This is a genomic window from Pseudomonas sp. 382, assembly GCF_002759075.1.
GTDB lineage: Bacteria > Pseudomonadota > Gammaproteobacteria > Pseudomonadales > Pseudomonadaceae > Aquipseudomonas > Aquipseudomonas vlassakiae.
Genome location: NZ_PEMX01000012.1, coordinates 54,767 through 110,147 on the forward strand (window position 1 = coordinate 54,767; position 55,381 = coordinate 110,147).

Genomic DNA, 55,381 nt, shown 5'->3' on the forward strand with positions numbered 1-55,381 from the left:
ATCCGCTACAGCGTGTTTATAAAAGGGCAGTGATTCTAACGAAAAAACCCGCGACAGGCGCGGGTTTCTTGCAAAGGTACAACTTAGAGCTTCTGCAGGTCGCGTTGCGCCAGTTGCGCGGCTGAGGTGCCGGGGTACTGGGTGATGACCTGTTGCAGGATGCCCTTGACCTTGTCGGTGTGGCCCATGCGGCGCTCGACGTCAGCCAGCTTGTACAGCGAATCAGGCACCTTGCTGTGCTTGGGGTACTTCTGGCTGACCTGGGCGAACGCCTGGCTGGCCGCTGGCAGGTCGCCCTTGGCCAGGTTCACCTCACCCAGCCAGTACTGGGCGTTGCCGGCGTACTGGCTGTTCGGGTACTTGCGCAGGAAGGCGTTGAACGCCTGGCTGGCCTTGTCGAAGTCCTTCTGCTTGATCTGGTCGAAAGCGGCGTCGTAGTAGAGCTTTTCTTTCGCCGGATCACCGGGCTCGCTGCTGGCGGCCGGTTGTTGTGCAGCAGCGCCAGCGGCACCTGCTGCGGCACCGGCGGCGGCATTGGATGCACCACCGGTGGAGGAATTGTCGGGGGTCGCGGCAGGCGCGGCACCACTATTGATACGACGATCAAGATCCTGGTAACGCTCCAGGTTTTCCTGCTTCATGCGCGACACATCGTTTTGCAACTCTTCGATGATGCCTTGCTGACGGGAAAGTTGATCCTGCATCTGTTGCAGCTGCATGAACAGCTGGCCCTGTGCCGAAGCAGGGGTCGAAGCCCCTGCGCCGGCATAGGCGCCGCTCGTGCCATAACCGGAAGGTGGGTAAGCACCCCCGTTGTCATCAACTACAGGAACCGCAGCCCACGCCGAGAGCGGAAGGCTGAGTGCGAGGACGGTTACAGCACGACGGCACATACGCATAAGAACTTACTTACGCAGTTCTACGCGACGGTTCTGAGCCCAGGACTGCTCGTCGTTGCCGGTGGCAACTGGACGCTCTTCGCCGTAGGAAACCAGTTCCAGCTGAGCAGGGGAAACACCCTGCAGAACCAGGTAGCGCTGAACGGCTTTCGCACGACGCTCACCCAGAGCCATGTTGTACTCGCGGGTGCCGCGCTCGTCGGTGTTGCCTTCCAGGACAACGCGGTTGCCGTTGGCTTTCAGGTCCTTGGCGTGAACGTCCAGAGCGCGCATGGCTTCTGGCTTCAGGTCCGAGCTGTCGTATTCGAAGTAGAAGGTGGTGATTGCGCGCAGGGCAGCTTCTTCGCTCAGGGAGCCGTCAACTGCGCCAGTGTTGGCACCGTAGCCAGCGTTCGGGTCAACAGCGCCTTCACCAGCGTTGTCACCGCCTTTCGAGGAGCAACCTACAGCTACGGCCATGGCCAGAGCCAGCGCAGCAAATTTACCAAACTTCAGCATTTCCATCGTGAAACTCCTAATGAAACCCCAGTGTGTTAAGCAAAAACGTATTACGCCGCAATCAGTTCAGGTAAGGGGACCAGGACGGTTCTCTGACTTCGCCTTGAGCGGTAGGAAGTGGGAGCCTCACACGGCCGTTAAGCGACACGAGCATCAAGACTCCCCGGCCCTGCTGGCGGGTGGCGTAGATTAGCATGGTGCCGTTAGGCGCAACAGTGGGCGACTCATCAAGACTTGTTTCCGAGAGAATCTTTACACTTCCGCGCTGCAAGTCCTGTGCCGCCACCTTGAAGTTGGTAAAGCCTTGCTGACGATGGATCATCACCAAGGTCTTTTCGTCCGCCGACAGTTTCGGGTTGGCGTTGTAGTTGCCCACGAACGTTACACGCTCGGCACCACCACCGCTGACCGATTGCTTGTAGATCTGTGGCTTGCCACCGCGGTCGGAGGTGAAGTACAGGGTGTTGCCATCCTTGCCCCAGAACGGTTCGGTGTTGATGCCTGGGCCGGCGGTCACGCGGCTGATCTGGCGCGAGGCCACGTTCATCACGTAGATGTCCGGGTTGCCGTCCTTGGACAGCACGAACGCCAGGCGCGAACCATCAGGCGACCAGGCAGGTGCACCGTTCAGGCCTTCGAAGTTGGTCACCTGCTCACGGCGACCGGTATCGATGTTCTGCACGAAAATCCGCGGGCGCTTCTGCTCGAACGACACATAGGCGATACGCTTGCCGTCCGGCGCGAAGCGTGGCGACAGGATCGGCTCACGCGACTGCAGCAGGGTTACGGCACGGGCACCGTCGTAGTCCGAACGCTGCAGGGTGTAGCGGGTGTTGTTGGTGGAGAAGCGCTCGGCCGTCACGTACAGCATGCGGGTAGAGAATGCACCCTTGATGCCGGTGAGCTTTTCGAAAGACTGGTCGGCAATGTAGTGCGCCATGTCGCGCAGCTGGTCGGTGCTGCCCGCCACGCTACCGGTCAGCACTTGCTGCTCGGTGGCGACGTTGAACAGCGCGTACTGCACCTGCAGGCGACCGCCCGAAGGCACGATGCTGCCAACCATCACGTACTGGGCACCCAGCGCTTTCCAGTCGCGGAAGATGACTTCGCTGGCCTGGGTAGGCTGGCTGATCATGTTCTGACGCGGGATCGGCGAGTAGTAGCCCGAATTGCGCAGGTCATTGCCAATGATGTCGGCGATGTCTTCCGGCAGCACACTGCCACCCTGCAGACCGAACGGCACTACCGCGATGGGCGTAGCCCGATCGCTGCCGCTGGTGACCAGGATGTTCTTTTCCTCTGCCATGGCCATGCCAGCCACGCAGCAGAGCATGACCAGCATTCCTCGAAGGAGTTTAATCACAACGCTAGATCCTCAGGTGTAAATGTCATCTTGAACGAACGATAACGATTGAAATCGCTCGGCTTCATACCCTGCATCTCGGTCAAGCGACCGATGTTCTTCACTGCTGCCACCGCCGAACTGTCGAACGGCCCATCGCCGCTGGACTTGATCACGCTGACACCGGTGACGGTGCCGTCCGGCAACATGTTGACCTGCAGGGTCACCGTCATGCCCTTACGCGCGGAAGGCGGACGTGCCCAGCCCTCGGCCGCGCGCATGCGGATCAGGTCGTCGAAGTCGCCGGCCACCTGGTCACCCTGCTCGTCAGCCAGGGCCTGCTGCCGCTCGGTGGTGTCGGACAACAGCTCGGCCAGTGCCTGAGCTTTCTTGTCTTCCGCCGACTTGCGGGCCGCTTCCTGTGCTTTCTTCTTCTGTGCATCTGCAGCGGCCTTCTTCTTGGCCTCTTCAGCTGCCTTTTTCTTTGCTTCCTCGGCCGCCGCTTTCTTCTTGGCGTCCTCGGCTGCTTTCTTCTTCGCCTCCTCGGCGGCCTGCTTCTTGGCCTCCTCGGCTGCTTTTTTCTTGGCTTCTTCCTCGGCCTGCTTCTTCGCCTCTTCCTCGGCCTTCTTCTTGGCGATGTCAGCCTGCTGCTTCTCAGCGGCCTTCTTCGCCTCTTCGGCTTTCTTGGACTCGGCGGCTTTCTTGGCTTCGGCAGCCTTCGCAGCCTCCTCGGCCTTCTTGGCTTCGGCGGCCTCGCGTGCTTCTTCAGCCTTTTGAGCGGCGTCGGCTTTCTTTTGTTCCGCGGCCTTGATGGCCTCCTGCTCGACCTTCTTCTGCTCCAGCTGCTCGACTTCGGTCTGGCGCGAGGCGGTTTTCTTCGCCTCCCCGGCAATCTTCTGATTGGTCTGGGTAGTCGCCTGACTCTTGGACTTGAGCTGATACAGGGTAGCCTGAACGATCGGCTTGGAAGGCGGCAGTTCAGGCGTCATGGCAAAGCTGACGAACAGCAGGGCGAACACCAGCACATGCAGGCCGATGGCCCAGACACTGGGCCAGAAGTAGCTTTCCGAGGCGGATGGCTCTCGCTGTTGCATCAGGGCGCCTCGGTAATCAGGCCAACGTTACCGACACCGGCCTTCTGCAACCCGCCCATGGCGCCCATGACGGCGCCGTAGTCGACAGCCTTGTCGCCTCGAATGAAGACCTGGGTCTGCTTGCCCTGATCGCGACCGGCGGCAATGATCTTGGTCACTGCGCTGGTCATGTCCGGCAAGGTCATGGCCTTGTCCATCTGCTTGTCGGTATCGACTTCGCTGCCGAGGTTCCAGTAGTAGGTCTTGTCGGCCTTGATGGAGATGGTGAGGATCTGGACGTTGTTGTCCTGCGGCAAGGCTTCGCTGGAAACCTTGGGCAGGTCGACCTTCACGCCCTGGTTGAGCATGGGCGCCGTCACCATGAAGATGACCAGCAGCACCAGCATCACGTCGATGTAGGGCACCACGTTCATCTCGGCGACGGGCTTGCGTTTGTGGCGAACTCGGGCCATGGGCTTCTACCTGATTACTCTTCGCTGGTGTGCACTTTGCGGTGCAGGATCGCCTGGAACTCGTCGGCGAAGGTGTAGTAACGGCCGATCAGCACTTCGCTGCGCGCCGCGAAACGGTTGTAGGCGATCACCGCAGGAATGGCCGCGAACAGGCCGATGGCGGTGGCGACCAGCGCTTCGGCGATACCCGGGGCAACAGTGGCCAGGGTGGCCTGCTGGGCACTGGCCAGGCCGCGGAACGAGTTCATGATGCCCCACACGGTACCGAACAGGCCGATGTACGGGCTGGTCGAACCTACGGTGGCGAGGAACGGCAGGCTCTGCTCGAGCTTTTCTTCTTCACGCGAGATGGCCACGCGCATGGCACGCGCCACGCCTTCCATGACCGCGTCCGGATCAACCCCCTGCTGCTGACGCAGGCGCGAGAACTCCTTGAAGCCGGCACGGAAGACTTGCTCCACACCGGAGTCCGGGTCCGGGTTGCTGCCCGCCTGACGATACAGCTTGGACAGGTCGATACCCGACCAGAAGCGCTCCTCGAAGGCATCCAGCGCACGGCGACCAGCGCGCAGCATGGTGCTGCGCTGGAAGATCATGATCCATGAGGTGACCGAGGCGGCCACCAGGGTCAGCATTACCAGCTGTACCACCACGCTGGCATTGCTGACCAGACTCCACATGGAGGTATGGTCGACGACGTTAGCTTCCACGCTTATTCTCCTGCGTTCGATTGATTACCCGAGCCGTCCGCCACAAAGGCGTCGCGCAGCTCCGGGGGTATGGCTCGGGGTTTGAAAGTGTCGGCGCGCACGGCGGCCACCAGGAACTGCCCTTCGCAGAGCAGCGTTTCATCTTTTTCCCGCCAGACCTGCTGCACGAAGCGCAGGCTGGCGCGATTGAGTTCAAGTACTTGCGCGGTGACCCTCAGCTCGTCATCAAGGCGTGCCGGCGCGTGATAGCGGGCTTCGCTGGAATGAACCACGAACAGCAGGTTGTCCTCGGCCAACTGCGCCTGGGAAAAGCCCAGATGCCGCAGGCGCTCGGTGCGCGCGCGCTCCATGAATTTCAGGTAATTGACGTAATACACCACGCCACCGGCATCGGTATCTTCGTAATAGACGCGACAACGGTGTGCGAACGGTTCCAGGCCATTTTGCGCGCGCATACTCTAGTGCTTACTCCTCAGCTTGCCAATCCGCTGCGGCAACTGTTTTTGTTCATTAATGTCGAATTGCCAGCGCACCATCGGCATGCCAGCGGTAGGACCACGAAAAGCAGATTTTGATCGGTCACTCATCGCCTGGCTCGGAAAATTCGGCTGGCCCGCCCAGGCTGCCAGGCACATTCAAGCCAAAGTGCAGGTAGGCATGCCGGGTTACCACGCGGCCGCGCGGGGTGCGCATGATATACCCCTGCTGGATCAGATAAGGTTCGAGCACATCCTCGATGGTATGCCGCTCCTCGCTGATGGCCGCAGCCAGGTTGTCCACACCCACCGGACCACCGTCGAACTTCTCGATCATGGTCAGCAGCAGGCGGCGGTCGGAATGGTCGAAACCACGCTCATCGACGTCCAGCAGGTTCAACGCCATGTCGGCAACAGCCTTGGTGATCTGGCCCTTGCCGCGCACCTCGGCGTAGTCGCGCACCCGGCGCAACAAACGGTTGGCGATACGTGGCGTGCCACGGGCACGCCGGGCGATCTCATAGGCACCGTGGTCCTCGATGGACAGGCCAAGGATGTTGGCCGAACGGCTGACGATGGTCGCCAGGTCCTTGTCGCTGTAGAACTCCAGGCGCTGGACGATACCGAAGCGGTCACGCAACGGATTGGTCAGCATCCCGGCCCGGGTGGTAGCGCCAACCAGGGTAAACGGCGGCAGGTCGAGCTTGATCGACCGGGCCGCAGGGCCTTCGCCGATCATGATGTCCAGCTGGAAGTCCTCCATCGCCGGGTACAGCACTTCCTCGACCACCGGTGACAGGCGGTGAATTTCATCGATGAACAGCACGTCATGCGGTTCGAGGTTGGTCAGCATCGCCGCCAGGTCACCAGGCCGCTCGAGGATCGGCCCCGAGGTGCTCTTGACCGATACGCCCATCTCCTGGGCGATGATATTGGCCAGGGTGGTCTTGCCCAGCCCGGGCGGGCCGAAGATCAGCGTATGGTCGAGCGATTCGCCGCGCCCACGGGCCGCCTGGATGAACAGCGCCATCTGCTCGCGCACCACCGGCTGGCCGATGTACTCGTCCAGGCGCAACGGGCGGATCGCACGGTCCTGGACTTCTTCACGGTCGCGGCCACTGGCGGCGATCAGACGGTCGGCTTCGATCACTTGGCAATCATCCCTTTAAGGCTGCGACGAATGAGTTCCTCGCTGCTCAGGCCGGCCTTGTCCTTGATCGCGGCGATGGCCTTGCTCGCTTCCTGCGGTTTGTAGCCCAGAGACACCAGGGCACTGACCGCATCAGCCTCAGCGGAAGACTCGCTGGCCAGCGGCAGTGGGCCATCGGAGACCAGGGTGAACATGGCCGGAGAGGTTTCCCAGGCCTTGAAGCGGTCCTTCAGTTCAACCAACAGGCGCTCGGCAGTCTTCTTGCCAACGCCTGGCACGCGCACCAGAACCGCAGCATCCTGAGCTTGCACGCAGCGCACCAGCTCGTCCACTTCCAGGCCGGACATCAGCGCCAGCGCCAGCTTTGGGCCCACACCATTGAGGCGAATCAGCTCACGGAACAGCTCGCGCTCGCGCTTTTCGGCAAAACCGTACAGCAGGTGGGCGTCTTCACGCACCACCAGGTGGGTATGCACGGTCACCGACTCGCCAACCTTCGGCAGACGGTACAGGGTTGTCATCGGCACTTCCAGCTCGTAGCCTACGCCGTTGACGTCGATAATCAGGTGCGGCGGCTGTTTTTCCGCCAGGGTGCCGCGCAAACGTCCAATCACGTTCCGATCCTTCCTCTCGGGGAGCCGGTCGAAGACCGCTCAACCCTATCAGCAAATGCACCGGGAGAATGGTTCACCCGGACAAAATGTGTATCAGCGCATGAAGCGCTTACAGACGCAAGCGCCCGCCTCGCCGCCGCGCCGTGGCCAGGCCGTGGGGCACCAGGCTGGAGCGGGTATGGGCATGGCACATCGCGATGGCCAAGGCATCCGAAGCATCGATCTGTGGCTTTTGGGTCAGCTTGAGCAGATGCATGACCATCAACATCACCTGTTCTTTATTGGCCCCACCGCTGCCAGCGACGGCCTGCTTGACCTGGCTGGCGCTGTATTCGGCGATCTCCAGCCCGGCCTCGATGGCAGCAACGATGGCCGCGCCGCGAGCCTGGCCCAGCTTGAGCGCCGAATCGGCGTTGCGTGCCATGAATACCCGCTCGATGCCCATGGCCACCGGGCCGTGCTGGGCGATGATCTCGCTGACACCGCGAAAGACAATCTGCAACCGCTCAGGCAACTCGCCGCTGCCGGTGCGAATGCAGCCCGACGCCACGTACTCGCAACCACGGGCGGTCTGGCGGACCACACCGTAGCCGGTGATGCGCGAGCCGGGGTCGATACCAAGAATCAGAGTCATAGGGCCCGTCGATAACAATTGATGCATCAATGCAAACTGTAACGGCCCTTTCCCGGGTAAACCCGCTCCCACAGGTATGTGCAGTACCTGTGGGAGCGGGTTTACCCGCGAAAGGGCCGGTGCAAGCAACGAAAAGCTTACATGCCTGAATAGAACAGCCAGAACACCTTAGCCGAGTTTTTCCATGATCTCGTCGGAGATCTGCGCATTGGAGTAGACGTTCTGCACGTCATCCAGGTCTTCGAGCATGTCGATCAGCTTGAGCACTTTCTCGGCGCCCTCCTGGTCCAGTTCCGCGCTGGTGGTCGGCTGCATGACGATTTCCGCGTCGGCGGCCTTGAAGCCCGCCTCTTCCAGCGCGTTACGCACGGCATAGAAGTTGTTGAACGAGGTGAAAACGTCGAACGATCCGTCGTCGTGGGCCACCACGTCGTCGGCATCGGCCTCCATTGCGGCCTCCATCAGGGCATCTTCGTCGATGCCCGCAGCGAAGCTGATCTGGCCCTTGCGCTCGAACAGGTAGGCGACCGAGCCGTCGGTGCCGAGGTTGCCGCCACACTTGGTGAAGGCATGGCGCACGGCGGCAGCAGTCCGGTTGCGGTTGTCGGTCATGGCCTCGACCATGATCGCCACGCCACCCGGGCCGTAGCCTTCGTAACTGAGCTCTTCGACGTTGTCGCTTTCGTTGGTGCCAGCACCACGGGCCACGGCGCGATCGATGATGTCGCGGCTCATGTTGGCGCCCAGAGCCTTGTCCAACGCCAGGCGCAGGCGCGGGTTGGAGCCTGGGTCGGCACCACCCTGCTTGGCCGCGACGGTCAGCTCACGGATCCACTTGGTGAAGATCTTGCCTCTCTTGGCATCCTGGCGCTCTTTGCGGTGCTTGATGTTCGCCCACTTGGAATGACCAGCCATAACGACTCCGAATCCTTGAAACAGAAACAGGTTCCGCCCCGAAGGGCGGAACGTGGGAATACTGCGCCGAAGCGCCGGGGCGCACCCGCCGGGATGCGCCCGGGGCCGATTACTCGACCTTGGTCTGCTCGCGCAGACGGATGTGCAGCTCGCGCAGGGCCTTGGCGTCGACCATGCCAGGCGCCTGGGTCATGACGCACGCGGCGCTCTGGGTTTTCGGGAAGGCGATCACTTCACGGATCGACTGGGCGCCGGTCATCAGCATGACCAGACGGTCCAGGCCAAAGGCCAGGCCGCCGTGAGGTGGCGCACCGAATTTCAGGGCGTCGAGCAGGAAGCCGAACTTCTCTTCCTGTTCCGCAGCATCGATGCCCAGCAGGCGGAACACCGCTTGCTGCATCTCCTTGCGGTGGATACGGATCGAACCGCCACCGAGCTCGGTACCGTTCAGCACCATGTCGTAGGCACGGGACAGCGCGGTGGCCGGGTTGGCCTCGAGTTCTTCCGGGGTGCACTTCGGCGCGGTGAACGGGTGGTGCAGCGCGGTGAAACTACCGTCTTCGTTCTCTTCGAACATCGGGAAGTCGACGACCCACATCGGCGCCCACTCGCAGGTCAGCAGCTCGAAGTCGTGACCCAGACGGATACGCAGCGCGCCCAGGGCTTCGCTGACGACCTTGAACTTGTCGGCACCGAAGAACACGATGTCACCGTCGACGGCACCAACGCGGTCGAGGATGTTGTTGAGGTTGGCCTCAGGGATGTTCTTGACGATCGGCGACTGCAGGCCTTCGACGCCCTTGGCGCGCTCGTTGACCTTGATGTAGGCCAGACCCTTGGCACCGTAGATGCCGACGAACTTGGTGTACTCGTCGATCTTGCTGCGCGGCATGCTGGCGCCGCCTGGCAGGCGCAGTGCGGTGACGCGGCACTTCGGATCGTTGGCCGGGCCGGCGAAGACCTTGAACTCGACATCCTTCAGCTGGTCGGCGACGTCGACCAGTTCCAGCGGGATACGCAGGTCAGGCTTGTCGGAACCGTAGCGGCGCATGGCCTCTTCGAAGGTCATGTGCGGGAACTCGCCGAACTCCAGATCCAGCACTTCCTTGAACAGCTTGCGGATCATGCTCTCGGTGAGGCCCATGATCTCGGCTTCATCGAGGAAGCTGGTCTCGATGTCGATCTGGGTGAATTCCGGCTGGCGGTCAGCACGCAGGTCTTCGTCGCGGAAGCACTTGGCGATCTGGTAGTAGCGGTCGAAACCGGCAACCATCAGCAGCTGCTTGAACAGCTGAGGCGACTGCGGCAAGGCAAAGAAGCTGCCTGCATGGGTGCGGCTCGGCACCAGGTAGTCACGGGCGCCTTCCGGAGTGGCACGGGTGAGGATCGGGGTTTCGACGTCGAGGAAGCCGTTTTCATCGAGGAACCGACGGATGCTGCTGGTGATGCGCGAACGCAGGCGCAGCTTGTCGGCCATTTCCGGGCGACGCAGGTCGATGAAGCGGTAGCGCAGGCGGGTTTCCTCGCCGACGTCGGAGTATTCGTTCAGCGGGAACGGCGGCGTTTCCGCTTCGTTGAGCACGTTCAGCTGGTAGCCGAGGATCTCGATGGCACCGGACGCCATGTTGGCGTTCACTGCGCCTTCCGGGCGCTTGCGCACCTTGCCGGTGATCTGCACGACGTACTCGCTGCGCACGCGGTCGGCGGCGGCGAAGGTTTCGGCGCGATCCGGGTCGAACACGACCTGGGCCATGCCTTCGCGGTCACGGATGTCGAGGAAGATCACCCCGCCGTGGTCCCGGCGACGATGGACCCAGCCGCAAAGGGTGACTTCCTGGCCGTCCAGGCTCTCGTTCAGTTGGCCGCAATAATGGCTGCGCATCATGATGGTGGTTTCGCTTCTCGTGATTCGTGTATTCGTTGGAGGCCTTGGCCGCCCGGAGGGCTAATACTGCAGGACCCGGCTACTGCAATTCAACTCAGTCGGCCTTGTCGCCGCCTGCCAGGTTCTTTTTTGCCCCGGTCTTGAAGTCGGTTTCGTACCAGCCGTTGCCACTCAGGCGGAAGCCAGGGACCGACAGCAGTTTCTTCAATGCCGGCGCCTGACAGGCCGGGCAGTCGGTCAGCGGCGCGGCGCTGATCTTCTGCAGCACCTCCATCCGGTGATCGCAGGAAGCACATTGATAGTCATAAAGGGGCATGAACGTCTCTCGTCAACCACAACGCTGGCTGCCGGGGCAGCAAAAAGCGGGATTATATATGGTTAACCGACACTGCGCAGCCCGCCGGGCGATCAGCGTGCACTCGGCGGATCACGCAACCAGGCGACACAAATCACCCGGATCAGCCCGCTGAAGTTACGCACCCCACCCTGACGCAGGTGCACTTCACGGTCGACATAAGACAGCACGGCGCTGACCGAGCACTGGTTCGCCGCGGCGATCTGCTCGAGGATACCCCAATACACCGTCTCCAGGCGCAGGCACGTGGAAAAACCGTTCAACCGCACCGAGCGCGATACCGGCTGCGTCTGCAACATGTCGAAATCGGCCTTGAACGGGTCGATGCACTGCTTGCCAGGCCAATGCCCCAACTTCACCGCACGCTTGACTGCTTGCATCGCACCACCTCCTCAGTTCATCAACTGGGGCTCAATGAAGCGCAGAGCGAGGCGCGCAAAGCAGCGGCAAAACCTTCCCGCACAAGCGAAAAAGCCCGACTGGAATGGATTCAGCCGGGCTTTCTGACAGGTCCTACACGATTAGCCGTTTATTTACCGTCGAGCAGCACCCGCAGCATCCAGGCGGTCTTTTCATGCACCTGCATGCGCTGGGTCAGCAGATCAGCAGTGGGTTCATCGCTGACTTTGTCCACCACCGGGAAGATGCTGCGTGCAGTGCGCACCACGGCCTCTTGCCCCTGCACCAGCTGACGGATCATTTCATCGGCAGGCGGCACACCTTCCTCCTCCTTGATCGAGGAGTGCCGTGCGTAGAAGGCGTACGAACCTGGCGCCGGGAAGCCCAGTGCACGGATCCGCTCGGCGATCGAGTCGACCGCCAGCGCCAGTTCGTTGTACTGCTCTTCGAACATCAGGTGCAGGGTGCGGAACGATGGGCCGGTGACGTTCCAGTGGAAGTTATGGGTTTTCAGATAGAGCACATAGGTATCCGACAACAGGCGGGAAAGCCCATCGACGATGGACTTGCGATCTTCTTCACTGATACCGATATCGATTGCCATGAAGTTCCCCTTTCCATAAGGCTTGATGATCAAGCAGGTACTACACACTGTATCAATGCCTGGCGCAAGGCGCCCATGACACAGGGCAAACCATCGGTGCTTGCCGGCTGCGGTTTGAGAAGCCCCCGCCTTTGCTGTTAAATAGGCACGGTGCCACCCGTGCGGACTGTCATTGCCGGGTGCATAGGCTGGCCTCCACGTGTTCGCGCTTTACACCTCATGCGCACCGTGCCGCCAGCTCTTCCTGTGATCGGCCTTATCAACTGTGAGCCAACCCATGTTCAAGATCGTCCATCTGGTGACGGGCGTTGCGGCTTTGCTGCTATCGCTCATACCCAGCCTCAAACCCGACGCAATACCCTTCCTGCAGCAACCCGACGCGGTCTATCTGACCCTGCTGGGCCTGCTCAACCTGCTGCTGGCCCCGGTGGTGCCACTGTATTACCGCGGTGCGCGGCAACAGCTGCAATACCTGGCCTGCGCCCTGCTGGTGGTGGCCGTGGTCCTGCAGACCCTGACCCTGCTGGCACGCCCGGAAATGGGCAACCTGGCGGCGCTGGTCTGCGCCGCGCTGGCTGTCGCCATGCACCTGGTGGCCGGCTTCGCCCGCAGCAGCAAGAAAGCACGCGCCAGCCAAGGTGCGCCACTGGAAGCCGGCAAGCGTGATACCGGCACCGTTAAGTGGTTCAACACTTCCAAAGGCTTCGGGTTCATTTCCCGCGACACGGGCGACGACATCTTCGTGCACTTCCGCGCGATCCGCGGCGAGGGTCACCGCATCCTGGTCGAAGGCCAGCGCGTGGAGTTCTCGGTGATGCATCGCGACAAAGGCCTGCAGGCCGAAGACGTGGTCGCGGTGAACCGCCGCTGAGCCCGCACCGCCCTGGGGCAAGCCCAGGGCGGCCACTCATCAATAGTGAGGTGGCGGCGCCTCTTCCCCTTCGCTGCCAATCTGCCCGACCATCTCTTCATACCGCTTGATCAGTTCGGCCATCTGCAGTTGCAGACGCTCGATGACCCGCCCCTGCTCGACCACCACATCATTCAGCGCCTGGATCGTGTCGTCCTGGAACGCCTGACGGGTTTCCAGCTCGATGATGCGCAACTCCGCCGACATGTCAGACCTCCTGATAATCATGGGTCAGGAGCGCACGCAGACGCTGACGAATGGCGTCCACCTGCTCCGGTGCATAGCCAACGGCCGGGACCTTGCCCCAGACCGGCGCAGGCCAGGCTGGATCGCCATGACGGCGCACGATCACATGCATGTGCATCTGGCTGACCACGTTACCCAAGGTGGCCACGTTCATCTTGTCGGCGGCGAACGCGTGCTTGAGCGTTTCGGCCAGGTAGGTGGTTTCTTTCCACAGCTGCGCCTGGTCTTCCTGGCTGAGGTCGAACAACTCGCTCACACCCTCACGCCTGGGCACCAGTATGAACCACGGGTAATTGGCATCTTTACTCAGCAGCAGGCGGCACAGCGGAAAGTCACCCAGCACCAGGGAATCCTGCTGCAAACGCGAATCCATATCAAACACGATCAATCTCCAAATAATAATCCGATGCGCCAAGGATACTCTGCTTCGCCCCGCCCGAGCATGCTGACAAACGCATGAATGCACGCTTTAAGCCCATGAATACTCACGACTTGCACAACTGCGGTAACACAGCGCTACTTTTCGCACCAAAATGAGGCCGCCCAAGTGTGCGGCACTACGCTTCTACCCACATCAACCACTCAGGATCAACAGTCGACGGTAACACATTGACTTTTATGGCAGGTTTTTCCTTCAACCTGCCGAATGAGACCGGCACACCATCAGACAACTCCCGCCCAGTAATTGCGGCACTTTCCGACCTTTGGCGGCCGGTTCTGTGAAAATTTCATGAACCGTTGTTAATTTTGAGCATGCTTGTTGCATTCTCTCCACGCCAAGTCGGCACGACACCTGCATTGACCAGGTGACGCGACAAATAACAACAGCGAGATTGGGCACACCAGGGAGTTTCCCAGCCAGAATCTGTAGTTACAGAATTCTTACGGCGATGGGACAGCGCTGGCGTTGTACGACCCGGTTAATCGGGGCGTGATTTGCGACATGGAAATACCTGAAAGCGACATGACCATAAAGTTCCCGCAAGGATAAATTTTGCCATATCGCCAAGAACAGTCAGCGTGCTATACATTTCCGCCGACATAACAAGAAAGAGCTGTTCCATATAACTAAAAGACTTGGACGCAGCGGTACTCTTCCTAAAAACCAAAGGAGCAAATCACGATGCGCGTGATGAAGTGGAGCATGATCGCCCTGGCCGTTGCGGCAGGGACCTCACAGATGGCAGTGGCCTCGTCCCAGGACGAGTCCAAGGGTTTCCTCGAAGACAGCAAGCTGAACGTCAAGACTCGCATGCTGTACTTCAGCCGTGACTTCCGTAACAACGAGCGTGACCCTGATACCGGCGCTCGTCAGAGCCGCGTTGAAGAAACCGGCCTCGGCTTCCTCGGCACTTATGAATCCGGCTTTACCCAAGGTACTGTCGGCGTGGGCGTTGACGCCATTGGCATGCTCGGCTTGAAACTCGACAGCGGCAAAGGCCGCGCCGGCACCGGCCTGTTCCCGCTTGATTCCGACGGCCGCGCGCAAGACGACTATTCCAAGGGCGGCGGTGCAGTCAAGTTCCGCATCTCCAACACCGTATTGAAAGTAGGTGACCAGCTCACCGCTCTGCCTGTGTTCGCCACCGACGACAGCCGCCTGCTGCCGGAAATGGCCGAAGGCGCCCTGATCACCAGCAACGAAATCAAAGGCCTGACCCTGAACGCGGGTCGTTTCACCGCACTTGACGCCCAGGCCGAGACCAACCACGACAGCCTGCACCTGACAAAGGCCGATGTTGTCGGTGGCACCTACGCCTTCACCGACAATCTGTCGACCAGCCTTTACTACTCCAAGGTCGAAGACTATTGGCGCAAGTACTACGCCAACGTGAACTGGGCGCTGCCAATCTCCGACAAGCAGGGCCTGGTGTTCGATTTCAACATCTATGACACCAAGAGTGATGGCTCGGCCAAATACAAGGCCTTCGATGGCGGCAAACTGGACAACCGTGCATTCAGCCTGTCCGGCGCCTACAACATCGGCGCCCACACCTTCACCCTGGCTTACCAGAAAGTCTCCGGCGACGGTGACTACGGCTACGGTGTAGACGGCGGCGGCACCATCTTCCTGGCCAACTCCGTTGCCCGTTCCGACTTCAACGCCGAAGACGAGAAATCCTGGCAGGCTCGCTACGACCTGAACTTCGCCGAATTCGGTATCCCGGGCCTGACCTTCATGACCCGTTATGTACGTGGTACCGACGCCAACGTGGCCGGCACCAGCAACGGCAAGGAATGGGAACGCGACGTAGACGTCAAGTACGTCCTGCAGGAAGGCCCGGCCAAGGACCTGAGCTTCCGCGTTCGTCAGGCCACCTACCGCTCCAGCGATGGCGTCTACTACGGTTCGAGCTCGATCGACGAACTGCGCCTGATCGTCGAGTACCCGCTGAGCATCCTGTAAGCCTGGCTTACAGTGCCCCGCACCTGAAAAAGCCCGGCACACTTGCCGGGCTTTTTCTTGGCTGACAACTGCCACGCCCTGGGGCATTCTGTACGCCTTCGTTTCGCCCCCGTACAATGCGGGGCTATTTCAACGTCTTAGGCAATCGACACGGCTAACCATGCGCACCAGTCAATATTTGCTCGCCACCCAGAAAGAAACCCCTGCCGACGCAGTGGTCATCAGCCATCAGCTCATGCTGCGTGCCGGCATGATTCGCAAACTGGCTTCCGGCCTGTACACCTGGCTGCCGATGGGCCTGCGGGTGATGCGCAAGGTCGAAAACGTTGTGCGCGAGGAAATGAACGCCGCCGGCGCCCTGGAAGTGTTGATGCCCAGCATCCAGCCTGCTGAACTGTGGCAGGAATCCGGCCGCTGGGAACAGTACGGTCCTGAGCTGCTGCGCCTGAAGGACCGTCATCAGCGCGAGTTCTGCGTCGGCCCGACCCACGAAGAAGTGATTACCGACCTGGCCCGCAACGAGCTGTCCAGCTATAAACAGCTGCCGCTCAACATGTACCAGATCCAGACCAAGTTCCGTGACGAGATTCGCCCACGCTTCGGCCTGATGCGCGGCCGCGAATTCATCATGAAGGATGCCTACTCCTTCCATGCCGACCAGGCTTCCCTGCAGGAAACCTACGACCGCATGCACCAGGCGTACACCAACGTCTTCACCCGTCTGGGCCTGGACTTCCGCCCGGTGCAGGCCGACACCGGCTCCATTGGTGGCAGCTACTCCCACGAATTCCACGTCCTGGCCGAGTCGGGCGAGGACGACGTGATCTTCAGTGACAGCTCCGATTACGCCGCCAACATCGAGAAGGCCGAAGCCATCCCGCGTGAAACCGTGCGTCCTGCTCCTACCGAGGAGCTGCGTCTGGTCGATACCCCGGATGCCAAGACCATTGCCCAGCTGGTTGAAAACCACGGCCTGCCGATCGAAAAAACCGTCAAGACCCTGATCGTGCGCGGCGCCGAAGAAGGCAAGCTGGTCGCCCTGATCGTCCGCGGCGACCACGAGCTCAACGAAATCAAGGCCGCCAAGCTGGAACAGGTTGCCGACCCGCTGGTCATGGCCACCGACGCCGAACTGCGCGAGGCCATCGGTGCCGGCGCCGGTTCGCTCGGCCCGTTGAACCTGCCGCTGGAAATCGTCATCGACCGCTCGGTCGCCCTGATGAGCGACTTTGCCATCGGCGCCAACATCGACGACAAGCACTACTTCGGCGTGAACTGGGAGCGTGACCTGCCGGTTCCACAAGTCGCCGACCTGCGCAATGTCGTCGAAGGTGACCCAAGCCCGGACGGCCAGGGTACCCTGGTCATCAAGCGCGGCATCGAAGTTGGCCATATCTTCCAGCTCGGCACCAAGTACAGCGAGGCGCTCAAGTGCCAGGTGCTGGGTGAAAACGGCAAGCCGGTGACCCTGTCCATGGGCTGCTACGGCATTGGCGTGTCCCGCGTGGTCGCTGCCGCCATCGAGCAGAGCTACGACGACAAAGGCATCATCTGGAACGACGCCCTGGCACCGTTCCAGATCGCCCTGGTGCCCCTGCGTTACGAAACCGAGGTAGTTCGCGAGGCAACCGACAAGCTGTACGCCGAACTGACTGCAGCCGGCTTCGAGGTGCTGCTGGACGACCGCGACAAGAAGACCAGCCCCGGCATCAAGTTCGCCGACATGGAGCTGATCGGCATTCCACACCGCATCGTCGTCAGCGATCGTGGCCTGGCCGACGGTAACCTGGAGTACAAGCACCGCACCGAGTCTGAGGCCCAACAGCTGCCGCTCAATGAAGTGCTGACCTTCCTGCAGGCCCGCGTTCGCCGCTGATAACCAATGCACGAGTAATCATGTCCAAGCGAAGTACCTTTACCCTGGGGGGCGCCGCATTGTGCGGCGCCTTGCTCGCCAGCGGTTGCGCCAACCAGATGTCCCAGCGCAGCGATCATGAGGAGCGTGTCGAGCGCAAGCTGCTCGAACACACCTTGCAGATCGATGTCGGCGAGCCGAAGGTGATGGAGCTTCCGCAACGGCGTGTGCGCATCCACGAGCAGAAGCGTTTCGAGGTCACCGAATACGAGGTCACCCGCCGCTACGACCGCTACACCCCATACCAACCGTGGCGGGAGATCTACGAGATCCCGCTGGGCGCGGTAGCCGTGGTGGCCGGTATAGGGGCTAACGTGGTCAACGTGTTCACCCTTGGCAACCTGCCGCAGAGCATCACCCACGACTGGCTCAGCTATGGCGTGGATGGCCTCAATCCGTTCATGAACACGCCGTCCAATGGCCGTGCCCAGCAGAACCTGGCGGGCATCAGCGAAGTGCAGAAGGACAAGCGCGAGGAGTTCACCAGCGTGCCCTGGAGCGAGCGGCTGGTTGAAGTCAAGGCAGGCAAGATGACCCACGAACTGACTACCGACAGGAACGGCGTCTTGCGCCTGAACCTGCTGGACAGCCCGTTCTCGGAACAGCACCTGAACCACGTCGGCACCTTGCACCTGCAAGCGGTCGACGAGGACAACGCGGTGCGTGGCGATGCCAGCCTGCTGGTCAGCGCCACCTTGCGCAACAAGCTGCGAGAGGCCCATGAGCTGATCTTCGATGACCTCGAAGATGATGATGTAGGCCAATGGGTTCACCGGGTCAAGCGCTTGTCCGAGTTGGGCCTGGAAGAGGAAGCCAGCGAGATGGAGCAGAGCCTGATCGAGCTGACACGCAACGATCCGGAGCTGCAACAGGAATTCCTGTCGGCACTGACCAAGGCCACCGGCCGGTTGGTCGCTGATCCCGGCCTGTAGCACCGAGCGTGCTCGCGAAGGGCCGCAAAACGCGGCCCTACTACTCAGAGTTAAACAGCTCCAGCTGTTCATGCGCCCCGCGCAAGTCCCTCAGCCTCACCCCCACCCCCAGCAAACGCACCGGCTTGCCACCCCGGGCGAACGCCTGGCGTAGCAGCTGACGGTAGCTTTCCAGGTCCCTGCCCGCCCCTGCCTGCTCCATCGTCGTCTGGCTGAAGTCATGGAACTTGACCTTGACGAATGGCTTGTCCGGGCGGTAACTGCTGTCCATCCGGGCAATCCTCTGATCGAGGCTGTCAAGCAGCTCTGGCAACCGTTCAAGGCAACTGGCCAAGTCTGGCAGGTCGTTGTCATAGGTATTTTCCACACTCACCGACTGCCGGCGGCTATCGTTGTGAACCGCTCGCTCGTCAATCCCTCGCGCCAACCCCCAGAGCCGCTCGCCAAAACTGCCGAATTCACGCGCCAACGCCAGCCGCGACCATTCACGCAAGTCAAGACAGGTGTCGATCCCCAGGCGGTTCAACTTGTCGGCGGTCACTTTGCCCACGCCATGCAACTTGGCCACCGGCAATGCAGCCACAAAGGCCTCGACCTGCTCCGGGGTAATCACGAAGATGCCGTTGGGCTTTCGCCAATCGCTGGCGATCTTGGCCAGGAACTTGTTCGGCGCCACCCCCGCAGATACCGTGATATGCAGGGTGCGGGCAACCCGCCGGCGAATGTCCTCGGCGATTCGCGTAGCGCTTCCGGCATACCACTGGCTGTCGCTGACATCCAGATATGCCTCATCCAGCGACAACGGCTCGATCAGCTCGGTGTAGTCACGGAAGATAGCGTGAATCTCACGCGAAGCTTCCCGGTAAGCGTCGAAGCGCGGCTTGACGATTTCCAGGTCCGGGCAAAGCTTCAGGGCATGGCGGGACGACATGGCTGAACGCACGCCATAGGCGCGTGCTTCATAATTGCAGGTGGCGATCACCCCTCGACGGTCAGGAGCCCCCCCCACGGCCATGGGGCGACCGGCCAGGCGCGGGTCGTCACGCATCTCGATGGCGGCGTAAAAACAATCGCAGTCGATGTGGATGATCTTGCGCAAAGACATTGATGACGGCCACCACTGTAAATTCATACAGATAGTAGCGCATGCCGCTGGCGGTGAAACAGTCTGCGTCGATAATCGGCTTGCAAGGCCCGTCGCGCCTGACCCGCAGCCAGGCATAAACGCTAAGAGGTTGAACGAAAAAGAGTTTTCTATAATTTTGCTTGACACGGGCGAAGAAACCCGTAGAATTCGATCTCACAGGCGCGGGATGGAGCAGCCTGGTAGCTCGTCGGGCTCATAACCCGAAGGTCGTCGGTTCAAATCCGGCTCCCGCAACCAGATTCGAGAAAAGGCCACTGTTAACGCAGTGGCCTTTTTCTTTTGCCCCGATTTATTCGGCAAAGGAAAAATCAAGATAAATCAATAAGTAGCGCTTGACATCAAGTGCTTACGCTGTAGAATTCGATCCCACAGGCGCGGGATGGAGCAGCCTGGTAGCTCGTCGGGCTCATAACCCGAAGGTCGTCGGTTCAAATCCGGCTCCCGCAACCAGATTCAAGAGAAGGCCACTGTTAACGCAGTGGCCTTTTTCTTTGCCTCAGAAATCGGCACTTGACTTAAGCGTCCAGATCTATAAAATGCGCCCCTCTGACGCGGGATGGAGCAGCCTGGTAGCTCGTCGGGCTCATAACCCGAAGGTCGTCGGTTCAAATCCGGCTCCCGCAACCATATTCGTCAGAACAAACCCCGCCTGTGTAAAAGCAGCGCGGGGTTTGTTGCATTTCGTCGCCTGTTAAATCCTTGGCGTTCACCCAAACCCGCCCGTTTGAGGTGTCGACCTGAGGATGAACTATCTTTAACGCTGCCGGACGACTGAAAGTAACGTTGCCCGGAGTAATATCTGGATACGTTTACCAAAGGGACTTTCACTTGGCCGCTGCACACCCCCTCCTCGCGCACCACGCTCGAGGCATTTCATGACATCGCACACTCCCGAACCCCAGGTGCCGCTTGCTTCGGCACTGCCGACTGCTGCCCAGCGCCTGCCTTGGCTTGAGCGAATGAGCCGTTACCGCCAGCCGATTGGCCTGGGCGTGACCTTGCTACTGTTTGCCATGGCGCTGATCGCCTGTCGGCATCTGTTGAGCGAACTGGACATCTACGCCCTGCACGATGCCATGCTCGACGTACCGGCAAAGTCGTTGATCGGCGCCCTGCTGGCCACGGTGGCAGGTTTCGTGATCCTGCTCGGCTACGAGTGGTCGGCCAGCCGTTACGCGGCCGTCAAGCTGCCTGCGCGATCCATGGTAATGGGTGGTTTCAGCGCCTTCGCCATCGGTAACGCGATCGGCCTGTCGATGCTTTCGGGTGGCTCGGTGCGTTACCGCCTGTATGCACGTCAGGGCCTGGGCGCCGCCGAAGTCGCACGCATGACTGTGTTCGCCAGCCTGTCCCTGGGGTGCGCGCTGCCACCGCTGGCGGCACTGGCCACCTTGAGCAACCTGCCGGCAGCGGCTACCGCCCTGCGCTTGCCTTCGACAGTATTGGCCGGCATCGCCATCGCTGTACTGGCGCTCACCGCCGTGCTGGTGATCGGGCTGTATCGCCGCCGCCTGCCAGAACAGCCGCTGGCTGATAACCTGCTGGTCCAGTTGGGCCGTCGCACCCTGCGCCTGCCCGGTGGCCGCCTGGCGGCCCTGCAATTGCTGATCACCGCGCTGGACGTGGCTGCTGCCGCCACAGTGCTGTACTTGCTGCTGCCGCAAGCCCCGCCCTTCGGTGCCTTCGTGCTGGTTTATCTGCTGGCCCTGGCGGCTGGCGTGCTCAGCCATGTACCGGGTGGCGTCGGGGTGTTCGAAGCCATCCTGCTCGCCGCCTTCGCCGACCAGCTTGGCGCTGCCCCTCTGGCTGCCGCCCTGCTCCTGTACCGACTGATCTACGTGGTGCTGCCACTGCTGCTGGCCTGTGTCCTGCTGCTGGCCAACGAAGCACGCCGCCTGCTGTTTGCCCAGCAAGCGATCAAGGCGGCATCGGGTCTCGGCGCACCGATCCTGGCGATTCTGGTGTTTCTGTCGGGCGTGGTGCTGCTGTTCTCCGGCGCCACGCCGGAAATCGATACACGCCTGGAGCACATGGGCTTCCTCGTACCCCACCGGCTGATCGATGCCTCGCACTTCGGCGCCAGCCTGATTGGCGTGTTGTGCCTGCTGCTGGCCCAGGGCCTGCGCCGGCGCCTGTCTGCCGCCTGGCTGCTGACTACCATTTTGCTGCTGGTGGGCGCACTGCTGTCGATCCTCAAAGGCTTCGACTGGGAAGAAGCCAGCCTGCTGACCCTGACCGCCGCACTGCTGGCTGTTTTCCGCCGTTCGTTCTACCGACCGAGCCGGCTGCTCGAACTGCCGTTCTCACCGGTGTACCTGGTGGCCAGCGCCTGTGTGGTCGGTGCATCGGTGTGGCTGCTGCTGTTTGCCTACCAGGATGTCCCCTATACCCACAAGCTGTGGTGGCAATTCACCCTCGACGCCGACGCCCCACGTGGCCTGCGTGCCGCCCTGGGCAGTGCGGTGCTGCTGGTGATCGTCGCCCTGACCTGGCTGCTGCGCACCGCTCGTCCGGTGATTCATTTGCCTGACGAGGCCGAGCTACAGCGCGCCAACCGCATCCTGCTGGCCTCCGACCAGCCCGACGGTGGCCTGGCATTGACCGGCGACAAGGCCTTGCTGTTCCACCCCAGCGACACTGCCTTCCTCATGTATGCCCGTCGCGGTCGCAGCCTGGTGGCGCTGTACGACCCGATCGGCCCCGCCCAGGAACGCGCCGAGATGATCTGGCAGTTCCGGGACCTGTGCGACCTGCACCACGCCCGCCCGGTGTTCTACCAGGTGCGCGCGGAAAACCTGCCGTTCTACATGGACATCGGCTTGACTGCCCTGAAGCTGGGCGAGGAAGCGCGGGTTGATCTGCGCCGCTTCGACCTCGAAGCCAAAGGCAAGGAAATGAAAGACCTGCGCTACACCTGGAACCGGGGCGGCCGGGATGGCCTGAGCCTGGAGATCCACGAACCTGGCCAGGCACCGCTGGCCGAACTCAAGGAGATCTCCGACGCCTGGCTCGGCGGCAAGAACGTTCGCGAGAAGGGCTTCTCGCTGGGGCGCTTCAGCCCCGAGTACCTACAGCACTTCCGTATCGCCCTGATTCGTTTCCAGGGCCGGCCGGTGGCCTTCGCCAACCTGCTGGAAACCCACAGCAACGAATTGGCCAGCCTCGACCTGATGCGCGCTCACCCCGAGGCGCCGAAGCTGACCATGGAATTCATGATGATCGGCTTGATCCTGCATTACAAAAGCCATGACTACGGCCGCTTCAGCCTGGGCATGGTCCCGCTTTCCGGCCTGCAGCCGCGCCGCGGTGCACCCTTGACCCAGCGCCTGGGCTCGATGGTGTTCCGCCGTGGCGAACAGCTCTACAACTTCCAGGGCCTGCGGCGCTTCAAGGACAAGTTCCAGCCGGACTGGGAACCTCGTTACATGGCCGTACCAGCCGGGCTCGACCCACTGGTAGCACTGGCCGATACTGCCGCCCTGATTGCCGGCGGCCTGACTGGATTGGTGAAACGCTGATGATCCGACGCTATTGGCTGTACGTACTGATTCCCCTGTTGCTGGCCGCCCTGGCTGGCGCTGCGGGCTTTTGGCTGTGGGCCCGCCCTGCCCCCGAGGCACGGCTGGAGCAGCTGACCCTGGATGACACCAGCATCATCCGCGTCACCCCGGGCGTGCATGCCAAGGCCCGAGTCGCCATCGGCGTGCCCCAGGACCAGGCCCTGAGCGACAAGCAGTTGCTGGACCTGAGCCAGGCTGGCGAGGCGCAGCTGGTTCAGGTGATCCTGCCGCCGAACGACTGCACCAGGCAGCAACAGGCCATGGACCAGGCGCTGACCCAGCTGTCAGACAAACCGACCCTGGTCGCCGGCATCGGCCCAGGTGCGGCCCAGGCATGGCGCTGGCTGGCCACCCAGAGTGACGACAAGGCACGGGCCATCTCGGTCGACTTCACACTGGAACAGCCAGGCTGCAAGGTCGAGCTGCCGAAGTCGGCCGCCCACGGCCACTGGAACGTCGCCTGGAACGACAACCCGGACGACGCCAGTGCTGCCTTCGTGCGCGACCAGGCCAACGCTGAAACCAGCATCAGCGACTATGACATTCACCTGCCGCAGGTACTCAAGGCCCAGCTGACCCAGGCCCTGGTTGGCCGCGACGGCAACGCCCTGGCCATCCCGGTGGTGGAAGTCCCGGCCGGGCAAACCACCGACACCGTCACCCTCTTCCTGTCCGGTGACGGCGGCTGGCGCGACCTGGACCGCGACGTCGCCGGCGAGATGGCCAAGCTGGGCTACCCGGTGGTCGGTATCGACACCTTGCGCTACTACTGGCAACACAAGACCCCGGAGCAAAGCGCCGCCGACCTGTCGGAACTGATGCAGCACTACCGCCAGAAGTGGGGCACCAAGCGTTTCGTGCTGACCGGTTACTCGTTCGGTGCGGACGTGCTGCCGGCCATCTACAACCGCCTGCCGGCCGAAGACCAGCAGCGTATCGACGCAGTCGTGCTGCTGGCGTTCGCCCGTAGCGGCAGTTTCGAGATCGAAGTCGAAGGCTGGTTGGGCAAGGAGGGTCAGGAAGCGCCTACCGGGCCGGAAATGGCCAAACTACCGGCGTCCAAGGTGGTGTGCGTGTACGGCGTGGAAGAGACCGACGAAAGCGGTTGCACCGACAAGACTGCGGTGGGCGAGCGCATGAAGCTGCCAGGCGGCCACCACTTCGACGAGAACTACCCGGCGCTGGCCAAGCGCTTGATCGACGAGATCGAGACCCGTCAGGGCAAGTCCAGCGTCGCTGCACAGAACTGAAAATGATTGGGGCCGCTTTGCGGCCCTTCGCGGGCACGCCCGCTCCCACAGGATTGCGCTTTCCCTGTGGGAGCGGGCGTGCCCGCGAAGGGCTGCAAAGCAGCCCCAATAACTCAGATCTCGACCTGGGTACCCAGCTCGATCACCCGGTTCAACGGCAAGTTGAAGAAGCGCAAGTTACCGTTGGCATTCTTCAGCAGGAACGCAAACAGGTTGCCCCGCCAGCGCGACATCCCCTCCAGACGCGACGCAATCACCGTTTCCCGGCTGAGGAAGTAGGTGGTGCGCATCGGGCTGAAATCCAGTTCGTCCAGGTGACACAACCTCAATGCCGCCGGCACGTCCGGCTCGTCCATGAAGCCGAAGTGCAGCAAGACGCGGAAGAAGCCATCACCGTAGGCCTCGACCTCGAAACGCTCGTGCTCCGGCACCCGAGGGCGATCTTCACTGACCACTGTCAGCAGCACCACCTGGCTGTGCAGCACCTGGTTATGCAGCATGTTGTGCAACAGCGCATGAGGCACCGCATCTGCCCGCGCCGTCAGGAACACCGCCGTGCCTTCGACCCGATGCGGCGGCTGCACGCGGATGCTGCTGATGAACACCGGCAATGGCAGCCCGCCCTCGTCAATGCGCTCGACCAGGATCTGCTTGCCGCGCTTCCAGGTACTCATCAGCAGGTACAGCACCAGGCCTGCGAGTACCGGGAAGGCGCCGCCTTGAACGATCTTCGGTACGTTGGCGGCGAAGTACAAGCCATCGACCAGCAGGAAACAGACCACCAGCGGCACCGCCAGCATCGGCGGCCACTTCCACAGCAGCAGCATCACCGCGGCCACCAGGATGGTGGTCATCAGCATGGTCCCAGTCACGGCCACACCGTAGGCCGCGGCCAGCGCGCCGGACGACTCGAAGCCGATCACCAGCAGCACCACGCCGACCATCAATGTCCAGTTAACTGCGCCGATGTAGATCTGCCCCTGCTCGTCGCTGGACGTGTGCTGGATCTGCATGCGCGGGATATAGCCAAGCTGGATGGCCTGACGGGTCAGCGAGAAGGCCCCCGAGATCACCGCCTGCGAGGCAATCACCGTGGCCATTGTCGCCAGCCCGACCATCGGCAGCAGGGCCCAGCCCGGCGCCAGCAGGTAGAACGGGTTGCGCGCCGCGTCCGGGTTCTGCAGCAGCAGCGCGCCCTGGCCAAAATAGTTGACTACCAGCGCCGGCAGCACCAGGGCAAACCAGGCACGGGCTATCGGTTTGCGGCCAAAGTGGCCCATGTCGGCGTACAACGCCTCGGCGCCGGTCAGTGCCAGCACCACCGCACCGAGTATGGCCACCCCCATGCCGGGGTGAACGATGAAGAAATTGACCGCCCAGACCGGGTTGAACGCCTTGAGCACTTCCGGGCTCTGGCTGATGCCATGCACGCCCAGGACGGCCAGCGCCAGAAACCAGGTGACCATGATCGGGCCGAACAACTTGCCGATCTTCTCGGTGCCATGCTTCTGCGCCACGAACAGCGCCACCAGCACCACCAGCGAGATGGGCACCACCCAGTGGTCGATACCTTCGAACGCCAGGCCCATACCCTCCACCGCCGACAGCACCGACACGGCCGGGGTGATCATGCTGTCGCCGTAGAACAGCGAGGCGCCGATCAGCCCACAGATGAGCATCAGCGAACGCAACCGCGGGTATGCAGCCGTTGCCCTCAGGGCCAGGGCGGTGAGCGCCATGGTACCGCCCTCGCCCTGGTTGTCGGCGCGCAGGATGAACATCACGTACTTGAACGACACCACCCACAGCAATGACCAGAGGATCAGCGAGAGGATCCCCAGCACACCGTCATGGTTGACCGGCACCCCATAGCCGCCAGTAAAGACCTCTTTCAGGGTATACAACGGGCTGGTACCGATATCGCCATACACCACCCCGACCGCTGCCACCAGCAGCCCCAGTGACCGTGTCGCGCCTTGCTTCCCCGCGTGCCCGCCTTCGGCGTGACTGCTTGCCTGAACCATCGAACACTCCTGCAGATGGCCTTGAAGGCCGGTAGAATTCACTCCTGCGTCAGGGACATGCAGTGCCCCCACGCAATGGCGCGAAGCATAGCGCAGCGTTCGTCGCTTTTCTGCTGGTCAAGCGACCGTGCGCTCGCTAGAATTGCGCACTTTTTGATCAGAGGCGCCAAAAGCGCCCGTCAAGATCGCCCCCTTCTGCTGCGGGCGAACTGCATTCAATACCGAGGTTAGTCATGTCCACCACTCCCGCCACCCCCAAGGTTGGTTTCGTCAGCCTGGGTTGCCCCAAGGCCCTGGTCGATTCCGAGCGCATCCTGACCCAGCTGCGCATGGAAGGCTATGAAGTCGTGCCCACCTACGAGGACGCCGATGTGGTGGTGGTCAACACCTGCGGCTTCATCGACAGCGCCAAGGCCGAGTCGCTTGAGGTGATCGGTGAAGCGATCAAGGAAAACGGCAAGGTCATCGTCACCGGCTGCATGGGTGTCGACGAAGGCAATATCCGTGACGTGCACCCAAGCGTGCTGTCGGTAACCGGCCCGCAGCAGTACGAGCAGGTGGTCAACGCCGTGCACGAAGTGGTGCCACCACGCCAGGACCACAACCCGCTGATCGACCTGGTGCCGCCACAGGGCGTCAAGCTGACCCCGCGCCACTACGCCTACCTGAAGATTTCCGAAGGCTGCAACCACAGCTGCAGCTTCTGCATCATCCCGTCGATGCGTGGCAAGCTGGTCAGCCGCCCGGTCGGTGAAGTGCTGAGCGAGGCCGAGCGCCTGGTCAAGGCCGGCGTCAAGGAAATCCTGGTCATTTCCCAGGACACCAGCGCCTACGGCGTCGACGTCAAGTACAAGACCGACTTCTGGAACGGCCGCCCGGTCAAGACCCGCATGCTCGAACTGTGCGAAGCGCTGAGCAGCCTGGGCGCCTGGGTACGCCTGCACTACGTCTACCCGTACCCGAATGTCGACGACGTGATCCCGTTGATGGCCGCCGGCAAGATCCTGCCGTACCTGGACATCCCGTTCCAGCACGCCAGCCCGAAAGTACTCAAGTCGATGAAGCGCCCAGCCTTCGAAGACCGGACCCTGGCACGCATCAAGAACTGGCGCGAGCAATGCCCCGAGCTGGTGATCCGCTCGACCTTCATCGTCGGCTTCCCTGGCGAAACCGAGGAAGACTTCCAGTACCTGCTGGACTGGCTCACCGAAGCCCAGCTCGATCGCGTCGGCTGCTTCCAGTACTCGCCAGTCGAAGGCGCCCCGGCCAACGACCTGGGCCTGGAAGAAGTGCCGGATGACATCAAGCAGGACCGTTGGGACCGCTTCATGGCTCACCAGCAGGCCATCAGCGCCGCTCGCCTGCAACTGCGCATCGGCAAGGAAATCGAAGTGCTGATCGACGAAGTCGAGGAACAGGGTTCGGTTGGCCGCAGCTTCTTCGATGCTCCGGAAATCGACGGCAGCGTGTTCATCGACGGTAACCATGGCTTCAAGCCGGGCGATAAAGTCCGGTGCCGCGTGGTGGATGCCGACGAATACGACATGTGGGCCGAGCCGGTTTAAAGCCGTCGGCGCATGGAAAAGCCCCTGCCGGGTATTCCCACTGTGGAAATACCCGGCAGGGGCTTTTTTCGTCAGAAGGTGTGAAAAACCATCATTCCAGCCTCTGCATCGGGGCTGGCATCGGAAAAACCCTTCACCGCATACAACTGCACTTTCCATTCCCGGTTGAGTTTGTGGGTGAGGAACAGTGTCAGTTCCTGAATTTCCGACCCCGTCGAGACGACCTTTTGCCGCCAGTCGTACGAGGCACCAGCCGACGAACCTTTCCCCACGGGAATGGCAAAGCCCAGGCTGGTGAATATCGGATCTTTGAAATCGCTGCCAGGCGGGTCACCGAACTTCTTCCAGCCGAGGGTCGCGAAGCCGGTGACCGGGCCGAATGCCTGGGCGATATCGACCTGGCCGGTGTAATCGTACTCCCCCGTGCCCAGGCACTGCTTTTCATCGGCAGTGGGAAATTTGACCTTGCCGATGAGGTCCAGCATCAGGCCACCGTCACGGCCATCGAGCAGCGCATAAGCCGCGCTGGCTACCGTGTCACCCAGCCCACTCTCCACCGCATGGCATCCACCGGGCAAGGGGTCACCATTGGGCCCCACTTCAGGGTTGGTAATGCGTAGCCAGGGCACGGTGACTTTGTAAGTCATGGGGCCGGTTTCATACTTGCCGACCACAGGGACATACCAGATTTCCGAAGTGGTCCCCGTGCCATAGTCGCCACTCGAATAGTCCATGCCAATCGAGGCGCTGAAGGTATCGGCCGGGGCCGAGGCACTGCTACAGAACAACAAACAGGCGAAAAGAGGGAGCGCGGGTCTCATTTGCACCTCGGTATTGCGTCGGGAAGTGTGAACGGACTAACCCAGCCTAGTTGCCTAATGCCCGGACCGCTCCGGATGCTCGACTTTTTCGACCTTCTCTGCCGTCTCAGGCCTTTCGACCTTTTCGACTTTTTCTACCGTTTCAGGCTTTTCGACCCGTTCGATCTTTTCTACCTTTTCGACTTTCTCGACTTTTTCAGGCTTCTCGACCCTATCTACTTTTTCAGGACGTTCGACTTTTTCCACTTTCTCGACTTTCTCGGGCTTTTCGACCTTCTCTATTTTCTCGACCTTTTCCACCTTCTCCACTCTTTCCAGCTTCTCGAGCTTTTCCACGCGATCGGAACTACCACTGTTGCTGGTCTCGCGTTGCTCCACGGTATCGACCTGTACCGACTTACCGGACCTGTCCTCAACGTCCATGCTGCCATGATCATTGGCGCCGCCACCGGCACTGCGCCCATCGTGGTCATCACCGCTTTGGCTGCGGATGCTGGAGGTACCACGCTCACCCTGGCTGCTGTTGCCCGAACTGCCCGAGCTGCTTGTAACGTGCACGCTGTTACCCCCGGAACGCCCTGCGCCCGAATGCTCTGCGCGGTCGTCATCGAGCTCGACGCGGGATGCCCGCAGCTCGTGGGTAGCACTGAATACGCCGATTACTCGCACCCGTTGGTCGAGCGCGATGGACGCGGGCTGCTTGCCGACGACCACGGTATCCTGCCCCAGGGTCACGTTGATGCCGCCGACCACCAGCTGACGCGCCTGCGTGCGCTGCACCAGCCCTTCGATCACCATCGTCTGCCCCCGCCCGGCAAACGCCAGGCTCGGGTCAGGGCGCGTTTGCGCCACTTCCAGCTGGCTGCCGGTCCATTGGCCGCGCACCAGCATTTCCCGCGCCGGTGCCACAGGAATGCCCAATTTGAGCCCCTGAAGGCTGCCGGGGTGATCGATTGCGCCAATGGCACTGGCCTCGCTGAGCCCTGGCGCCCGCTCGATACGGCTAGCGACCACTTCGCCTGCAGCGTCGCGCAGGCCGCTGACCCTGACCGGTTCGCCCGGTCGCAGCCCTTCTGCCACCCGCGCCCCGGCTGCCAGGCGCACGGGCTGGCCCATGACCCGCAGCGGCCCCGAAGCATTCGGCAGTGCCGTCAGCGGCCCCTCGTAAACGTTGAGGATCGCGATGCGCCCGGCTTGCAAGCCGCGCTGTGTGCCATACGCCTCCACCGCGACCACCTGGCCGATCGCCAGATGAGCGCTGCTGGCAGGGGCACCATTTTCACTGACAGGTACATCCTTGGCGTAGTGCACCTCCTGGCCATTGACGCAGATCGATGCGAACCCGGTGATGGTGCCGACGATACCAGTACCACCAGTGCCGCCCGGGCGCTCGATCGGCGCGCCTGTGCCCCCCGTGCCACCGGGGCGCTGCTGAAGCGGCGCACCCGTGCCACCCATACCACCGGTTCTGGCGCCGGTGCCGCCAACGCCCCCCGGCAACTGCATGCTCGCAGCACCCGCCATGCCCACTTCATCACGGCTGACGCACACTGGCGCTGCTACCACATTGGCAGGCGCCCCCAGGTCCAGCCCGAAAACAAGGACCAGTGCAACGAGATTGAGGCAGCGCACGAAAGGCGTCATGAGTCGGCGGCCTTCGACGAATCGGGGTCAGTGGCTTCAGAATAGAAATAGAGCCCGACGGTGATGCGCTGACGCTGCCCTTGGCTTGGCTCGTCGGTGCTTTCCAACTCGGCTGCCAGCCGGCTGAAGGCCAGCAGGGTTTGCATGCCATCCTGGCTGACGGCTTCGCGCAGCGTGTCGACGCTGGCCGGGGTCAGGGCGTCGTAGTGCACGCTGCGTTCGAAAAACGGCAGGCCTTCGCCACTGAGGTTGTGCACCGCTGCGCAGGCGTGATCGTGCAGGTTATGGCCAAAATATGCGGCCTTCTCATCGAAGCCCTTCTGCGGTACGAATGCCTGGGCCTCGAGGTGGACGCGGTCCTGATCATCGAGGCGGACGACGCCCAGGCGCAGCCATTCATCCAGCACTACCCGCCCACGGATATCCGTGCTGACCTTCGCCACCAAGGCGTCGAAAGAACAATCGCCGCCAACGCTGGCCAGCCTTGGCAGGGCCAACGCCTGGCCGGCCTGCGAGCAGAATGGCGGGCTACGGGTCCATACATTCACCAATTGCGCACCTAAGGTGATGTTTTCCGGCAGCGCCGCGGCAGACGCGTCACTTTCACTTCGCAGCCGCCGCACATCCTTGCGATGCACCCCGGTCAGCAGGCTGATGCGACTGTCGGTCGGCACCTTGTCGTCCAGGCGAAACTCGCGATGCGCCACATCGACGAATACTTCCTTGAGTACGTCGGTGAACATCGTGTAGGTCACCCCTTTGCGCAGCATCAGGCGCACCAGAGGGCGCATGATCCTGCGCAGTGCACTCAACATGGATGGAGGGATAGAGGGCGATTGCATGGAGCGCATTCCTTGAACTGTGAACCCAGTATGCGGGAAAACATCCCACACGACTGTAACCACTTCTCGCCTAAGATGAGAAAAAGCTGTCAGCGCTCACTGCAAACGCGTGATAGGACCGGACTTGGGGCCGCACATACAAAACCCGTCCGTTGGGTCTTGTATGGGCTGTTCACTGCCAATCAGCTCCTGTCATCCCCGACTTCACCGCCGGCATGAGCACCGCGGTCATCAGCCTGTTCGCGACCCACATGGTTGCCGTTATCGTCACCAGGTTCACCACCAACGTGATTGCCACGATCGTCGCCAGGTTCACCGCCGACATGATTGCCATGATCGTCACCGGGCTCACCGCCAACGTGGTTGCCATGATCGTCACCGGGCTCACCGCCAACGTGGTTGCCATGATCATCACCCGCTTCAGCATGGTTACTGCTGCGACCGGAATTTGCATTGCCATCGTGACCCTGGCCTGCGTCACCATGGCCACTGCCACTATTGCCGCCATGGCCGCCACCACCGCTGCCACCGCCGTGACCGCCGCCACCGCCACCACTACCTCCGCCGTGACCGCCGCCACCGCCACCGCCACCACTACCGCCGCCGCCGTGACCACCGCCGCCACCGCCGCCACCGTGACCACCGCCGCCGCCGCCGCCGCCGCCATCCTTGGCATATGCGCTGGAGCCATGAGAAATCGAATCTGGAATCAACACGATGGCCGTCGACAGCACGCCTGCAACGGCGACTGCCAGTAGAGCCCTTTTGAACAGCATGTGGATTTGCATTTTCCGTCTCCAGGTCTTCGCCATGAGAACGCTAATCAAGCGGGAATCTGTTGTAGGTAGTTTCTCTTCATCGCGTGGGATTTTTTCCCACGCATTATTAATAGACCTATCCCTCCCACGCTTCAAGCTGCGCACAACGCAGCTGACCAGTGGTTGGCCTGCTATGTTTTCCCTATCGCCTTGGAGGAATACCGGCATGCATTCGGCCCTCACGCTGCAGACACCCCGGTACAGCGACTACAGTGAGTTGGTGCAGATCTGGGAAGACTCGGTGCGCGCAACCCATGACTTCCTGCCAGAGGCCTATATCCTGTTGCTCCGCGAACAAGTGCTGCGCCGCTACCTTGATGCCGTGATGCTGATCTGCTGCAAGGATCGCCAGCGCATCTGCGGCTTCGCCGGCGTCGCCAATGGCTGCGTGCACATGTTGTTCGTCGCACCGAACTACCGGGGCAAGGGAGTTGGCAAACGCCTGCTGCGTTATGCGATCGACGAATTGAATGCCGAACGCCTGGACGTCAACGAACAGAACCCGCAAGCCCTGGGCTTCTATTTGCACGAAGGCTTCCAAGTGGTTGGCCGGTCGGAAACAGATGGCTTGGGGCAGCCCTATCCCCTGCTGCACATGAGGCTGATTCCTACAGTGTCCTAGGACGGTGTCCGAATATGCCGTGGTCTGCGTTCCAAATGGCGCATTTGACACACATTCCCATCATCAACCGCGCACAGGCAGGTACAATGTCAGTCTTTCCCTGCCTTGCGAATTGCCCCATGTCCGAACCCGTCCGCCTGTCCAAACGCCTCATCGAGCAGCTTGGTTGCTCCCGCCGTGAGGCCGAGCTTTACATCGAAGGAGGCTGGGTCACGGTCGATGGCGTGGTGGTGGAGCAGCCCCAGTTCAAGGTTGACAGCCAGCGGGTAGAACTGCTGCCTGGGGCGCGCGCCGAGGCATTGGAGCCAGTCACCCTGCTGATGCATCAAGCGGCCGGTGTCGACAGCGAAACTGCCCGTGCCAGCATGAACATGGGCAACCTCAGCGAGGCTCACCGCGAAGGGGTACGGCCCCTGCACGGGCATTTTGCCCGGCTAACCTGCCTGGCGCCGCTGGAACGTGGCGCCAGCGGCCTGCAGGTGTTCACCCAGGACTGGCGGGTCACCCGCAAGATCGACGCCGATCTGCGCCGCATGGAGCAGGAATACGTCATTGAAGTGCGCGGCGAGACAACCCCTCAGGCCTTCGAGCGCCTGGCGCGCGGTGCGACGCGCAATGACCGGGAACTGCCCAAGGCCAAGGCCAGCTGGCAGAACGAGACCCACCTGCGCCTGGTGGTGAAAAACCCGCAACCGGGGCAGATCTCCGAGCTGTGCGCCTACCTGCGCCTGGAAGTACTGGGTATGCGCCGCATTCGCCTGGGGGGCGTGTCGATGGGCAAGCTGCCCGTAGGGCAGTGGCGTTACCTGGCAGCCACCGAACGTTTCTAAGCAATAAGCCACGCCTGCGGCGTGGCTACTGAACAGGATTTTGCAGCAATGAACCACAACGATGTCCTGCGCAGCCTGCGCTACATGCTCAAGGTGAACGACGCCAAGATGGCCGAAATCATCGCGCTGTCCGGCCTCGAAGTTAACCCGATCGTGCTCGCCACCTATTTGAAGAAGGAAGACGAAGCCGGTTTCGTGCGCTGCCCGGAACGGGTCATGGCGCACTTCCTTGACGGCCTGGTGATCCACCGCCGTGGCAAGGACGACAGTCGCCCGGCGCAGCCCGTCGAGTTGCCGGTGACCAACAACACCATCCTGAAAAAGCTGCGGGTCGCCTTCGAACTCAAGGAAGAAGACCTGCACGCGATTCTCAAGGCAGTAAATTTCCCGGTGTCCAAGCCTGAGCTCAGCGCACTGTTCCGCAAGGTCGGGCATGACAACTATCGCCCCTGCGGCGACCAGTTGCTGCGCAACTTCCTCAAGGGCCTGACCCTGCGCGTGCGCGGCTGAGTGGCCATGCAGCATACGGTTGCACCTGTCGGCATCATCCGCTCCTGCTTCAAGGAGAAATTCGCCATCCCGCGCCAGCCACAACTGGCGCCAGCCGCCCGTGGGGTGCTGGAGCTGCTGCCGCCGTTCGACCAGGGCGATGCGGTGGCCGGGCTGGAGCAAGTCAGCCATGTCTGGTTGCTGTTCCTGTTCCACCAGGCACTGGAAGACAAGCCACGCCTGAAAGTGCGCCCGCCGCGCCTGGGCGGCAACAAGAGCATGGGCGTGTTCGCCACCCGCGCCACTCACCGCCCCAATGGCATTGGCCAGTCGGTGGTGCGCCTGGAGGGGGTGGAGCCAGGGCGTCTGCTGCTGTCCGGGATCGACCTGCTGGACGGCACGCCGGTACTGGATATCAAACCGTATGTGCCTTACGCCGACAGCGTTGCCGGGGCAACCAACCTGATGGCCAGTGACGCGCCGGTCGCGATTGCCGTTGGCTGGAGCGACACTGCCCTGCCCCAGGCCCACGCGCATGGGTTGCGCCTTGGTGAGCCGTTGGTGGAGCTGATCGAGCAATGCCTGGCGCAGGACCCGCGCCCGGCCTATCAGGTGCCGCCACCGGAGCGGGTGTACGGCGTGAAGCTCTGGGACGTGCAGGTCCGTTGGCATTACCCGCAACCGAATGATATCCAGGTCCTGGAAGTCGTGCGCGAAGACTGAGGAGGCCCCGCCTTGCAGGCATAAAAAAAACGCAGACCCGGGTCTGCGTTTTTTCGTTGCTTCGTTCGTCTTATTTCTCGACGAAGGCACGCTCGATCAGGTAGTCACCCGGCTCGCGCATACGTGGAGAAACCTTCAGGCCGAAGCTGTCGAGCACTTCGCTGGTCTCGTCGAGCATGCTCGGGCTGCCGCAGATCATCGCGCGGTCGTCCTCTGGGTTGATCGGTGGCAGGCCGATATCGGTGAACAGCTTGCCGCTGCGCATCAGGTCGGTCAGGCGGCCCTGGTTTTCGAACGGCTCGCGGGTCACGGTCGGGTAGTAGATCAGCTTCTCACGGACCGACTCACCGAAGAACTCGTTCTGCGGCAGGTGCTCGGTGATGAACTCGCGGTAGGCCACTTCGTTGACGTAACGCACCCCGTGAACCAGGATCACTTTTTCAAAGCGCTCGTAGGTTTCCGGGTCCTGGATCACGCTCATGAACGGCGCCAGGCCGGTGCCGGTGCTCAGCAGGTAGAGGTGCTTGCCCGGCTTCAGGTCGTCGAGCACCAGAGTGCCAGTCGGCTTCTTGCTGATGATGATCTCGTCGCCTTCCTTCAGGTGCTGCAACTGCGAGGTCAGCGGGCCGTCCGGGACCTTGATGCTGAAGAACTCCAGGTGCTCTTCCCAGTTCGGCGAAGCGATGGAATAGGCGCGCATGAGCGGACGGCCGTTGTCCTGTTGCAGGCCGATCATCACGAACTGACCGTTCTCGAAGCGCAGGCCCGGGTCGCGGGTGCACTTGAAGCTGAACAGGGTGTCGTTCCAGTGGTGCACACTGAGGACACGTTCGTGGTTCATGTTGCTCATCTAAGGGGCTCCTGAAGAAAAACGCAGCGCGCAAGACGCGCAGTTGCGCGATAGTTTAGGGGTAGCCACAATATCTGTTAACTGAATTATCAAGATATGTGTTATCGGTTATATAGATATGCGATTTACACTTCGTCAGCTTCAGGTATTTGTTGCCGTGGCCCAGCACCAGAGTGTGTCGCGGGCGGCCAGCGTGCTCGCGCTTTCACAATCGGCAGCAAGCACCTCCATTACCGAGCTTGAGCGGCAGTCGAGCTGCCAGCTTTTCGACCGAGCCGGCAAGCGCCTGGCGCTCAATGCCTTGGGCCATCAGTTGCTGCCCCAGGCCGTCGCGTTGCTTGACCAGGCCAAGGAGATCGAAGACTTGCTCAATGGCAAGTCCGGCTTCGGCTCGCTGGCGGTCGGCGCCACGCTGACCATCGGCAACTACCTGGCCACCCTGCTGATCGGCAGCTTCATGCAGATTCATCCGGAAAGCCAGGTGAAACTGCATGTGCAGAACACTGCACATATTGTGCACCAGGTCGCGCAATACGAAATTGACCTGGGTCTGATCGAAGGTGACTGCAACCATCCGGACCTTGAGGTACAGCCGTGGGTCGAGGACGAGCTGGTGGTGTTCTGCGCACCGCAACATCCCTTGGCCAAGGCCGGCCGCGCCGATGTCGAAGCCCTGTCGCAGGAAGCCTGGATTTTGCGCGAGCAGGGCTCCGGCACACGCCTGACCTTCGACCAGGCCATGCGCCATCACCGTACCAGCCTGAACATTCGCCTGGAACTGGAACACACCGAGGCGATCAAGCGTGCCGTGGAGTCGGGGCTGGGTATCGGCTGCATTTCCCGCCTGGCCCTGCGCGATGCCTTCCGCCGCGGTAGCCTGGTGGCGGTCGAGACGCCGGAACTGGACTTGATGCGCCAGTTCTATTTCATCTGGCACAAGCAGAAATACCAGACCTCGGCGATGCGCGAATTTCTGGAATTGTGCCGCGGCTTCACTGCGGGCTTTACCCGCAGTGACGAGATCGTCTTGCCGCCAATCGCTTAGAGCAGAATCACGCCCCACACCAGTGCGACCATGGTCAGCGCCACCAACTGTGCGGCGCTGCCCATGTCCTTGGCGTTCTTCGACAACGGGTGGCGCTCCAGCGAGATGCGATCGATGGCGGCTTCCACTGCCGAGTTGAACAGTTCGACGATCAGACCGAGCAGGCATACGGCGATCATGATTGCCCGCTCGGCACGGCTGACCGGCAGCCAGAAAGCGATCGGGATCAGCAGCACGTTGAGCAGCACCAGCTGGCGGAAGGCGGCTTCGCCCTTGAAGGCGGCGCGCAGGCCGTCCAGTGAGTAGCCGGCGGCGTTGAAAATGCGTTTCAGGCCGGTCTGGCCTTTGAATGGCGATGTCATGTGAGTCACTTCACAGCAGAAAGGCCAGCAGACTAGTGCGGCGCGGGTCAAAAAAGCGTGAATCCGGGCACCCTCAGTTACTGGCAACCGATTCAAGTTGTTGCAGCAACAGCGCGGCCTGAGTGCGGGTGCGCACACCCAGCTTGCGGAAGATGGCCGTCACATGAGCCTTGATGGTCGCTTCCGACACGCTCAGCTCATAGGCGATCTGCTTGTTCAACAAGCCTTCGCAGACCATGGTGAGCACGCGGAACTGCTGTGGGGTGAGGCTGGCCAGGCCTTCGCTGGCGGCCTTGGCTTCCGCCGAAACATCGACCTTTTCGAAGGCTTGCGGTGGCCACCAGACCTCGCCATCAAGCACTTTTCTCACGGCATCCTGAATGACTTCAAGGCCGCTGGACTTCGGAATGAAGCCGCTGGCTCCGAACTCGCGGGATTTGACCACCACCGCGGCCTCTTCCTGCGCCGAGACCATTACCACCGGAATCTGCGGGTACTGGCCACGCAACAGCACCAGCCCGGAGAAGCCATAGGCACCGGGCATGTTCAGGTCCAGCAGGACCAGGTCCCAGTCGGCCTTTTCGCTCAGGCGGGTTTCCAGTTCGGCGATGCTCGCCACTTCAACCAGTCGCACATCGGCGCCCAGGCCGAGGGTAACGGCCTGGCGCAGCGCGCTACGAAACAGTGGGTGGTCATCGGCAATCAGGATTTCGTATGTGGCCATCGATCTATGGATCCTGTTCTGTGCCAGGCGCATGCGGAGTAGTAAAGCGCCGGGCGGGGAATCGGCGCCAAGGATGCCGAGCACGGCCGGAAGTGGTCAAGCCGACTACCCTGCCGTCTCGCCCACCCTGGCTGCCAGCCCCGACATTATGAACCAAAGTGAGCCATATGCCCCTTGGACTATAGGAAGGTATGCAAACGCTGGTGGGTGTCGTCCTGATCATCCAGTGGCAGGCGACGCTTGCCGCTCAGGTAATGCAGGCTGAATACATCCAGGTAGGCGTCCAGCGCCTGGGACGCCTGGCTGTCACCCGCCAGGTCCAGGCACATGGCCGCGACTTCGGCGGTGCAGAAATGGTCGTCACGCTTGGACCGACGCAGGCGATAGCGCGACATCTGCTCGGCTTGCAGGCTCAGCACCGGGAAGCGATCAAGATACGGGCTCTTGCGGAACATCTTGCGGGCTTCGGTCCAGGTGGCATCGAGCAGGATGAACAACGGGCGCTTGCCCGGCTCGCGCACGACCTCGCTGACCACCCGCTCCCGGGCGACGAACTCGCCGGGAAAAACAATGTAGGGCTGCCACTGCGGATCGTCGAGCAACGCCAGCAGGCGCTCGTCCACCGAAGTGCGCAGCCAACCGAAGGCGCTTGTGTCTTCGATCAGGTCGGCGATCAGCCAGCCGGTGTTGGTTGGCTTCAACGGCTCGGTGTCATGCATGAGCAGACACACGCCTGAGTCGGCCTGCACCTTGGGCTTCCACGCACACAGGCAGTGGGTGGCAATTACACGGCAATCGGGGCAACGCTCGGCGCGTGAACCACGGGCAATGAAAGGCTTGTTGCTGCGTGCCAGACGCTCGGCACGCAGGCGTGCTACCGCGTGGCTCATGCTGGCAAGCCTGTGGACGGGTTGTGACTGGACACTGCAGGGACTCGGAAGGTGCAAAACGCCAGTCTACCAGAGCAGGCGCCATTTGGCCGTGCAGCGGAGCCAACCGGTCCCTTATAATCGGCGGCACTGGCCACCATGAATTTGCCCGCGATGCAGCCGGCTTCATGGAACGCCCGCCGCCGGCGCATGTCAAAGCGCCAGTCATCGAACCAGGAGAGATTCATGCTGCGTCTTATCGTCCCGACCCTGAGCCTGTTGCTCGCCCTGCCGTTGGCAGCCCAAGCTGCCTCCAAGCAGGAGTTCGAGCTCAACAAGTTGCTGCAGAAGGTCGCCACGGAAAGCAGTGTCGGCACCCCACGCGCGATCAACGAAGACATTCTCGATCAGGGCTATACCGTTGAAGGCAAGGCGCTGATCAACCACCTCAGCGTCCGCGCCGAGCATGCCGCACGCATGCAGCAGAACCCGGAGCAAGTGCGCAGCCAGCTTGGTGACAGCGTTTGCCGCAACAGTGGTTTCCGTAACCTGATGTCCAAAGGGGCGGTGATGGTCTACCGCTTCAGCGTGTACAAGACCAACCAACCGGTCATGGACCAGGCCTTCGATGCGGCCAGCTGCACCGCTGGCAACAAGAAGAAGTGATTAGGTAACCCGCTCTCCCTCGGCGCGCCGCGACTCTTCGTCGGCGCGCATCTCCGCCAGTAACGCCTGCAGGTAGCGTGACTGGCACTCGAGCGCTGCCAGCCTGCGGCGGCACTCTGCTTCCAGGCTTACATGGTGATCCTGGGCTGCATTTTCCAGCTGCTGATAGAGCTGCCGGTCTACCTCGATGACCAAGCGATGCATACCGCCACCTCCTGCATCGACACGTTTCGCTTCTCCAGTTAACCAAACCCACCACAAGGCTGGTCGCAGGCCGACGAGTGGCCACGGTGATCCCGTCTGCACGATCAGGCGCAACGGTCTAGATTGATAGCGAGGACTCGCAAAACAACAAGATCCTGCACCAAGGCCTTGAAGGCCTACTGCAATGCTCGGGATGCACACTCGAGTCACGGCAGCCAGCGACACACGCAGTGTCGCGGCCGTGCCACACCATCGGCCCGGTCAGAGGTTTTGCTGCAGAAGGAGACGTTGAATGCCTTACCAATCCAATGAACACCTGTTCAATCACTTCAGGGACCATGGCATCGACCTGGGCAAGATCGACCAGCAGCTGCAACTGGTCGCCCCGGACAGCCCCAACCTGCCGCTGTACCGCGACATGATGCTCACTGTCTTGCGCATGGCCCATGACGACAGCGACCGCTGGAGCGCCAAGATCACCCTGCAGGCCTTGCGCGAACTGGACCACTCGTTTCGCATGCTTCAGCGCTACCGTGGGCGACGCAAGGTCACCGTGTTCGGCTCGGCACGCACCCCGGTGGAACACCCGATGTACGCCCTCGCCCGTGAGCTGGGGGCGACCCTTGCCCGCTCCGAACTGATGGTCATTACCGGGGCCGGCGGCGGCATCATGGCGGCGGCGCACGAAGGTGCCGGCAGTGACCATAGCCTGGGTTTCAACATCACCCTGCCCTTCGAGCAACACGCCAATCCCACGGTGGATGGCACCGACAAGCTACTGCCCTTCCACTTCTTCTTTATTCGCAAGTTGTTCTTCGTCAAGGAAGCCGATGCACTGGTGCTCTGCCCCGGCGGCTTCGGCACCCTGGATGAAGCGCTAGAAGTATTGACGCTGATCCAGACCGGCAAAAGCCCATTGGTGCCGGTGGTACTGCTGGACTCACCGGGCGGTACGTTCTGGCAGGACTGCCTGGCGTTCATCAGCCGTCAGCTCGAAGAAAACCGCTACATCCTGCCCAGTGACCTGAAGCTGCTGCGCCTGGTGCACAGTGCCGATGAGGCGGTGGAAGAAATCAACCAGTTCTACAGTAACTACCACTCCAGCCGCTGGCTGAAAAACCAGTTCGTGATCCGCATGCACCATCGGCTCAGCGAGGCTGCACTGCATGACATACAGGAGGGGTTTGCCGACCTGCGCCTGAGTGGCCGTTACCACCAGCACGCCGACAGCGGTGCCGAACACGAGGTGGGCAACTTCAGCCATCTGACGCGACTGACGTTTGCCTTCAACGGGCGTGATCAGGGACGACTGCGCGAATTGGTCGACTTCATCAACTTGCCGGAAAACTGGGCCAAGCCGGAGCCAATGCATACCACCCAGCGGGCTCGGGAAGCGTTGAAGGTCAGCTGAAGAGCAATTGCGGGACGAAGCAAAATGGCCTCGTCGCCGGCGTACGGCGATGAGGCCATTTGACTAGTAATCATCCAGATCCCGGCCGCTGAGCAGCCTGCCGATCATGTCCATGGGGAAACCGCGGTAAGCAAGAAACCGGGTCTGCTGGGCACGAGTTCGGGGATCCTGGGGGCGTTGCCCAGCGAATTTGCGCTGCCAGGTATCTCGCAACAGTGCCGCCCAATCCACTTCGCTTTCACGCAGGGCCTGCTCGATATCACTGCGGTTCAGCCCGCGCTGGCCAAGCTCTTCGCGAATACGCGCAGGGCCATAACCGGCACCTGAACGGTATCGGATGAAACTCTCGAGGTAACGGGCTTCGCTAAGCAGCCCTTCTTCGGCGAGCCGATCGAGCGCGGGCTCGATCAGTTCATCCGGGGCACCGCGCTGACGCAACTTGCGTGTCAGCTCGAAGCGACCATGCTCGCGGCGTGCGAGCAGGTCCATGGCTGTCCGCCTGACGGCAACGGGGGTGTCGAGTACGGCGGACATACCAGCTGCTATCAATAACCGGCGTCGGCGTCAGCCATGTCGTCGGCATCTGCTTCAGCGGCAGCAGCCTTACCAGCTTCGGCAACGGCACCGGCCTTGAGCAGCTTCTCGCGAATCTGCTTCTCGATTTCGGCACCAATGGCCGGGTTCTCTGCCAGGTACTTGGCCGCGTTAGCCTTGCCCTGGCCGATCTTGTTGCCTTGGTAGGCGTACCAGGCACCGGACTTCTCTACCAGGCCTTGGGAAACACCCAGGTCGATGATCTCGCCGTTGCGATAGATACCCTTGCCGTAAAGGATCTGGAACTCGGCCTGACGGAACGGAGGCGAGACCTTGTTCTTGACGATCTTGACGCGGGTTTCGCTACCGACCACTTCATCGCCTTCCTTGACCGCGCCGGTGCGACGAATGTCCAGGCGCACCGAGGCGTAGAACTTCAGGGCGTTACCACCGGTGGTGGTTTCCGGGCTACCGAACATCACGCCGATCTTCATACGGATCTGGTTAATGAAGATGACCAGGCAGTTGGCGTTCTTGATATTACCGGTGATCTTGCGCAGCGCCTGGGACATCAGACGGGCCTGCAGGCCGACGTGCATGTCGCCCATTTCGCCTTCGATCTCGGCCTTCGGCACCAATGCAGCCACGGAGTCGACGATGATCACGTCAACGGCGTTGGAACGCACCAGCATGTCGGTGATTTCCAGGGCCTGTTCGCCGGTGTCCGGCTGCGAGACCAGCAGGTCATCAACGTTGACGCCCAGCTTGCCGGCGTATTCAGGGTCAAGGGCGTGTTCGGCGTCGACGAAGGCACAGGTTGCGCCGTTCTTCTGGGCTTCGGCGATGACCGACAGGGTCAGCGTGGTTTTACCCGAGGACTCCGGGCCGTAGATTTCGACGATACGGCCTTTTGGCAGACCGCCGATGCCGAGCGCGATGTCCAGGCCCAGGGAGCCGGTGGAAATGGCCGGGATGCCTTGGCGCTCGTGGTCGCCCATGCGCATGACTGCGCCTTTGCCGAATTGGCGTTCGATTTGACCCAGGGCCGCAGCCAAGGCGCGCTTCTTGTTGTCGTCCATTGAAATCCTCACGTGTTCGACGTGGCCCTGACGGCCGGAATACCTGTATAAGTAGCCAGTATTATTCCACAGGCAAGCGCGCGCGCAAACCCCTGTCGTCGATTTACTCGGCACCAAGCTGTAACAAGCCGTCTAACGCAGCGATCACCGTCTGTCGGCGCACCGCTTCGCGGTCACCGTCGAAGTGCCGGCGCTCGCTGCTGACATGGCTACCATCGGCCCAGGCGAGCCACACGGTCCCCACCGGTTTGGCCGGCGAACCGCCGTCCGGCCCGGCCACGCCGCTGACCGCCACGGCAAAGCGTGCACCGCTGGCGGCCTGGGCACCGCGGGCCATGGCCTCGACCACCTCCTGGCTGACCGCGCCAACCTCGGCGAACAGCGCCTCGGGCACATTCAGCAGGCGGGTTTTCTGGGCATTGGAATAGGTCACGTAACCGACCTCGAACCAGGCCGAGCTGCCAGGTATACGGGTGATGGCCTCGGCAATGCCACCGCCGGTGCAGGATTCGGCGGTGGTCACTTGCGCGCTGAAGCGGCGCAGGTGTTCGCCAAGGCGAGTGGCGAGAACGGTGATCGGGTCCATGGGTGGGTCCTTGAAGGGCCTGAGGAGGATGGGGACACCGTAGCATTTGGGGAAAGGAATGGGGATGGTTGATGATTGATCGATGTCGGCTGAGTGCATGCCTTGAAAGCTTCAGCGCCTGTGAGATCGAGCGCCGCCCGCGCGGCGCATCGCGGGCAAGCCCGCTCCCACATCTGTTTCGGGCCAGTTACTCCTGTACCGCCAACAGGATCCGCCTTGGTGCATGACTGGAGACCGGTGGAGCGGCATCAGCGCCCACCGAGAAATATCGCCATGCCCCTGTTGGCTTCCGCCGATGCATCGCCATGCTCCTGTTGGCTTCCGCCGATGCATCGCCATGCCCTTATTGGCTTCCGCCGATGCATCGCCATGCCCCTATTGGCTTCCGCCGATGCATCGCCATGCCAACAAGGCGGTCCCTGTTGGCTTCACAGGAGTAACTGGCCCGAAACAGATGTGGGAGCGGGCTTGCCCGCGATGCGCCGCGCGGGCGGCGCTCGATCTCACAGGCGCTGGAGCTTTCAAGGCATGCATATCCACAGGCGCTGCAGAACCCAAGGCCTGAACTAAGGCCCCCCACGCACTTCCCGCACATAATCCTGACAAGCCCGCAACGCCATCAACCCCCGGTCCCCTTCATCGGTGATGGCGATAATTCGTCGAGCATGCGCCGGCTCAAGTCCGGCGCGTACGGTTGCATGATCCACGCTGCCGGCGCTGGTGGCGGCTGGCACTGCGCTGCAGACGGCGCCACGTTCGACCAGGACCGACAAGCGCAGATCGGCAGTAGCAAGGCGATCACGCAGGCGAGCCTGAGACTGCTCGGCATCGGCAAGCTCCTTGTAATGACGGTTTTCACTTTGTTCCAGGCGTTGTTCAAGTACCTGACGCGCCTCACGTTCGGCGAGCAGCCGGGCCAGCTCGGCATCGGCCTGTGCTTGCGCCAGTTGCGCCAGTTGCCGCCCGCAGCGCCAGCCCTGCAGTTGCCAGGCCAGCGCAGAGCACACCATCAACAGCAACACACCAAGGCCAAGTTGCAATCGGCTCAACACAACACCTCGCGCGCACGCGCCCAAAGCCTGAGGCGATCCTCCAGCCCGTTGAGCCCACCATTGATATGGCGCGTGATGCGGTTGAACTCACCGCGATCAGCCAAGGCATTGAGCCCCCGCGAATGCCAGAACCACGCCGCCGACTCGCAGGCCCAGCGCGGTTGTTCGAGCAACTGCGGTTGCGCCAGCAAGCGCTCGTCGCCGAACAGCGCACGGCTGCAGGCCTGATAGTTGTTGCGCCCTGTGACCTGGATCAGGCCGCGCCCGCAGTACAACTGGCCATCGCCATCGGCCTGCGGCGTGTTGCCCAGGCGCAAGGCCTGGCTGCCGGTGTCATAGCGCGCCAGGTAGCGGTCGTTGCCCAGCTCCTTCACATAGCGGAACTGGCCGGACTCATGGCCGACCTGGGCGATGAACGCTGCCACACGCTTGGGGTTGTCGATTTCCCAGCGCGGCAGGGTAACGTTCAGTGCCGAAAGAAAAACGCCCGCAACGGGGCGGGCGTTCGGCAAAATCTGTAGCAATTGCGTTTCAGTGAGCATGTCTGACACTCCTTCCCTGTATCGTCCTCAAGCCTTGATCGCAGCCTTGCGACGGGGCGCTGCGCCCTTGGCCTGTACCTTGCCCGCCTTGCCGCCATTACCCAGCAGCGTGGTGCGCCAGCCCGAGGCGGTGAACACCTGCTCCACCGAGTCGATCTGGTATGGCCCGTCGAGGCCATCGACAAAGCCCTGCAGGTCGATGCTGCGTTCGGCGAACAGGTCGGTGCGCCCAGGCAGGTCGAGGCGCACATGGGCGGTGCTGCGGTTGAAGCTGGCCAGCCGCGCCCTGGCCGCCTGCTCGGCGGCGGCGCGGTTGGGGTACAGGTGACGGTCGGTGTGCACCGGCCTCTGGCCGTCCGCAGCGCCGTCGTTGGCCAGTTCGACCGTCACCAGCTCACCGCTGGCACTGTCCTGGTGACGGGTGCGTACGGCCTTGCGGGCGGATTTGTCGTCCAGGCGGAAATACCACTGGCTGACATCGCTACGGGCGATAGCGACTACATCCAGGGGCTTGCCACTGGCGCTTTGCCCGCCCTGGCGCGGCAGCACCAACAGCTGGCCGTTGGCGAGCTTGGCGGTGCTGTCGTACTGCAGGGCCAGACGGGTGATGAAGTTGAAATCCGATTCGTTGTACTGATCGACTCGCGGCACCAGGGTGAGCACCGGGCAGATCGCCTGCCAGCCATTGCGCGCACCAATTTCAGCGACGATACGCTGCAACGGCACGGCCTCCCAACTGCCGCTGCGGATGGTCCGGCCCGTGCCACGCAGGTCACTGGCCTTGCCTCGGATCACCAGGGTGTCAGGCGGGCCGGACAACTCGACCTCATCGACGGTGTAACGCCCCAGCCGGGTCAGCGGCTGGCCGGCGTACCCCAGATGCACCTCGATCAACGCGCCGCGCGCGGGCAGCGCCAAGGCGCCGTCACGGGCGTCGATGCGCAGTTCGAAGTCGTCCGACTCCATGCCCGGCTTGTCGGTGGTGCGCAGCAACAACAGGCGGTCGTTGATCAGCGCAGTGATGTCCTTGCCGTCGGCCTGGATGCGAAATTGCGGTTGCATGGCATCAATCCCACAGCTGCACGACGTTGGCCTGCGCCAGCGCCAACATCGGCAAACGAATCATCACCCCGCTGCGAAACGGCTGGGCCTCGTCGGCCAGCCCCTGATTGGCTTGCAGCACCGCTTCGACACTGCCGTCGAGGTGCCCGTAATAGTGGTGGCAGAGGGTATCGAGCACATCGCCCTCAGACGTTTTGCAGGTCTTGTCCATAGCTGACGAACTCCAGTGAGAAGCCTTGTTTGCGGGGAATGCCGCCGGCCAGCAAGACGCCCTGGTCTTCCTCGATGCTGGTCAGGCACCAGGTACCGAGCACTTCGCCGTAACCGGTGGTCAGCGACAGCGGCAGCAACTGGCGGCCAATGCCGCGCAGGGCCTGCAACTGGCCGAGGCCACCTTTGAAACCGGGGAATATCGCGCCGTGGATGCTGATGGTTTCTTCACCCAGGCTGACCGCCTGCTGGGCGTTTTCCCGGCTCAGGCGCTCCTGCCCCGCCCAGCGAAAACGCGTTTGTCGGCGCAGCTGGTCGAAAGCGGCGGTGTCGAGGTTGAAGTAGTAAGGCGCGGCGTTGGCCTTCAAGGGTTGCAGCACCAGCAGGTGCGGGAACGGCTTGATCGCCTCGGCCGCCGGCGTGGCCTCGGGCGCGAAGCCAAAGGTCGACAGCACACCCTTGGCCACCGCCTTCACATCGCCGACCACTCGGCGAATGGCCGCCCCGGCCTTGCCCAGGTGCTCGGCAAAGGCATCGACCTGGTCACGCACCTTGCGCACCACCGCCAAGGTCTGGTCGTACTTGGCGATCACCTTTTCGACGCGCTGCTTGGCCGAGTCGATGGCGCGCATCGTGCGTTGCAGGCGCTTGCCGATTTCCTTGCCGATCCATGGCAGGGCTTCGAGTTCCGCGGCCGCCTCCTTGGCGTGGCCGACCGCCTGCTGCATCGGGTCGAGCATGGCGTCGGCACGCCGACGCCCCTCCTCGCCCGCCTTGACCAGTGCATGCAAGCCGCCTTGCAACTGTTCCAGGTAGGTCATGGGTCCTCCTCAGGGTTGGGGTTGATCGGCCATCTGCACCGAACGCGCCTGGCGCATCAGGTCTTCGAGCATGCGCCGGGCGATGGCTTCCAGTTGTTGCAGGGTGGTCGGGTCGTCGAGGCTGTTGTTGAAGGTCACCGGCATGTTGGCGGTGAAGGTGAATTGCTGGTTGATGGTGGGAGGGGCAACAGGCTGCGCGGTTTGCCCCGACGTGCCGATCGGCGGAGCGGATACGTCAGCGCGTTCCCTGGCTGTCTTGAGTTGACCTGCAGCGTCATTGCTCGAACCAGGCGCAGCGTTGCCGGTGATGGACGCCACCGTGCGGCCCAGCCAGCCACCTGCGGACTCACCGCCCATGCCGCCCAGCACACCACCGATCAGCCCACCGATCGCGGTGCCGATGAACGGCACCACCGAGCCAATCGCAGCACCCGCTGCCGCCCCTGCGAGCGTTCCACCCAAGCCTCCGGCAGCACTGCCGTACGCGCCCATCTTCTGAGCAGGCGTGCCGTCGCTGTTGTAGGTTTCCACCATCTGCAGCGACGCATCCACCAGCGCGGCACCGGGTACTTTCTTGAACAGCTTGCCAAAGCCGGGCAACCGAATGCCTGCACCTTTCTTCAGCAACGAGGGCAAGCTAAGGCCTACAGGCATTCCTGCCTCATCATCCTGCCCGGTGAGTTGTGGCGTTGCGGCTTCTTGAGCCTGCGGCTGCGCCTGAACTTGCGAGCCTTGAATAGCGCTTGCTGTTCGCGCGGCAGCCGGGTCAGGCGTAACTTCGGCATCCGGCTCAGCCTTGGCATCCTGGTTCACCCAGCCATACAGCTTGCCACCGACCAGCGAGCCGAAAGCGTCGCCCAGATAGGCGCCGGCTTCGGCGCCATGTTTTCTGGCCAGTCGACTTTTGGTCAGCCTGGCCAGTACGGCACCCAGAACACGACCGCCGACTTCGCCGACCGCAGCACCGACAACCTGTGCCTGTTCTTCACCACTCTCACCTTCGACCAGCGCCTTGCCGGCCTTGCCGATGGCATCGGCACGGTGTTTCTGCCACTCCTTGCCGGCGACCCTGGCAATCCTTCGCTGAGTGTTACGGGGCTGACGACGCATGACTGCTCGAGCGCCGCGACGACTAGCCAGCGCTGTCAACCCGAGCCCTGCGGCGACCACCGCGCCTCTGGCCACAGCCAGTTGCGGTGGTTCCTGGTCTTGCTCAGCAGGCAATGCGCTTGCCGCTTGCGGGTCAGGACTGGCCGGTGCCGCACCCGTGTCCGGTTGGGCAACAGTAGCCTGGGTTACCCAGCCATACAGCTTGCCACCCACCCACTTGCCGAAAGCGTCGCCCAGATAGGCACCGGCTTCGGCGCCATGTTTTCTGGCCTGCCGGCTCTTGGTCAGCCTGGCCAGCACGGCACCCAGCACACGACCGCCGACTTCGCCTAGCGCAGCACCAGCGCCCTGCGCCTTTTCCTCATCACTCTCGCCTTCAACCAGCGCCTTGCCGACCTTGCCGATGGCATCGACGCGGTGTGCCTGCCATTCCTTGCGGGCGACCCGGGCGATCCTTCGCTGGGTATTGCGAGGTTGGCGCCGAATGACTTCGTGAGCACCACGACGGCCGGCCAGCGCCGTCAATCCCAGCCCGGCGGCTACTGCAGCGCCTTTGACCAGAGACACCTTGGGATCAGCTGGGGCAGCTTTGCCCGGCGTCGCAGCATCTGACTGCGGGTCCGTTGCGTCACCCTTTTCCTCTCGCGCCACAGAAATCGACGCGCGAAAAATACTGAGGATCAAGCTTGCCTTGAACGGCTTCAACCGGGCCAATCCGGCAATCACCCGGTCCAGCATCAGGTAATGCTGACGTAAACGCTCGACGGCCTCGGTCTCATCGCCCAGCCGGGCGATCTGGTCTTCATGTTGCTGTTCCTGGTCCAACGCCAGCTGACGTTCGACCTGACGTACCTTGCCGAGCTCCAACCCCAGGCGGATCACCTCGCCGATGAGCCGGCCCAGCCGGGTGCCGTCGGCCTGCCTGCGCAGGCGTTCGACATCCCGGCGCAGCAGGTCGATGGCCTGGCCCAAGGGGTTGATGACGGTGACGCCGAGCCCGAGGGTGAACACCTGTGTGTTCGCCATAGGTTCCTCCTTGTCACGGCGCGAGCCACCAGACCATGTCGCTGTACGACATGGTCATGATTTCGCTCGCGGAAAAGTTCAGCTCCTTGGCCAGCCGCCTGGCGGCGGCCTTCTGCCGGGCCGGGTCAAAGTTCGTCGTCCTGCACCAGGCGAAAATAGCCGCTCTGCAAACGGCTATAGTCCTTCAGGGCAAGGCCTTCGAGGTCCTTGATGCCGACTTCGGCCAGCGACGCGAACAGGTTCAGCTCGCGCTGCTCGTCATCCGCCGCGCCGCCGGCCTGGGCATTGCGGATATCGCGCACGGTCGGCGCCCGCAGCGACAGGCTGTCGACCTGCACGCCGTTGGCTTCGCTGGGGCGTGACAGGCGCACGGTGACACGGTCGGCACTGAGGGTCAGCCAGTGCGGCTGTTTTTTCGCTTGAGCCATGGTCGCCTCCTTACAGGCCAAGCGCAGCGCGCTGGGCGGCCAGTTGGTCGACGCCGTCGATCACGCGCTTCATGCCCAGCGCGTCGATCTCGTAGATCAGGCGGCCATCGACCTCGAGCTTGTAGTAGGTCAGGCCGACGCTGTGCTTGATCTCGGCCTTGTCGCCGGACTTCCAGTCGCCCATGTCGATTTCTTTGAGGGTGCCACGCAAGGTGACCACCACCGGGTTGATCTTGCCCTTGAGGCCCTTGAAGGCGCCGCGGAAGGTGCCGTTGAAACCACTGCCGTCGGCCAGGCCGAAGAATTTCAGCGCTTCACGGCGCACGCCTGTAGTGGTGAAGGCCGCTTCCTGTTTCTCCATGCCCAGGTCCATCTCGACCGGCATGTCCATGCCGCCTGGGCGGTGTTCTTCCATCTTCAGGGTGAGTTTGGGCAGGGTCAGGCTGGGTACATCGCCCTGGAAGCTGACGCCATCGACGAACAGGTTCAGGTTGGCCAGGGTTTCGGGAATCATTGCCATGTGGATGCGCTCCTTAAGCGGCGGTATCGAGGACTTCGGTCAGCCACTGGTTAGTGACTTCAACGCGGAAATTGGGGTTTTCGGCAGGCGGCACGTCGGTGAAGCGGATGTTCCAGTACACCTTGCCCTGCTCGAGCTGGCTGGCCGTGTTCAGCTCCGGGTCGGCGAAGACCTCAAAGTTGATGATCGCGCCCTGGTTCTTCAGGTCGCGCATGAAGGCTTGCAGGCCTTCGGTGACGTCCTTCACGTAGGTGGCAGTGATGGCGCGGTCGACCGCCCACTTGTGACCGTAGAGGATCGCGTCCATGACGATGTCCATGGTCCGCACCCGGGTGACGAAAGCCCATTTCGGGTCGCTGGACAGGGTGCGGTTGCCCCACAGGCGGAAGCCGTCGTCGCGGATGATGGTGGCAATGTTGGCGTTGTTCAGCAGGTTGGCGCGGCAGCTGTCGTCGCCATCGAGGAACTCCACCGGGCGGACAGTGCCGGTAATGCCGACGAACTCCTTGTTCGACGGCGAGGCCCAGAAGCCGTATTCGCTGTCGGTCCAGGCGAACAGGCCGGCCACCCACGCCGAGCCTGGCGCGTCGACAGTCGCCTCTTCGCCGTTGTCCCAGTACTGCACACCCGGGTCGACCAGGAAGGCGCGCTTGGCGCCGAAGTTCTTGGCGTAGTCCAGGGCTGCCTCGTCGGTGGTGTTGGGGCCGTCGATGATGGCGATGCCACGCAGCTTGTCGGCCAGGGCTACCAGCGCGGTGCCGACCGCCTGGGTGGCGCTGTGGCGAGGTGCGGCAAGCAGACGCGGCTGGGCGTTGAAACGGCTCTTGCCGTCGAGTAGCGCCTGCAGGCCAGTGCGTTTGCCATCGGCCTGCACACTGCCAATGATTGCGGCGGTCTGCTCCGCGGCATCGTCCAGCTTGGCCACGCCACAGGCGACGATGACCGCCTTGGCGCGGGTGTAGATGGCTCGGCAGGCCTTGGTGATGGCGGCATTTTCGCCGAACGCGGCGACAGCTTCACGCTCACTGGTGATCAGCACCAGGTCGTTGGCCTTGGCCGTGGCAGCAGGTCCAGGGGTAAAGGTGTCGACCAAGCCAATGATCGAGGACGACGGCAGGGCGATGGTGCGCGCGCCGGTGTCGACGTTCGTTACGGTAACGCCGTGAAAGAATCCAGACATGATTACTCCAGGTATGAAAAGGCCCCGCAGTGCAGGGCCAGGTGGTAACGCGGAAAAGAAAACGCCCCGTCAGTGCGAGGCGTTCGGGTCGGCGCTACGGCCTTAAATCAAGGGGTCGAGCGCCTTATTCACTTTGTCGATCGCTACGATGATCGACTCGTACAACTGCAAGCGAGGCTCATCCGGCAATGCGCTTAACTCGAATTTGCGCACGCGCAGCTGACCAAGCTGGATCTGCGCCGCCCGCAGGCTTTCGGCCTGCAGCAAGATGCGCTCGGCAGCTTCCTGGCAGCCAATCCCAGCAGCCTCGGCATAGCTGCTGATCCATACACTGACCTCGCCCTCGTAAGCGGCCGCCTTGTATGCCTGCGCAGCGGCTTCCTTTGCCTGATACTCCGAAGGAAAGCGGGTCCATCCCTCGTAAATCAGCGCTACTTTCTGATCGATCAGCGCGGCCAGCTGGGTCGCTGGAGGCCAAACCTTCTCGGGATCTCGCAGCATTGGCGGAACCACCGAGAAGTCGATGACCTTATTGTTTGCAGGCCCCTGCAAGAGCTCTTGGTAGTGCTTCAAGGAGATTTCAGTGGCGTCGTCAGGCATCTGATCAGGTGCATACAGATCGCTGCTGAAAAATGCTTTCTCACTTCTGCTGGAAAAAAATTTCATAGGTATTCCTCAATAGCCCCAGGCTTCCCAGCTGCATTGGGCGGCAGTTGGTGCCTGCAACTGGGGCGGGCTTCCACCTGTGATAGCGCACAGGTTTGTACACCGGACCCCCGATTTGGTCTGTGCCGAAAACTGCCAGAATGATCTCGTGTTTCCGCCTGAGCCGGTGTAGTCGTGCTCATTGAGCGTCAGAAGCGCGTTAGGGAAAGCAACAGGGAAAACGATATCAACATTTGGAGTCGCAGCAGTAGCGGCACCGCTAATCCCCCACTGCCTGATCAGGCCGGAGGGGAGCACTTGATAGCCAGTTACACCAAGCGAGGCTCGGAAAGAGCCGGAGAACTGGCTGGCGGCGGTGCCACCCACGATGAACCATAGGTTTGTGCCCGCAAGAAGCGACACGCTGTCCCCCGGCAGGAGCGTCATAGACGCCACCCCGCCACCGCCACCCGATCCGATCAGGTCCGCCCCCTGCCTGGCGATAGTGACGGGTACCGTCGCGTAGTTGAACAGCAGGATAGCGTCAGCACTTCGCACGTCAGACGAGAGCGGAAGCATCAATGTCTGACCAGCTGTTGACCCGTAGAACTCAACCGCAGAGCCCGCCACGGTAGCGGGCAGCGCCGCACTGACGGTGTAAGCGTTGAACCTTGAAAGAGACAGGCCGTTAGATTTGATGAATTCGGTGGTGGCTAGCCTTTTGGAGTTGTCGAACCTGGGCGGAGTGACCCAGTTCGGACCGGCCATTACGCCGGCCCCCTTGAGCGCCAGAGACCCGCCCATGATCACCCAGCCGTTAAACGAGTGCAGCTCAACCGTATCGCATGGCTCCAAGACAATCGACGTTGACGCTGGCGAAGTCAGGAAGCCATCAGCTCCCTGGCAAGCGATTGTCATATTGACAGTTGCCAAGTTGATAAACCGAATCGCGGATTTACCGCCGACGGCCGACAACAGCGGCAAGGTAATGGTGCGTGATACGGACCCGTACAGTTCGATATCGCTACCGCAATGTTCAGCGGTCAGGGTTTCAGCAGTGTTGTAAAGGAAAGAACCTCTGAAATTACCCGCTGATCGCTGCACAAACTCGGTGGTGGCCAGCTTTTGGGTATTGTCGAACTGGGGCGGGGTAACCCAGTTCGCACCCCGCATGACTGCGGCATACCTGAGCAGCACTGACCCGCCAATTAGGTACCACAAGTTGGTGCCATTGCGGATGAACTCAGCGGTGTCACCCTGAGCCAGTGCGATGTTGCCTGGTGCATTGATCGCGCCTATCGAATCACCGCTTGCCGCAGTCACAGTGAGCGTGCCTTGAGAACACAGGACCGTCACGGTCACGCCAGGCGTGATACCTCCGCCCGTGGGAAGCGTTGCGACCAGTGCGTTCGTAGGATGACTGAAAGCGACCAGCTTGCCGCAATCTTCCTGGGTCAGGGTCGTCGATACGGGGTAGTTCACGTAACCGCCGTACTCCACCCCCATTCGCTTGAGAAACTCGGCGTTGACCACCTTCTGCGTCGCGTCGAACTGCGGCGGCGTAGGCACCGTCGGCGTGCCTGTGAAGGCCGGCGACAGAAGACGGGCGAAACCGTCGGTAATGTCACGGAAGCTCAGCGCCGTGGTGCCCAATACAATCGGGGCATCGGTAATCAACTGCCAGATCGTATCGGCTTGGGTCGCGCCCTGCTCAACCGCCACCACCAACCCTGGCGTTACCTCGGCGCTGGTGTCCGCATCGGAAGTACGCGACCAGGCACCAGCTGCCACGATATACAAACCGTTTTCCTTACCTTCGGTTTGGTTCTTGACGAGGATCCGATCCCCGGCCGCAAGCACAACACCGTCGACCGTCCGCAGCCCCGACAGGGTGATATTGGCCGTGGTGGCCGCGCGCACCGATTGCTTGTTGTCCAGCTTGCTGATTTCCTCGACCAGCCGGCTGTCAACGTACTCACGCGTGGCCAGCACCACCGCCGGATCAATCTTCAACTGCACGTTACTGGCACTGCTGACCACCAGGTTCATCCGCACCACCTGGGTACGCCCCGAGCCCTGGCTCAGTAACGGTTTATAGGTCGGCGCACAGTTGGCCACAGCCACCATGTCGCCATCGGCATCATAAAGCGCGATCTCGCGGATCCACTTGCCGCCGACATCCGCCGGAATGACCTGCTCGGCAATGATGATCGCGCTGTTCTTGTCATCCACCTTCAGCTGGTTCAACGGCGCGCGGCGCCATTCGTTGATCAGGCTGGTCTGGGTGGCGTTGGGGGTGGGGTCGGTGCCGTTGGCGTCGCCTACGCCCATCTGGGTGATTTTCCAGGCAACGCCCAAGGCATCGGCATTGGCCTGTTTCGCCGCCCCCACATTGGTGAGGATGGCGTAGAACTGAGAAGTCTGGTCAACCATGTGCAATGTCCAAGGTATCGATTGTATGTTCGCGGCCCCCCCGCCCAACGACGCCGGTGATCTCGATGTCACGTGGCGTCGGTGGGTAGATGTCCAGTTCGTCACCGTCCTGGATTGCGCAGCCGACATGAAGGGCGCCTCGGCTTTCGAGGCTGATCACCAACCCGGTCAGGTGGCGGCTGACGGGCCGGGCGTCGTCGATCAGCGACGACAGTTCCTGGTAGGTGCTCTCGCTGATGCCCGCATCGGAAACGCCGATCTTCAGGGCAAAGGTGCCCGCCTGTGCGGGGGGCGTGGTTTGCCACCACTCCTCCACCTCGATCAGGTAGCCGAACGGTTCCACCACCCGCCTGAGCGCACCGAGGGTGCCCTTGTGGGCGTGGACGAAGAACGCAGCGCGGATCACCGAACGCTTGATCTCGTCGCTCCAGCTGTCTTCCCAGCGGTCCACCGACCAGGCCCAGGCCAGGTGATAAAGCAGGTGCGCGGGGCAGCTGTCCGGGCTGTAGAGACGGCGCAGGCTGACTCTCAGGTCCTCATCGGCCGCCACTTCGATGGCTCGCTCCAGCGCTGTGCGATTGAGCGGCAACAAGCTCTGCATGTCAGCCACCCCGCTTGAGCGTGTAGCCCGCGCACCAGGCCGCCTGCGCCTTGCTTGGGCGGATGTCGGTCCATCCGCTCAACTCGACCCGGCTGACACCGTCGATATGCAGCTGGGCATCGATGCCCGAGCGGGCCACTTCCACGCCCAAGCGACGACGTGGATTGATCCAGGCCTCGAGACGGCGCTGGCACTCGGTGAGGATCGCCTCGTACTCAGGACCGCTGTCGGCCAGGTACAGCACGGCATCGATGCGATAAGGCAGGATTTCGGCGCTGCGCACATTGACCCGATCGGCGACCGGGCGGATGTCGTCGTCATTAAGGTAGCTGGCCACCTGCGCCAGCAGCTCGGCACTGGCCTGGCCATAGCCCTCCAGCCCCAGCACGGTGACATCCACCACCGCCGGCGACGGGCTTTCGGCGGTGGCGTCAGCCACCTGCCCCGAAGCGTTGCGGGCGTGCAGGATGTAACTGTTGCGTGGACCGGCCGTGGTCAGGCCTTCGTAGACCAGTTGAACCCGCTCACGCAGGGCATCGTCGGACTCCAGCAAGGCCTCGACGGGCGGCACGCTGGCCAGGTCCTCGGCCTGGATCACCAGGCGCTGCAGGCTGACGTTGGCCGCCAGTTGGTCCAGGTCACTGCCTTG

At 62.1% G+C, this 55,381-nt stretch carries 58 protein-coding genes and 3 tRNA genes (1 of these 61 only partly in view); 17 read left to right on the top strand and 44 right to left on the bottom strand.

Features of this window, described 5'->3' with window-relative positions; genetic code table 11:
* Positions 1–83: 83 nt before the first annotated feature.
* The 15 genes from ybgF to CQW31_RS15675 all read right to left on the bottom strand — a co-directional run bounded on the left by ybgF (position 84) and on the right by CQW31_RS15675 (position 12,027).
* Complete coding sequence (ybgF, locus tag CQW31_RS15605; RefSeq protein WP_054883396.1) at positions 84–899, bottom strand: tol-pal system protein YbgF; 816 nt, start codon at positions 897–899, stop codon at positions 84–86.
* A 6-nt stretch (positions 900–905) separates the two neighbouring features.
* Positions 906–1,403: a peptidoglycan-associated lipoprotein Pal gene (pal, locus tag CQW31_RS15610; RefSeq protein ID WP_023381906.1), complete on the bottom strand. Its 498-nt coding sequence runs from the start codon at positions 1,401–1,403 to the stop codon at positions 906–908.
* A gap of 55 nt (positions 1,404–1,458) precedes the next feature.
* On the bottom strand, positions 1,459–2,739 hold the full coding sequence (gene tolB / locus CQW31_RS15615; protein ID WP_176507941.1) for a Tol-Pal system beta propeller repeat protein TolB: 1,281 nt from the start codon (positions 2,737–2,739) through the stop codon (positions 1,459–1,461).
* A 17-nt stretch (positions 2,740–2,756) separates the two neighbouring features.
* Positions 2,757–3,836: a cell envelope integrity protein TolA gene (gene tolA, locus CQW31_RS15620; protein ID WP_371858384.1), complete on the bottom strand. Its 1,080-nt coding sequence runs from the start codon at positions 3,834–3,836 to the stop codon at positions 2,757–2,759.
* Entirely contained in the window at positions 3,833–4,285 is a 453-nt protein-coding gene (gene tolR, locus CQW31_RS15625) for a protein TolR (protein WP_008090221.1), read from the bottom strand. Before tolR ends, tolA begins: the two co-directional genes overlap by 4 nt.
* A 14-nt stretch (positions 4,286–4,299) precedes the next feature.
* Entirely contained in the window at positions 4,300–4,995 is a 696-nt protein-coding gene (gene tolQ, locus CQW31_RS15630; protein WP_054883398.1) for a protein TolQ, read from the bottom strand.
* A gap of 2 nt (positions 4,996–4,997) precedes the next feature.
* Positions 4,998–5,450: a tol-pal system-associated acyl-CoA thioesterase gene (gene ybgC / locus CQW31_RS15635; RefSeq protein ID WP_054883399.1), complete on the bottom strand. Its 453-nt coding sequence runs from the start codon at positions 5,448–5,450 to the stop codon at positions 4,998–5,000.
* A gap of 124 nt (positions 5,451–5,574) precedes the next feature.
* A complete protein-coding gene (gene ruvB, locus CQW31_RS15640) occupies positions 5,575–6,621 on the bottom strand; it encodes a Holliday junction branch migration DNA helicase RuvB (protein ID WP_054883400.1) in 1,047 nt (348 codons plus the stop codon).
* Positions 6,618–7,235 carry a Holliday junction branch migration protein RuvA gene (ruvA, locus tag CQW31_RS15645; RefSeq protein ID WP_099814856.1) on the bottom strand — a complete coding sequence of 206 codons (618 nt, stop codon included), beginning with the start codon at positions 7,233–7,235 and terminating at the stop codon, positions 6,618–6,620. Before ruvA ends, ruvB begins: the two co-directional genes overlap by 4 nt.
* 109 nt (positions 7,236–7,344) lie before the next feature.
* Positions 7,345–7,869: a crossover junction endodeoxyribonuclease RuvC gene (gene ruvC / locus CQW31_RS15650; protein ID WP_099814857.1), complete on the bottom strand. Its 525-nt coding sequence runs from the start codon at positions 7,867–7,869 to the stop codon at positions 7,345–7,347.
* A 168-nt stretch (positions 7,870–8,037) separates the two neighbouring features.
* Positions 8,038–8,784 carry a YebC/PmpR family DNA-binding transcriptional regulator gene (locus tag CQW31_RS15655; protein WP_054883403.1) on the bottom strand — a complete coding sequence of 249 codons (747 nt, stop codon included), beginning with the start codon at positions 8,782–8,784 and terminating at the stop codon, positions 8,038–8,040.
* A 109-nt stretch (positions 8,785–8,893) separates the two neighbouring features.
* Positions 8,894–10,669: an aspartate--tRNA ligase gene (gene aspS / locus CQW31_RS15660; protein WP_054883404.1), complete on the bottom strand. Its 1,776-nt coding sequence runs from the start codon at positions 10,667–10,669 to the stop codon at positions 8,894–8,896.
* Positions 10,670–10,763: 94 nt separating this feature from the next.
* Complete coding sequence (locus CQW31_RS15665; protein WP_043209521.1) at positions 10,764–10,985, bottom strand: FmdB family zinc ribbon protein; 222 nt, start codon at positions 10,983–10,985, stop codon at positions 10,764–10,766.
* A 92-nt stretch (positions 10,986–11,077) separates the two neighbouring features.
* Entirely contained in the window at positions 11,078–11,404 is a 327-nt protein-coding gene (locus CQW31_RS15670; protein WP_054883405.1) for a ribbon-helix-helix domain-containing protein, read from the bottom strand.
* Positions 11,405–11,553: 149 nt separating this feature from the next.
* The gene (locus tag CQW31_RS15675) at positions 11,554–12,027 is read right to left on the bottom strand and encodes a Dps family protein (RefSeq protein ID WP_003254783.1); all 474 of its coding nucleotides are present in this window, start codon (positions 12,025–12,027) and stop codon (positions 11,554–11,556) included.
* 277 nt (positions 12,028–12,304) lie between these two features.
* Here CQW31_RS15675 and CQW31_RS31960 point away from each other — a divergent pair, with 277 nt between their 5' ends.
* Positions 12,305–12,898: a cold-shock protein gene (locus tag CQW31_RS31960; RefSeq protein WP_054883406.1), complete on the top strand. Its 594-nt coding sequence runs from the start codon at positions 12,305–12,307 to the stop codon at positions 12,896–12,898.
* Between the two features lie 39 nt (positions 12,899–12,937).
* Here the strand turns inward: CQW31_RS31960 and CQW31_RS15685 are convergent, their stop codons facing one another.
* Both CQW31_RS15685 and CQW31_RS15690 read right to left on the bottom strand, forming a co-directional pair.
* A complete protein-coding gene (locus CQW31_RS15685; RefSeq protein WP_054883407.1) occupies positions 12,938–13,144 on the bottom strand; it encodes a SlyX family protein in 207 nt (68 codons plus the stop codon).
* Position 13,145: 1 nt separating this feature from the next.
* A complete protein-coding gene (locus CQW31_RS15690) occupies positions 13,146–13,565 on the bottom strand; it encodes an HIT domain-containing protein (protein WP_099814858.1) in 420 nt (139 codons plus the stop codon).
* Between the two features lie 741 nt (positions 13,566–14,306).
* Between CQW31_RS15690 and CQW31_RS15695 the strand changes: the two genes are divergently transcribed.
* From CQW31_RS15695 to CQW31_RS15705, 3 genes are all read left to right on the top strand, one after another.
* Positions 14,307–15,590 (top strand): OprD family porin, encoded by a 1,284-nt coding sequence (locus CQW31_RS15695; protein WP_099814859.1) that lies wholly within the window; start codon positions 14,307–14,309, stop codon positions 15,588–15,590.
* Between the two features lie 160 nt (positions 15,591–15,750).
* Entirely contained in the window at positions 15,751–17,466 is a 1,716-nt protein-coding gene (locus CQW31_RS15700) for a proline--tRNA ligase (protein ID WP_054883410.1), read from the top strand.
* Between the two features lie 20 nt (positions 17,467–17,486).
* Positions 17,487–18,437: a hypothetical protein gene (locus CQW31_RS15705; protein WP_054883411.1), complete on the top strand. Its 951-nt coding sequence runs from the start codon at positions 17,487–17,489 to the stop codon at positions 18,435–18,437.
* Positions 18,438–18,477: 40 nt separating this feature from the next.
* Here CQW31_RS15705 and dinB read toward each other — a convergent pair whose 3' ends face one another.
* Entirely contained in the window at positions 18,478–19,536 is a 1,059-nt protein-coding gene (gene dinB / locus CQW31_RS15710; protein ID WP_177332326.1) for a DNA polymerase IV, read from the bottom strand.
* Positions 19,537–19,744: 208 nt separating this feature from the next.
* Between dinB and CQW31_RS15715 the strand changes: the two genes are divergently transcribed.
* The 5 genes from CQW31_RS15715 (at position 19,745) to CQW31_RS15735 (ending at position 24,394) form a co-directional block, all read left to right on the top strand.
* Positions 19,745–19,821, top strand: a tRNA-Met gene (locus CQW31_RS15715).
* A 136-nt stretch (positions 19,822–19,957) separates the two neighbouring features.
* Positions 19,958–20,034: transfer RNA gene (locus tag CQW31_RS15720), tRNA-Met, on the top strand.
* A gap of 100 nt (positions 20,035–20,134) precedes the next feature.
* Positions 20,135–20,211 (top strand) — tRNA-Met (locus tag CQW31_RS15725).
* Between the two features lie 332 nt (positions 20,212–20,543).
* Complete coding sequence (gene mprF, locus CQW31_RS15730) at positions 20,544–23,102, top strand: bifunctional lysylphosphatidylglycerol flippase/synthetase MprF (protein WP_371858385.1); 2,559 nt, start codon at positions 20,544–20,546, stop codon at positions 23,100–23,102.
* Positions 23,102–24,394 carry a virulence factor family protein gene (locus tag CQW31_RS15735; protein ID WP_099814861.1) on the top strand — a complete coding sequence of 431 codons (1,293 nt, stop codon included), beginning with the start codon at positions 23,102–23,104 and terminating at the stop codon, positions 24,392–24,394. Before mprF ends, CQW31_RS15735 begins: the two co-directional genes overlap by 1 nt.
* Before the next feature lie 113 nt (positions 24,395–24,507).
* Here the strand turns inward: CQW31_RS15735 and CQW31_RS15740 are convergent, their stop codons facing one another.
* Positions 24,508–26,418 carry a potassium transporter Kup gene (locus tag CQW31_RS15740; RefSeq protein ID WP_099814862.1) on the bottom strand — a complete coding sequence of 637 codons (1,911 nt, stop codon included), beginning with the start codon at positions 26,416–26,418 and terminating at the stop codon, positions 24,508–24,510.
* Positions 26,419–26,651: 233 nt separating this feature from the next.
* On the opposite strand from CQW31_RS15740, the gene rimO reads away from it, so the two are divergent.
* Positions 26,652–27,983, top strand: coding sequence for a 30S ribosomal protein S12 methylthiotransferase RimO (rimO, locus tag CQW31_RS15750; protein WP_054883416.1), 1,332 nt, complete (start codon positions 26,652–26,654; stop codon positions 27,981–27,983).
* Positions 27,984–28,054: 71 nt separating this feature from the next.
* Here the strand turns inward: rimO and CQW31_RS15755 are convergent, their stop codons facing one another.
* The 4 genes from CQW31_RS15755 to CQW31_RS31655 form a co-directional block, all read right to left on the bottom strand.
* A complete protein-coding gene (locus tag CQW31_RS15755; RefSeq protein WP_099814863.1) occupies positions 28,055–28,804 on the bottom strand; it encodes a hypothetical protein in 750 nt (249 codons plus the stop codon).
* A gap of 54 nt (positions 28,805–28,858) precedes the next feature.
* Positions 28,859–30,448, bottom strand: coding sequence for a DUF5666 domain-containing protein (locus tag CQW31_RS15760; protein WP_178075573.1), 1,590 nt, complete (start codon positions 30,446–30,448; stop codon positions 28,859–28,861).
* The gene (locus tag CQW31_RS15765) at positions 30,445–31,290 is read right to left on the bottom strand and encodes a DUF6502 family protein (protein ID WP_099814865.1); all 846 of its coding nucleotides are present in this window, start codon (positions 31,288–31,290) and stop codon (positions 30,445–30,447) included. The genes CQW31_RS15760 and CQW31_RS15765 overlap by 4 nt, the downstream gene beginning before the upstream one ends.
* 182 nt (positions 31,291–31,472) lie before the next feature.
* On the bottom strand, positions 31,473–32,066 hold the full coding sequence (locus CQW31_RS31655; protein WP_099814887.1) for a hypothetical protein: 594 nt from the start codon (positions 32,064–32,066) through the stop codon (positions 31,473–31,475).
* A 208-nt stretch (positions 32,067–32,274) separates the two neighbouring features.
* On the opposite strand from CQW31_RS31655, the gene CQW31_RS15775 reads away from it, so the two are divergent.
* The 4 genes from CQW31_RS15775 (at position 32,275) to tsaA (ending at position 34,772) form a co-directional block, all read left to right on the top strand.
* Positions 32,275–32,730, top strand: a complete 456-nt coding sequence (locus tag CQW31_RS15775; protein WP_054883421.1) for a GNAT family N-acetyltransferase — start codon at positions 32,275–32,277, stop codon at positions 32,728–32,730.
* A gap of 119 nt (positions 32,731–32,849) precedes the next feature.
* A complete protein-coding gene (locus tag CQW31_RS15780; protein WP_099814866.1) occupies positions 32,850–33,560 on the top strand; it encodes an rRNA pseudouridine synthase in 711 nt (236 codons plus the stop codon).
* A gap of 48 nt (positions 33,561–33,608) precedes the next feature.
* Positions 33,609–34,070, top strand: coding sequence for a DUF1456 family protein (locus CQW31_RS15785; protein WP_054883423.1), 462 nt, complete (start codon positions 33,609–33,611; stop codon positions 34,068–34,070).
* Between the two features lie 6 nt (positions 34,071–34,076).
* The gene (tsaA, locus tag CQW31_RS15790; protein WP_054883424.1) at positions 34,077–34,772 is read left to right on the top strand and encodes a tRNA (N6-threonylcarbamoyladenosine(37)-N6)-methyltransferase TrmO; all 696 of its coding nucleotides are present in this window, start codon (positions 34,077–34,079) and stop codon (positions 34,770–34,772) included.
* 70 nt (positions 34,773–34,842) lie between these two features.
* Here the strand turns inward: tsaA and fpr are convergent, their stop codons facing one another.
* Positions 34,843–35,622, bottom strand: coding sequence for a ferredoxin-NADP reductase (gene fpr, locus CQW31_RS15795; RefSeq protein WP_054883425.1), 780 nt, complete (start codon positions 35,620–35,622; stop codon positions 34,843–34,845).
* A gap of 118 nt (positions 35,623–35,740) precedes the next feature.
* Between fpr and finR the strand changes: the two genes are divergently transcribed.
* Entirely contained in the window at positions 35,741–36,667 is a 927-nt protein-coding gene (gene finR / locus CQW31_RS15800; RefSeq protein ID WP_054883426.1) for a LysR family transcriptional regulator FinR, read from the top strand.
* Here the strand turns inward: finR and CQW31_RS15805 are convergent.
* The 3 genes from CQW31_RS15805 to CQW31_RS15815 form a co-directional block, all read right to left on the bottom strand.
* Positions 36,664–37,029: a diacylglycerol kinase gene (locus tag CQW31_RS15805; protein ID WP_010952700.1), complete on the bottom strand. Its 366-nt coding sequence runs from the start codon at positions 37,027–37,029 to the stop codon at positions 36,664–36,666. The genes finR and CQW31_RS15805 overlap by 4 nt on opposite strands.
* 73 nt (positions 37,030–37,102) lie before the next feature.
* On the bottom strand, positions 37,103–37,753 hold the full coding sequence (gene erdR / locus CQW31_RS15810; protein WP_054883428.1) for a response regulator transcription factor ErdR: 651 nt from the start codon (positions 37,751–37,753) through the stop codon (positions 37,103–37,105).
* 179 nt (positions 37,754–37,932) lie between these two features.
* Positions 37,933–38,643, bottom strand: coding sequence for a tRNA-uridine aminocarboxypropyltransferase (locus tag CQW31_RS15815; protein ID WP_054883429.1), 711 nt, complete (start codon positions 38,641–38,643; stop codon positions 37,933–37,935).
* 225 nt (positions 38,644–38,868) lie between these two features.
* Here CQW31_RS15815 and CQW31_RS15820 point away from each other — a divergent pair, with 225 nt between their 5' ends.
* A complete protein-coding gene (locus CQW31_RS15820) occupies positions 38,869–39,288 on the top strand; it encodes a quorum-sensing-regulated virulence factor family protein (protein WP_054883430.1) in 420 nt (139 codons plus the stop codon).
* Here CQW31_RS15820 and CQW31_RS15825 read toward each other — a convergent pair whose 3' ends face one another.
* Complete coding sequence (locus CQW31_RS15825) at positions 39,289–39,492, bottom strand: hypothetical protein (protein ID WP_054883431.1); 204 nt, start codon at positions 39,490–39,492, stop codon at positions 39,289–39,291. It abuts the gene before it with no gap.
* A gap of 292 nt (positions 39,493–39,784) precedes the next feature.
* On the opposite strand from CQW31_RS15825, the gene CQW31_RS15830 reads away from it, so the two are divergent.
* Entirely contained in the window at positions 39,785–40,903 is a 1,119-nt protein-coding gene (locus CQW31_RS15830; RefSeq protein WP_054883432.1) for an LOG family protein, read from the top strand.
* Between the two features lie 63 nt (positions 40,904–40,966).
* Here the strand turns inward: CQW31_RS15830 and recX are convergent, their stop codons facing one another.
* The 16 genes from recX to CQW31_RS15920 form a co-directional block, all read right to left on the bottom strand.
* Positions 40,967–41,437, bottom strand: coding sequence for a recombination regulator RecX (gene recX, locus CQW31_RS15835; protein WP_054883433.1), 471 nt, complete (start codon positions 41,435–41,437; stop codon positions 40,967–40,969).
* An 11-nt stretch (positions 41,438–41,448) separates the two neighbouring features.
* A complete protein-coding gene (recA, locus tag CQW31_RS15840) occupies positions 41,449–42,516 on the bottom strand; it encodes a recombinase RecA (protein WP_054883434.1) in 1,068 nt (355 codons plus the stop codon).
* 103 nt (positions 42,517–42,619) lie between these two features.
* Entirely contained in the window at positions 42,620–43,102 is a 483-nt protein-coding gene (locus CQW31_RS15845; RefSeq protein WP_054883435.1) for a CinA family protein, read from the bottom strand.
* 566 nt (positions 43,103–43,668) lie between these two features.
* On the bottom strand, positions 43,669–44,112 hold the full coding sequence (locus tag CQW31_RS15860; RefSeq protein ID WP_054885402.1) for a lysis system i-spanin subunit Rz: 444 nt from the start codon (positions 44,110–44,112) through the stop codon (positions 43,669–43,671).
* 35 nt (positions 44,113–44,147) lie between these two features.
* Positions 44,148–44,696 (bottom strand): glycoside hydrolase family 19 protein, encoded by a 549-nt coding sequence (locus tag CQW31_RS15865; protein ID WP_054885332.1) that lies wholly within the window; start codon positions 44,694–44,696, stop codon positions 44,148–44,150.
* A gap of 27 nt (positions 44,697–44,723) precedes the next feature.
* On the bottom strand, positions 44,724–45,758 hold the full coding sequence (locus CQW31_RS15870) for a phage late control D family protein (RefSeq protein WP_054885333.1): 1,035 nt from the start codon (positions 45,756–45,758) through the stop codon (positions 44,724–44,726).
* Between the two features lie 4 nt (positions 45,759–45,762).
* Positions 45,763–45,969, bottom strand: a complete 207-nt coding sequence (locus CQW31_RS15875; protein WP_054885334.1) for a tail protein X — start codon at positions 45,967–45,969, stop codon at positions 45,763–45,765.
* Positions 45,944–46,789: a phage tail protein gene (locus CQW31_RS15880; RefSeq protein ID WP_054885335.1), complete on the bottom strand. Its 846-nt coding sequence runs from the start codon at positions 46,787–46,789 to the stop codon at positions 45,944–45,946. The genes CQW31_RS15875 and CQW31_RS15880 overlap by 26 nt, the downstream gene beginning before the upstream one ends.
* Before the next feature lie 9 nt (positions 46,790–46,798).
* A complete protein-coding gene (locus CQW31_RS15885; protein WP_099814867.1) occupies positions 46,799–48,925 on the bottom strand; it encodes a hypothetical protein in 2,127 nt (708 codons plus the stop codon).
* Between the two features lie 125 nt (positions 48,926–49,050).
* The gene (locus tag CQW31_RS15890; protein WP_099814868.1) at positions 49,051–49,353 is read right to left on the bottom strand and encodes a phage tail assembly protein; all 303 of its coding nucleotides are present in this window, start codon (positions 49,351–49,353) and stop codon (positions 49,051–49,053) included.
* A gap of 10 nt (positions 49,354–49,363) precedes the next feature.
* Positions 49,364–49,873, bottom strand: a complete 510-nt coding sequence (locus CQW31_RS15895; protein ID WP_027920000.1) for a phage major tail tube protein — start codon at positions 49,871–49,873, stop codon at positions 49,364–49,366.
* Positions 49,874–49,886: 13 nt separating this feature from the next.
* Complete coding sequence (locus CQW31_RS15900) at positions 49,887–51,053, bottom strand: phage tail sheath family protein (RefSeq protein ID WP_099814869.1); 1,167 nt, start codon at positions 51,051–51,053, stop codon at positions 49,887–49,889.
* A gap of 102 nt (positions 51,054–51,155) precedes the next feature.
* Positions 51,156–51,719, bottom strand: coding sequence for a hypothetical protein (locus tag CQW31_RS15905; protein WP_099814870.1), 564 nt, complete (start codon positions 51,717–51,719; stop codon positions 51,156–51,158).
* A gap of 9 nt (positions 51,720–51,728) precedes the next feature.
* Complete coding sequence (locus CQW31_RS15910; RefSeq protein WP_099814871.1) at positions 51,729–54,131, bottom strand: phage tail protein; 2,403 nt, start codon at positions 54,129–54,131, stop codon at positions 51,729–51,731.
* Positions 54,124–54,732 (bottom strand): phage tail protein I, encoded by a 609-nt coding sequence (locus CQW31_RS15915; RefSeq protein ID WP_099814872.1) that lies wholly within the window; start codon positions 54,730–54,732, stop codon positions 54,124–54,126. The genes CQW31_RS15910 and CQW31_RS15915 overlap by 8 nt, the downstream gene beginning before the upstream one ends.
* 1 nt (position 54,733) lies before the next feature.
* Positions 54,734–55,381 carry the 3' portion of a baseplate J/gp47 family protein gene (locus CQW31_RS15920; protein WP_099814873.1) on the bottom strand. Its footprint extends 234 nt past the window's final position, so the window shows 648 of its 882 coding nt (coding positions 235–882); the start codon falls outside the window, past its right edge; it ends in the stop codon at positions 54,734–54,736.

Bases quoted from the DNA above. Each gene is read 5' to 3' on its own strand.
- CQW31_RS15685 (WP_054883407.1), bottom strand. From the start codon at position 13,144: ATGTCGGCGGAGTTGCGCATCATCGAGCTGGAAACCCGTCAGGCGTTC.
- pal (WP_023381906.1), bottom strand. From the start codon at position 1,403: ATGGAAATGCTGAAGTTTGGTAAATTTGCTGCGCTGGCTCTGGCCATG.
- CQW31_RS15655 (WP_054883403.1), bottom strand. From the start codon at position 8,784: ATGGCTGGTCATTCCAAGTGGGCGAACATCAAGCACCGCAAAGAGCGC.
- tolR (WP_008090221.1), bottom strand. From the start codon at position 4,285: ATGGCCCGAGTTCGCCACAAACGCAAGCCCGTCGCCGAGATGAACGTG.
- ruvC (WP_099814857.1), bottom strand. From the start codon at position 7,869: ATGACTCTGATTCTTGGTATCGACCCCGGCTCGCGCATCACCGGCTAC.
- CQW31_RS15735 (WP_099814861.1), top strand. From the start codon at position 23,102: ATGATCCGACGCTATTGGCTGTACGTACTGATTCCCCTGTTGCTGGCC.
- aspS (WP_054883404.1), bottom strand. From the start codon at position 10,669: ATGATGCGCAGCCATTATTGCGGCCAACTGAACGAGAGCCTGGACGGC.
- CQW31_RS15665 (WP_043209521.1), bottom strand. From the start codon at position 10,985: ATGCCCCTTTATGACTATCAATGTGCTTCCTGCGATCACCGGATGGAG.
- rimO (WP_054883416.1), top strand. From the start codon at position 26,652: ATGTCCACCACTCCCGCCACCCCCAAGGTTGGTTTCGTCAGCCTGGGT.
- CQW31_RS15775 (WP_054883421.1), top strand. From the start codon at position 32,275: ATGCATTCGGCCCTCACGCTGCAGACACCCCGGTACAGCGACTACAGT.
- CQW31_RS15815 (WP_054883429.1), bottom strand. From the start codon at position 38,643: ATGAGCCACGCGGTAGCACGCCTGCGTGCCGAGCGTCTGGCACGCAGC.
- fpr (WP_054883425.1), bottom strand. From the start codon at position 35,622: ATGAGCAACATGAACCACGAACGTGTCCTCAGTGTGCACCACTGGAAC.
- CQW31_RS15870 (WP_054885333.1), bottom strand. From the start codon at position 45,758: ATGCAACCGCAATTTCGCATCCAGGCCGACGGCAAGGACATCACTGCG.
- CQW31_RS15910 (WP_099814871.1), bottom strand. From the start codon at position 54,131: ATGGTTGACCAGACTTCTCAGTTCTACGCCATCCTCACCAATGTGGGG.
- finR (WP_054883426.1), top strand. From the start codon at position 35,741: ATGCGATTTACACTTCGTCAGCTTCAGGTATTTGTTGCCGTGGCCCAG.
- CQW31_RS15670 (WP_054883405.1), bottom strand. From the start codon at position 11,404: ATGCAAGCAGTCAAGCGTGCGGTGAAGTTGGGGCATTGGCCTGGCAAG.
- CQW31_RS15895 (WP_027920000.1), bottom strand. From the start codon at position 49,873: ATGGCAATGATTCCCGAAACCCTGGCCAACCTGAACCTGTTCGTCGAT.
- CQW31_RS15865 (WP_054885332.1), bottom strand. From the start codon at position 44,696: ATGCTCACTGAAACGCAATTGCTACAGATTTTGCCGAACGCCCGCCCC.
- tolB (WP_176507941.1), bottom strand. From the start codon at position 2,739: ATGCTGGTCATGCTCTGCTGCGTGGCTGGCATGGCCATGGCAGAGGAA.
- CQW31_RS15705 (WP_054883411.1), top strand. From the start codon at position 17,487: ATGTCCAAGCGAAGTACCTTTACCCTGGGGGGCGCCGCATTGTGCGGC.
- CQW31_RS15740 (WP_099814862.1), bottom strand. From the start codon at position 26,418: ATGGTTCAGGCAAGCAGTCACGCCGAAGGCGGGCACGCGGGGAAGCAA.
- CQW31_RS15765 (WP_099814865.1), bottom strand. From the start codon at position 31,290: ATGCAATCGCCCTCTATCCCTCCATCCATGTTGAGTGCACTGCGCAGG.
- CQW31_RS15845 (WP_054883435.1), bottom strand. From the start codon at position 43,102: ATGGACCCGATCACCGTTCTCGCCACTCGCCTTGGCGAACACCTGCGC.
- CQW31_RS15885 (WP_099814867.1), bottom strand. From the start codon at position 48,925: ATGGCGAACACACAGGTGTTCACCCTCGGGCTCGGCGTCACCGTCATC.
- CQW31_RS15915 (WP_099814872.1), bottom strand. From the start codon at position 54,732: ATGCAGAGCTTGTTGCCGCTCAATCGCACAGCGCTGGAGCGAGCCATC.
- CQW31_RS15860 (WP_054885402.1), bottom strand. From the start codon at position 44,112: ATGGTGTGCTCTGCGCTGGCCTGGCAACTGCAGGGCTGGCGCTGCGGG.
- CQW31_RS15875 (WP_054885334.1), bottom strand. From the start codon at position 45,969: ATGGACAAGACCTGCAAAACGTCTGAGGGCGATGTGCTCGATACCCTC.
- tsaA (WP_054883424.1), top strand. From the start codon at position 34,077: ATGCAGCATACGGTTGCACCTGTCGGCATCATCCGCTCCTGCTTCAAG.
- CQW31_RS15675 (WP_003254783.1), bottom strand. From the start codon at position 12,027: ATGGCAATCGATATCGGTATCAGTGAAGAAGATCGCAAGTCCATCGTC.
- CQW31_RS15905 (WP_099814870.1), bottom strand. From the start codon at position 51,719: ATGAAATTTTTTTCCAGCAGAAGTGAGAAAGCATTTTTCAGCAGCGAT.
- CQW31_RS31960 (WP_054883406.1), top strand. From the start codon at position 12,305: ATGTTCAAGATCGTCCATCTGGTGACGGGCGTTGCGGCTTTGCTGCTA.
- CQW31_RS15825 (WP_054883431.1), bottom strand. From the start codon at position 39,492: ATGCATCGCTTGGTCATCGAGGTAGACCGGCAGCTCTATCAGCAGCTG.
- ybgF (WP_054883396.1), bottom strand. From the start codon at position 899: ATGCGTATGTGCCGTCGTGCTGTAACCGTCCTCGCACTCAGCCTTCCG.
- CQW31_RS15900 (WP_099814869.1), bottom strand. From the start codon at position 51,053: ATGTCTGGATTCTTTCACGGCGTTACCGTAACGAACGTCGACACCGGC.
- CQW31_RS15805 (WP_010952700.1), bottom strand. From the start codon at position 37,029: ATGACATCGCCATTCAAAGGCCAGACCGGCCTGAAACGCATTTTCAAC.
- CQW31_RS15760 (WP_178075573.1), bottom strand. From the start codon at position 30,448: ATGACGCCTTTCGTGCGCTGCCTCAATCTCGTTGCACTGGTCCTTGTT.
- recX (WP_054883433.1), bottom strand. From the start codon at position 41,437: ATGTCCGCCGTACTCGACACCCCCGTTGCCGTCAGGCGGACAGCCATG.
- CQW31_RS15785 (WP_054883423.1), top strand. From the start codon at position 33,609: ATGAACCACAACGATGTCCTGCGCAGCCTGCGCTACATGCTCAAGGTG.
- CQW31_RS15695 (WP_099814859.1), top strand. From the start codon at position 14,307: ATGCGCGTGATGAAGTGGAGCATGATCGCCCTGGCCGTTGCGGCAGGG.
- mprF (WP_371858385.1), top strand. From the start codon at position 20,544: ATGAGCCGTTACCGCCAGCCGATTGGCCTGGGCGTGACCTTGCTACTG.
- CQW31_RS15755 (WP_099814863.1), bottom strand. From the start codon at position 28,804: ATGAGACCCGCGCTCCCTCTTTTCGCCTGTTTGTTGTTCTGTAGCAGT.
- recA (WP_054883434.1), bottom strand. From the start codon at position 42,516: ATGGACGACAACAAGAAGCGCGCCTTGGCTGCGGCCCTGGGTCAAATC.
- CQW31_RS15890 (WP_099814868.1), bottom strand. From the start codon at position 49,353: ATGGCTCAAGCGAAAAAACAGCCGCACTGGCTGACCCTCAGTGCCGAC.
- CQW31_RS31655 (WP_099814887.1), bottom strand. From the start codon at position 32,066: ATGCTGTTCAAAAGGGCTCTACTGGCAGTCGCCGTTGCAGGCGTGCTG.
- CQW31_RS15830 (WP_054883432.1), top strand. From the start codon at position 39,785: ATGCCTTACCAATCCAATGAACACCTGTTCAATCACTTCAGGGACCAT.
- CQW31_RS15820 (WP_054883430.1), top strand. From the start codon at position 38,869: ATGCTGCGTCTTATCGTCCCGACCCTGAGCCTGTTGCTCGCCCTGCCG.
- ybgC (WP_054883399.1), bottom strand. From the start codon at position 5,450: ATGCGCGCGCAAAATGGCCTGGAACCGTTCGCACACCGTTGTCGCGTC.
- CQW31_RS15700 (WP_054883410.1), top strand. From the start codon at position 15,751: ATGCGCACCAGTCAATATTTGCTCGCCACCCAGAAAGAAACCCCTGCC.
- CQW31_RS15780 (WP_099814866.1), top strand. From the start codon at position 32,850: ATGTCCGAACCCGTCCGCCTGTCCAAACGCCTCATCGAGCAGCTTGGT.
- CQW31_RS15880 (WP_054885335.1), bottom strand. From the start codon at position 46,789: ATGACCTACCTGGAACAGTTGCAAGGCGGCTTGCATGCACTGGTCAAG.
- erdR (WP_054883428.1), bottom strand. From the start codon at position 37,753: ATGGCCACATACGAAATCCTGATTGCCGATGACCACCCACTGTTTCGT.